This is a genomic window from Kitasatospora sp. NPDC088861 (assembly GCF_044750105.1).
Lineage (GTDB): Bacteria > Actinomycetota > Actinomycetes > Streptomycetales > Streptomycetaceae > Kitasatospora.
This window is the reverse complement of the sequence record NZ_JBIVJF010000009.1, coordinates 1-56,945: the sequence shown is the minus strand read 5'-3', so window position 1 is coordinate 56,945 and position 56,945 is coordinate 1. Positions and strand designations below refer to the sequence as shown.

General features: G+C 73.8%; 49 protein-coding genes (1 of these 49 running past the window's edge). 28 read left to right on the top strand and 21 right to left on the bottom strand.

The genetic code is table 11. The features are described from left to right. A protein-coding gene (locus ACIP37_RS17860) for an amino acid permease (protein ID WP_363586029.1) crosses the window boundary here: on the top strand, positions 1–589 show its 3' end. The gene continues 794 nt to the left of window position 1, outside the view; the window shows 589 of its 1,383 coding nt (coding positions 795–1,383); its start codon lies off the left edge, out of view; its stop codon occupies positions 587–589. A 236-nt stretch (positions 590–825) separates the two neighbouring features. Then, a complete protein-coding gene (locus ACIP37_RS17855; RefSeq protein ID WP_363585983.1) occupies positions 826–1,245 on the top strand; it encodes a hypothetical protein in 420 nt (139 codons plus the stop codon). A gap of 66 nt (positions 1,246–1,311) precedes the next feature. Here the strand turns inward: ACIP37_RS17855 and ACIP37_RS17850 are convergent, their stop codons facing one another. From ACIP37_RS17850 to ACIP37_RS17825, 6 genes are all read right to left on the bottom strand, one after another. Further along, positions 1,312–3,147 (bottom strand): ABC transporter ATP-binding protein, encoded by a 1,836-nt coding sequence (locus ACIP37_RS17850; protein WP_363585982.1) that lies wholly within the window; start codon positions 3,145–3,147, stop codon positions 1,312–1,314. A 1,436-nt stretch (positions 3,148–4,583) separates the two neighbouring features. Then, entirely contained in the window at positions 4,584–5,234 is a 651-nt protein-coding gene (locus ACIP37_RS17845; RefSeq protein WP_363585981.1) for a VWA domain-containing protein, read from the bottom strand. Positions 5,235–5,250: 16 nt separating this feature from the next. Then, positions 5,251–6,396, bottom strand: coding sequence for a hypothetical protein (locus ACIP37_RS17840; protein WP_400807692.1), 1,146 nt, complete (start codon positions 6,394–6,396; stop codon positions 5,251–5,253). Next, positions 6,393–7,595, bottom strand: coding sequence for a protein phosphatase 2C domain-containing protein (locus ACIP37_RS17835; RefSeq protein WP_400807690.1), 1,203 nt, complete (start codon positions 7,593–7,595; stop codon positions 6,393–6,395). The genes ACIP37_RS17840 and ACIP37_RS17835 overlap by 4 nt, the downstream gene beginning before the upstream one ends. Beyond that, positions 7,592–8,008, bottom strand: coding sequence for a hypothetical protein (locus ACIP37_RS17830; protein ID WP_400807688.1), 417 nt, complete (start codon positions 8,006–8,008; stop codon positions 7,592–7,594). Before ACIP37_RS17830 ends, ACIP37_RS17835 begins: the two co-directional genes overlap by 4 nt. 7 nt (positions 8,009–8,015) lie before the next feature. Then, positions 8,016–8,759: a hypothetical protein gene (locus ACIP37_RS17825; RefSeq protein ID WP_400807685.1), complete on the bottom strand. Its 744-nt coding sequence runs from the start codon at positions 8,757–8,759 to the stop codon at positions 8,016–8,018. Between the two features lie 173 nt (positions 8,760–8,932). On the opposite strand from ACIP37_RS17825, the gene ACIP37_RS17820 reads away from it, so the two are divergent. From ACIP37_RS17820 to ACIP37_RS17810, 3 genes are all read left to right on the top strand, one after another. Beyond that, positions 8,933–9,667 (top strand): Crp/Fnr family transcriptional regulator, encoded by a 735-nt coding sequence (locus tag ACIP37_RS17820; RefSeq protein WP_400807683.1) that lies wholly within the window; start codon positions 8,933–8,935, stop codon positions 9,665–9,667. Positions 9,668–9,748: 81 nt separating this feature from the next. Continuing rightward, positions 9,749–12,370 carry a hypothetical protein gene (locus ACIP37_RS17815; RefSeq protein ID WP_400807680.1) on the top strand — a complete coding sequence of 874 codons (2,622 nt, stop codon included), beginning with the start codon at positions 9,749–9,751 and terminating at the stop codon, positions 12,368–12,370. Positions 12,371–12,402: 32 nt separating this feature from the next. Continuing rightward, positions 12,403–12,654 carry a hypothetical protein gene (locus ACIP37_RS17810; protein ID WP_363629476.1) on the top strand — a complete coding sequence of 84 codons (252 nt, stop codon included), beginning with the start codon at positions 12,403–12,405 and terminating at the stop codon, positions 12,652–12,654. On the opposite strand, the gene ACIP37_RS17805 is transcribed toward ACIP37_RS17810, so the two are convergent. Continuing rightward, complete coding sequence (locus ACIP37_RS17805) at positions 12,645–13,439, bottom strand: FHA domain-containing protein (protein ID WP_363585973.1); 795 nt, start codon at positions 13,437–13,439, stop codon at positions 12,645–12,647. The genes ACIP37_RS17810 and ACIP37_RS17805 overlap by 10 nt on opposite strands. A 141-nt stretch (positions 13,440–13,580) precedes the next feature. Here ACIP37_RS17805 and ACIP37_RS17800 point away from each other — a divergent pair, with 141 nt between their 5' ends. Beyond that, a complete protein-coding gene (locus ACIP37_RS17800) occupies positions 13,581–15,287 on the top strand; it encodes a serine/threonine-protein kinase (RefSeq protein WP_400807677.1) in 1,707 nt (568 codons plus the stop codon). Positions 15,288–15,869: 582 nt separating this feature from the next. Here ACIP37_RS17800 and ACIP37_RS17795 read toward each other — a convergent pair. Together ACIP37_RS17795 and ACIP37_RS17790 are read right to left on the bottom strand one after the other, a co-directional pair. After that, entirely contained in the window at positions 15,870–16,604 is a 735-nt protein-coding gene (locus ACIP37_RS17795; RefSeq protein WP_400807674.1) for an SDR family oxidoreductase, read from the bottom strand. Continuing rightward, positions 16,601–16,867: an Atu4866 domain-containing protein gene (locus tag ACIP37_RS17790; protein WP_363585970.1), complete on the bottom strand. Its 267-nt coding sequence runs from the start codon at positions 16,865–16,867 to the stop codon at positions 16,601–16,603. Before ACIP37_RS17790 ends, ACIP37_RS17795 begins: the two co-directional genes overlap by 4 nt. Positions 16,868–17,009: 142 nt before the next feature. On the opposite strand from ACIP37_RS17790, the gene ACIP37_RS17785 reads away from it, so the two are divergent. The 7 genes from ACIP37_RS17785 (at position 17,010) to ACIP37_RS17755 (ending at position 23,416) form a co-directional block, all read left to right on the top strand. Then, positions 17,010–17,843, top strand: a complete 834-nt coding sequence (locus ACIP37_RS17785; RefSeq protein WP_400807671.1) for a helix-turn-helix transcriptional regulator — start codon at positions 17,010–17,012, stop codon at positions 17,841–17,843. 192 nt (positions 17,844–18,035) lie between these two features. Further along, positions 18,036–18,224: a DUF1508 domain-containing protein gene (locus ACIP37_RS17780; RefSeq protein ID WP_063350276.1), complete on the top strand. Its 189-nt coding sequence runs from the start codon at positions 18,036–18,038 to the stop codon at positions 18,222–18,224. 108 nt (positions 18,225–18,332) lie between these two features. Next, positions 18,333–19,550: a glycosyltransferase family 4 protein gene (locus ACIP37_RS17775; RefSeq protein ID WP_400807669.1), complete on the top strand. Its 1,218-nt coding sequence runs from the start codon at positions 18,333–18,335 to the stop codon at positions 19,548–19,550. Beyond that, positions 19,547–20,743: a glycosyltransferase gene (locus tag ACIP37_RS17770; RefSeq protein WP_363585967.1), complete on the top strand. Its 1,197-nt coding sequence runs from the start codon at positions 19,547–19,549 to the stop codon at positions 20,741–20,743. Before ACIP37_RS17775 ends, ACIP37_RS17770 begins: the two co-directional genes overlap by 4 nt. Beyond that, on the top strand, positions 20,718–21,599 hold the full coding sequence (locus ACIP37_RS17765) for an SGNH/GDSL hydrolase family protein (protein WP_363585966.1): 882 nt from the start codon (positions 20,718–20,720) through the stop codon (positions 21,597–21,599). Before ACIP37_RS17770 ends, ACIP37_RS17765 begins: the two co-directional genes overlap by 26 nt. 108 nt (positions 21,600–21,707) lie before the next feature. Then, positions 21,708–22,835, top strand: a complete 1,128-nt coding sequence (locus ACIP37_RS17760) for an NUDIX domain-containing protein (protein ID WP_400807665.1) — start codon at positions 21,708–21,710, stop codon at positions 22,833–22,835. Positions 22,836–22,999: 164 nt separating this feature from the next. Beyond that, positions 23,000–23,416: a DUF6188 family protein gene (locus ACIP37_RS17755; protein WP_400807664.1), complete on the top strand. Its 417-nt coding sequence runs from the start codon at positions 23,000–23,002 to the stop codon at positions 23,414–23,416. Between the two features lie 71 nt (positions 23,417–23,487). On the opposite strand, the gene ACIP37_RS17750 is transcribed toward ACIP37_RS17755, so the two are convergent. The 5 genes from ACIP37_RS17750 to ACIP37_RS17730 form a co-directional block, all read right to left on the bottom strand. Then, positions 23,488–23,862 (bottom strand): hypothetical protein, encoded by a 375-nt coding sequence (locus tag ACIP37_RS17750; RefSeq protein WP_063350272.1) that lies wholly within the window; start codon positions 23,860–23,862, stop codon positions 23,488–23,490. Between the two features lie 77 nt (positions 23,863–23,939). After that, positions 23,940–24,335 (bottom strand): roadblock/LC7 domain-containing protein, encoded by a 396-nt coding sequence (locus ACIP37_RS17745; protein WP_350879110.1) that lies wholly within the window; start codon positions 24,333–24,335, stop codon positions 23,940–23,942. 82 nt (positions 24,336–24,417) lie between these two features. Beyond that, on the bottom strand, positions 24,418–25,458 hold the full coding sequence (locus ACIP37_RS17740; protein ID WP_400807662.1) for a hypothetical protein: 1,041 nt from the start codon (positions 25,456–25,458) through the stop codon (positions 24,418–24,420). 88 nt (positions 25,459–25,546) lie between these two features. Beyond that, the gene (locus ACIP37_RS17735) at positions 25,547–25,930 is read right to left on the bottom strand and encodes a hypothetical protein (RefSeq protein ID WP_063350270.1); all 384 of its coding nucleotides are present in this window, start codon (positions 25,928–25,930) and stop codon (positions 25,547–25,549) included. A gap of 667 nt (positions 25,931–26,597) precedes the next feature. Beyond that, the gene (locus ACIP37_RS17730; RefSeq protein WP_363585199.1) at positions 26,598–27,206 is read right to left on the bottom strand and encodes a TetR/AcrR family transcriptional regulator C-terminal domain-containing protein; all 609 of its coding nucleotides are present in this window, start codon (positions 27,204–27,206) and stop codon (positions 26,598–26,600) included. Between the two features lie 282 nt (positions 27,207–27,488). Here ACIP37_RS17730 and ACIP37_RS17725 point away from each other — a divergent pair, with 282 nt between their 5' ends. Together ACIP37_RS17725 and ACIP37_RS17720 are read left to right on the top strand one after the other, a co-directional pair. Then, on the top strand, positions 27,489–29,099 hold the full coding sequence (locus ACIP37_RS17725; protein ID WP_363585201.1) for an amidohydrolase: 1,611 nt from the start codon (positions 27,489–27,491) through the stop codon (positions 29,097–29,099). A 146-nt stretch (positions 29,100–29,245) separates the two neighbouring features. Further along, complete coding sequence (locus tag ACIP37_RS17720; RefSeq protein ID WP_400807657.1) at positions 29,246–30,799, top strand: APC family permease; 1,554 nt, start codon at positions 29,246–29,248, stop codon at positions 30,797–30,799. Between the two features lie 73 nt (positions 30,800–30,872). Here the strand turns inward: ACIP37_RS17720 and ACIP37_RS17715 are convergent, their stop codons facing one another. Both ACIP37_RS17715 and ACIP37_RS17710 read right to left on the bottom strand, forming a co-directional pair. Then, entirely contained in the window at positions 30,873–31,862 is a 990-nt protein-coding gene (locus ACIP37_RS17715; RefSeq protein ID WP_363585205.1) for an MsnO8 family LLM class oxidoreductase, read from the bottom strand. Between the two features lie 89 nt (positions 31,863–31,951). After that, positions 31,952–33,142 carry a peptidoglycan-binding protein gene (locus tag ACIP37_RS17710; RefSeq protein WP_363585207.1) on the bottom strand — a complete coding sequence of 397 codons (1,191 nt, stop codon included), beginning with the start codon at positions 33,140–33,142 and terminating at the stop codon, positions 31,952–31,954. 374 nt (positions 33,143–33,516) lie between these two features. Here ACIP37_RS17710 and ACIP37_RS17705 point away from each other — a divergent pair, with 374 nt between their 5' ends. From ACIP37_RS17705 to ACIP37_RS17650, 12 genes are all read left to right on the top strand, one after another. After that, on the top strand, positions 33,517–34,842 hold the full coding sequence (locus ACIP37_RS17705) for a DUF6271 family protein (protein ID WP_363585209.1): 1,326 nt from the start codon (positions 33,517–33,519) through the stop codon (positions 34,840–34,842). Then, on the top strand, positions 34,839–35,342 hold the full coding sequence (locus tag ACIP37_RS17700) for a GNAT family N-acetyltransferase (RefSeq protein WP_363629493.1): 504 nt from the start codon (positions 34,839–34,841) through the stop codon (positions 35,340–35,342). The genes ACIP37_RS17705 and ACIP37_RS17700 overlap by 4 nt, the downstream gene beginning before the upstream one ends. A gap of 109 nt (positions 35,343–35,451) precedes the next feature. After that, positions 35,452–36,465, top strand: coding sequence for an alcohol dehydrogenase AdhP (adhP, locus tag ACIP37_RS17695; protein ID WP_363629495.1), 1,014 nt, complete (start codon positions 35,452–35,454; stop codon positions 36,463–36,465). Positions 36,466–36,766: 301 nt separating this feature from the next. Then, positions 36,767–37,756: a hypothetical protein gene (locus tag ACIP37_RS17690; RefSeq protein WP_400807654.1), complete on the top strand. Its 990-nt coding sequence runs from the start codon at positions 36,767–36,769 to the stop codon at positions 37,754–37,756. 209 nt (positions 37,757–37,965) lie between these two features. Further along, on the top strand, positions 37,966–39,993 hold the full coding sequence (locus ACIP37_RS17685) for an AMP-binding protein (protein WP_400807652.1): 2,028 nt from the start codon (positions 37,966–37,968) through the stop codon (positions 39,991–39,993). Beyond that, positions 39,990–42,401: an FAD-dependent monooxygenase gene (locus ACIP37_RS17680; protein ID WP_400807650.1), complete on the top strand. Its 2,412-nt coding sequence runs from the start codon at positions 39,990–39,992 to the stop codon at positions 42,399–42,401. The genes ACIP37_RS17685 and ACIP37_RS17680 overlap by 4 nt, the downstream gene beginning before the upstream one ends. Before the next feature lie 17 nt (positions 42,402–42,418). Beyond that, the gene (locus ACIP37_RS17675) at positions 42,419–43,390 is read left to right on the top strand and encodes a carbon-nitrogen hydrolase family protein (RefSeq protein WP_363585217.1); all 972 of its coding nucleotides are present in this window, start codon (positions 42,419–42,421) and stop codon (positions 43,388–43,390) included. Next, positions 43,387–44,568, top strand: a complete 1,182-nt coding sequence (locus tag ACIP37_RS17670) for a cupin domain-containing protein (RefSeq protein ID WP_400807645.1) — start codon at positions 43,387–43,389, stop codon at positions 44,566–44,568. The genes ACIP37_RS17675 and ACIP37_RS17670 overlap by 4 nt, the downstream gene beginning before the upstream one ends. Positions 44,569–44,620: 52 nt before the next feature. Beyond that, a complete protein-coding gene (locus ACIP37_RS17665) occupies positions 44,621–45,523 on the top strand; it encodes a fumarylacetoacetate hydrolase family protein (protein ID WP_363585221.1) in 903 nt (300 codons plus the stop codon). A 48-nt stretch (positions 45,524–45,571) separates the two neighbouring features. Next, complete coding sequence (locus ACIP37_RS17660; RefSeq protein ID WP_363629503.1) at positions 45,572–46,330, top strand: Asp/Glu racemase; 759 nt, start codon at positions 45,572–45,574, stop codon at positions 46,328–46,330. 53 nt (positions 46,331–46,383) lie between these two features. Then, the gene (locus ACIP37_RS17655) at positions 46,384–47,238 is read left to right on the top strand and encodes a PaaX family transcriptional regulator C-terminal domain-containing protein (protein ID WP_350879095.1); all 855 of its coding nucleotides are present in this window, start codon (positions 46,384–46,386) and stop codon (positions 47,236–47,238) included. Next, a complete protein-coding gene (locus ACIP37_RS17650; protein WP_400807640.1) occupies positions 47,235–48,860 on the top strand; it encodes an amidohydrolase in 1,626 nt (541 codons plus the stop codon). Before ACIP37_RS17655 ends, ACIP37_RS17650 begins: the two co-directional genes overlap by 4 nt. Here the strand turns inward: ACIP37_RS17650 and ACIP37_RS17645 are convergent. The 5 genes from ACIP37_RS17645 to ACIP37_RS17625 form a co-directional block, all read right to left on the bottom strand. Then, positions 48,857–49,444: a hypothetical protein gene (locus ACIP37_RS17645; RefSeq protein ID WP_400807637.1), complete on the bottom strand. Its 588-nt coding sequence runs from the start codon at positions 49,442–49,444 to the stop codon at positions 48,857–48,859. The two genes, ACIP37_RS17650 and ACIP37_RS17645, sit on opposite strands and share 4 nt — an antisense overlap. Before the next feature lie 81 nt (positions 49,445–49,525). Beyond that, entirely contained in the window at positions 49,526–51,919 is a 2,394-nt protein-coding gene (locus ACIP37_RS17640; protein WP_400807635.1) for an ATP-binding cassette domain-containing protein, read from the bottom strand. Between the two features lie 261 nt (positions 51,920–52,180). Beyond that, entirely contained in the window at positions 52,181–53,095 is a 915-nt protein-coding gene (locus tag ACIP37_RS17635) for a carbohydrate ABC transporter permease (protein ID WP_400807863.1), read from the bottom strand. Between the two features lie 5 nt (positions 53,096–53,100). Further along, the gene (locus tag ACIP37_RS17630; protein ID WP_400807633.1) at positions 53,101–54,081 is read right to left on the bottom strand and encodes a carbohydrate ABC transporter permease; all 981 of its coding nucleotides are present in this window, start codon (positions 54,079–54,081) and stop codon (positions 53,101–53,103) included. Between the two features lie 125 nt (positions 54,082–54,206). Beyond that, positions 54,207–55,517: an extracellular solute-binding protein gene (locus ACIP37_RS17625; RefSeq protein WP_400807631.1), complete on the bottom strand. Its 1,311-nt coding sequence runs from the start codon at positions 55,515–55,517 to the stop codon at positions 54,207–54,209. A gap of 426 nt (positions 55,518–55,943) precedes the next feature. Here ACIP37_RS17625 and ACIP37_RS17620 point away from each other — a divergent pair, with 426 nt between their 5' ends. Beyond that, positions 55,944–56,837 (top strand): IclR family transcriptional regulator, encoded by an 894-nt coding sequence (locus tag ACIP37_RS17620; RefSeq protein ID WP_079136066.1) that lies wholly within the window; start codon positions 55,944–55,946, stop codon positions 56,835–56,837. The last annotated feature ends 108 nt before the right edge of the window (positions 56,838–56,945 follow it).

Here is a 56,945-nt window from a genome sequence, read left to right as displayed (position 1 = left end):
GCTCGCGGTCTTCGGCACCGTCGCCCACGACCGGCTGATCCACTCCACCGCGCCGTTCTCGGACGCCGTGGACGCCATGTTCGGCGGCACGTGGGGCGGCACGGCCATCGCCGTCGCCGCACTCGTCTCGATGACCGGCGCGCTCAACGGCTGGACGCTGCTGGCCGCCCAGGCGCCGTACGCGGCCGCCAAGGACGGGCTGTTCCCGGCCGCCTTCGCCAAGGAGCGGCGCGGCGTCCCGGTGTTCGGCGTCGTGACCAGCGTCGCGCTGGCCTCGGTGCTGACCATCCTCAACTTCGCCACCGGCGCCAAGGGCGCGTTCGACATCCTGGTGCTGGTCACCACCTTCACCGCGACCGTCCCGTACCTGCTCTCCACCGCCGCGCAGCTGTACTGGCTGGTGCGCGGCATGCCCGACAAGGTCTCCGGGGGCCGGCTCGCCCGGGACGCGGTGCTGGGCCTGGGCGCCTTCGGCTTCTCCCTGTGGCTGGTGGCCGGCGCCGGTTACGCGGCCGTTTACCAGGGCGTGCTGTTCCTGTTCGCCGGGATCCTGGTCTACGTCTGGATGGCGGCCCGCCGCCGGGACTGACGGCCCGGGGCCGGGGCCGCGGCGGCTCGGAGTGACGGGCTCCTGACGGATCGTCACACACCTTGCCCGGAGCGGCGGATGTGGACATCCTTGGCCGGAGGTTTCCCTCCCGGGCGGCTCCTCGCCATCGGCCGGCCCGCCCGCGCCGGATAGACGGGAGACCGGAACCTCCGCACCCTGCACCGCCGTTCTGCGCGAACCTCCGTTTCCGTGAACCTTCGAGTACCGGGAGTGCCATGAAGATCCTGAGGCTGTTGACAGCCCCCGCCGCCGTCCTCGCCCTGACCGCCGGCACCGTCACCACCGCCGCCGCGGCCCCGGCGCGACCGGCCCTGAACGACGTCGTGGTCCTCGGCGCCGCCTCCAACGGCCAGACCGTGCAGGTTCACCCGGGTGACGTGGTCCAGATCGACCTGCCGCCCTACCGCGACAGCACCGTCACCTGGCTGTCCTCCGTCCCGGCGACGACCGCGCCCTCGGTGCTGCCGCAGACCTCGGGCAGCACCGACCCCGACAACACCACGCACGCGACCTTCAACGCGGCCACCGCCGGGACGAGCGACATCACCTGGATCTGGCGGTGCGCCTTCCCGGATCGCGGCTCGGCCTGCCCGCCGTTCGTCTACTACCCGCGGACCACCATCGTCGTTTCCTGACCGCACGCACTCGAACGGCCGGGATCCGCAGCCTGCGGATCCCGGCCGTTCGAGTGGGGGCGAAGGTCACCCCGGCCCGTGGCCCCGCTCACCGGGAAGCCGCGCCTCGGACACGTTCACCGCGACGGCCTCCGGGCGCCCGGCGGCCGATTCCGCGAAGCGGGCGCGGGGCCGCGGGGCGTCCGGCGGCTGGAGGGTGAGGACGTGGTCGGCCAGCGGGAGGAAGGCCGGGTCGTGGGTGATCAGGATCGTGGTGCGGCCCGCCATCAGGCGGCGCAGCGGGGGGATCAGCTGCTGGACGGTCTTCGGGTCCAGGCCGGTGGTGGGTTCGTCCAGGACGAGGACCGGCGCGCCGCGCAGGAAGGCCCGGGCGATGGCGACGCGCTGGGCCTGCCCGCCGGAGAGCTGGAAGCCCTCGTCGCCGATGACCGTGCCGTACCCCTGCGGCAGCGCGGTGATGAAGCCGTGGGCGCCCGCGCTGCGGGCCGCGCGTTCGATGTCGCCCTGCGGGGCGTCGGGCCTGCCGTAGGCGATGTTGTCCCGGATGGTCGCGTGGAAGAGCTGCGCCTGCTGGGGCAGGAAGCTGATCGCCGCACGCAGCGAGGCGATGGTCAGGTCCTGGATGTCGGTGCCGTCGAGGCGGACGGTACCGGACTGCGGGTCCAGGAAGCGGACCAGGAGCTTGGCGAGCGTGGACTTGCCGCTGCCGCTGGGGCCGATGACGGCCAGGACCTTGCCGGGACTGACGTCGAAGCTGACGTCGGACAGCACCGGGGCGTCGTGGCTGCCGGCGTAGGCGACGTGGACACCCTCGAAGGAGACCCGGCCGCGGACCGCGCCGGCGTCCCGCGCGGCGGGGCTCTCCCGGACCGGACTGGACAGGTCGTGGATCTCCAGTAGGCGCTCGCCCGAGGCGCAGGCCGCGCCCGCGAGCGGGACGAGCCCGGCGAGTTGCTGGATCGGCTCGAACAGCTGCGCCATGAAGGCGGCGAAGGCGAGCAGACCACCCAGGCTCAGCCCGCCGTGGATCACCTGGAGGGCGCCGACGCCCACCACGACCAGACCGGCGAGCATCTGGAGGACGTTGAGGAGGGGCTGGTAGAGGTCGGACATCCGGGCGGCGGAGAGCTCGGCGTCCAGCAGGGCCTTTCCCTCGCGGTGCACCCGCTCGACCTCGCGCTCCTCCTGGCCGCAGGTGCGGGTGACCACCACGTTGCGCAGCGTCTCCTCCAGCAGCGCGGTGACGCCGCCGGCGCGGCGCTGGACCTGCCGCTCCCGGATGCGGATGCGGCGCCCGAAGAAACCGGTGGTGAGGATGAACAGCGGCGCGACGATCAGCGCCGCCAGGGTGAGGGGCCAGCTCAGGTAGAACGCCGCGCCGGCGAACAGCACCAGGCTGACCGAGGCCACCGCGCCCTCGACCAGGCCGGTCGCGACCATCTGCTCGATCGTCGCGATGTCGGCGGTCATCCGGGCCACCAGGTCGCCGCGCCAGCGGGTCTCCAGGGTGTCGGGCGGCAGGGTGTGCAGATGGGCCAGTGTGCCGGTACGGAGCCGGAGCAGGTACCGCTCCGCGATCCAGGTGCCGGTGTAGGTGCCCGCGAAGGTGAACAGCGCCGCCGCCGCGGCCGCGGCGAGCATCGTGCCGCCGAGCGGCCAGAACTCGGCGAAGTGCCGAGGCACCAGGACCTCGTCGATCAGGTCCTTGAACATCCAGACCGAGACGACCTCGCCGAAGGCTCCGAGAACGAGCAGCACCGCGCTCAGCGGCAGCCAGCGCAAGTCCGGTCTGACCCACGGCCAGAACCGCCGGAACAGCTCGCGCAGCGAGATGGCGGGCGAGTCCGCCACCGGCCCCTGGTCGATGGCCCGGTCGGCTGCCCGGTCCTCCGGACCCCCCATGGGCGTCGCACCGTGCATGGAGGAACCCCACTCAGGATGAGGGGCCGGCGGTGATACCGCCGGCCCCAGGGATGGGTGTCATGCCGGGCTGTTAAGCACAGCCCGGACCGCCCTTATCTGTCACCAGAAGCCAAACCGACGACGGCGGCCGTGGCGACGGCGGCGACGGTCACGTTCACGTCCGCGACCGCGGTCCCTGCGGTTGAAGTAACTCATCACGACTCCATTTCTTCCCTTGCATTGGCACGCCGCACGTCCACGGCCGACGCCGACGGCGCGGACCCGGGGAGCACGACAGAGACTGCCGTTGCCGTGAGACAGCCCTAAGCGGCGGGCACGTCAGGGATGTGCCTGCCAGAGCCGTTCTCACATCTCCAGTATCCGCCTGGCGCCCCCGCTCGCAGCTTCTGGACCGCAACCGCGACCGGTCCTCGGCATGCGAAGGGACCCCGGACTCGGCCGCCCGACCCCCGCCCCGGCGGCCGGATCCGGCCCTCCCGACCGGCCCCCCGACGAGCCGGGTCGGGCGAGGAGCCGCCCGGTCGGCTCGGCGACTGACCCACCGTCAAGTGCCGTTCGTCCGGCGTCTCGAAACAGCCGCGCCCGCGCACCGGGCGCCGCCGCCCACCGGTCGACCGCAGGCCCCCGCGACGACGGCGTCGGCGCGAGCCCCCGGCCCTCGCGCCCCCTCCCCGAAGACCCCCGCCCGGGCCGCCGACCCCGCCCGCCGACGCCTACCCGGATGGCGCAGCCGACCGACGGGGCGGGGGTGCGCACCCCCGCGCGGCGAGAGGCGAGACCCCGCGTCGAGCCCCGCGGGAACCACCGGAACGAGGCCCCGGCACCGCCTGCGCCACGGCGAGTCCGCCCTGAGGAGGCGCCCCGCAGCCGCCTTCCGGGCGACTCCGGGGCCCACGAGAACCCGAAGCGACTGCGTTCGGGTGACGGCGCCACCATCGGCGGCACCCTCGCCCCACTCCCCGGCCCGCCCGCCGGCTGCCCGTGCTGCCCGTGCTGCTCGGCCCCTCGGTGGCCCCGCCGGTATCGCGGCTACGGGGCGGCATTCCTCCTCGCAGGAGTCCTCGTCACAGGAGTCCTCGTCCGGGATGCCTCATTCCCTGGAGGATGCTCCGAAGGAGACGCCGGTGTGGTGGGGGTGGTCGTCGGCTCGGGCAGCTGGGTGGGTGAGGCCGAGAGCGGGCAACTCGGCGACGGCACCGCGGCGGGCGAGGAGGCCTCAGGGGTCGGGGCCGGTTGTACCGGCACCGGCGTCGCCGGGTACGAGGCGCCTCCGCCCTCGTTCGTCGAGGGGCCGCCGAGATGGCCCGCCACCTCGACCACGCCGCCGCAGGCGAGCAGCACCGCGGCCAGCACTGACAGCCCGGCGGAGGCCCGCAGCGCCCGGGGCGCCGTGGTTCGCGGGTCGGTGTCCACGCTCAGTCCACGTATTCCTGGGCGACCTGCACGTACTCGAAGCCCTTGACGTCGGTGGCGATGTGCATCTGACCGGTTTGCGAGGAGGCGATCAGGGTGTTGAGCAGGCCGGTGATCGCCCCGCTCAGCGCCGACTCGGTGTCCGAACCGTCGGCGATGAACAGCGCCTTGGTCGCCACCTCCTTCAGCACGTCGCGCCTGGCGGCGCCGAAGCCGTAGGCGATCACGTGCGGGTGGCGCGGCCAGTTCCGGTCCACCAGCGCGCGGAAGGAGTCCCGCCACTTCGCGTCGGTCGGAGCGCCGTCGGTCAGGAAGAAGATCGCCGGCCGCAGCACGCTGTACTGCTGCGCCCGCAGGCTGCTCACGTCCTGTTCGATGCTCTGCCGCAACTGGTCGAAGGCCTTGCCGTACTCGGTGCCCCCGCCGCAGATCACTTCGGGCATGCTCGGGACCTGCTCCATGTCCGACATCGGGATCACCACGTGCACGTCGGTGGAGAAGGCGACCACGCTGACCCTGGCGAACTCCGAGACGCGCGGATTCGTCGCCAGGTTGTAGTGCAGACGCGAGAGGGTCGCGTTGAGCACCGCCTCGTGCGGCTTCATCGACGAGGAGGCGTCGATCACCACGTAGGTGGGCAGGCAGAGTGACATTGTGTGCACCTCTGAGCTAGTGGTTGGAGGCGATGATGATGACCAGGATCACGACGAAGGCGAGCACCCAGATCCACTTGGCGGACGGGCCGGTCGCGGGCTTCTTCTTCTCCTCGACCGTGCTGACGCGGGTGGCGGTGACGGTGGGGGGCTCCGGGATCGCGTGCGGCGCGGGCCGCGGAAGCACCACCGCCGGCTGCTTCGGGGGCAGTTGGGGCAGCGGCGTACGTGTCGGACGCGGCACGGCCCTGAGGTAGGGCCCGTTGTTCAGCGCCTGGTTCAACTGGGCGGCTGCGGGCCGTCGCTCCCGGTCGGTCGCGAGCAGCATGTCCAGCAGGACCTCGGACACGGCGGGCTGGTTCAGCCAGTGGGACGCGGCGACGCCGTGGAAGGTGCTCGCGTCGCGCCGGCCGGTCAGGCACTTGGCGACGAGCAGGGCGAGCCGGTAGCGGTCGGTGTACTGGTCCGCGTCGGAGCCCGGCGGCGTGAGCGGGTCGGCCCAGTTCGGCTGGTGGATGTCGGGCATCTTCTTCGGCTGGCAGCCGTCGACGTCGATCAGGTAGACGGAACGCCCCTCCGGGCTCCAGAAGGCGTTGGAGAACGACCAGTCCGAGTAGACCAGGCCCAGGCCCTCCAGGATCGCGGCGAGCGCCGTCAGTTGACGGCAGGCAGCCAGTCGGCCCTCGAATCCGGGACAGGGCAGGCCGACGCCCCGGATCGACTCGTCGGACTTCGCCAGCCAGTCGATCTCCAGGAACCGGCGCTCGCTGAACTTGCCGCGCCGCAGCTCGGAACGGTACTGCTCGGGCGCCATCGGGATCACGCACCCGACGGCCGGGTTGCCGGGCTCGCGGATCCGGGCCGCGGGCCAGCACGTCCCGGCGTACAGGGTCGCCCGCTCCGCCTCCGGCAGCGTGTCCGGAGCCGAGATCAGCAGGTCGATCCGGCGGCCGTCCTCCTGGTGGAGGCCGGGCCGGTAGAGCTTGGCCAGCCAGCCCGGATGGCCCGTCAGCGGCCGTACGGCGACGGCCTGGCCGTTGTGTTCGGAGATCGGCTCGGCGAGCGGTCCGAGATCGCCGAGGCCCACGGTCCTCGGCAACGCCCAGCCCCGCGGGTCCACCGCCGGGGCGCCGTCGCCGGCGACGGGATCGGAGTCGGTCATGTCCCGCTGCCGTTCCACACCACGACGGCGGTGCGGTCGTCGAGGCACTGCGGTGCATCGAAGCCCACGTCGGCGGTGAACCGGGTGGCCGGGACCGGCGAGCGCCAGGCGTTCGCGAAGTACTCGTTGACGTTGCCCGCCCGGTCCGCCCACGCGTCGCCGATCCCGTCCGTGACCAGGGCGAGGGCGGCACCGGACGCCAGGGTGACGTAACCGTCCACGGCCAGGTGCGGCGTGTCCGGCAGTCGGCCGGCGACCTCGTTCGAGACCACCACGGCCGCGCGGTCCTTGGCTTCGCCGGCGGAGAACCGCCACAGCGGGACGCGCGGGTCGAGTGTCCAGGCCGAACTGTCACCGAGCCAGCCGACCCATGCCCGCGCCACGCCGTTCGCGTCCGGCTCGGCGATCACCGCGGTGATCAGCACGGTCGCCAGGTGCGAGGTGCCGACGCCGCGTCCGGCCGCGTGCGCGGCGATCGATTCCGCGACCCGCCCGTACAGCGCCTTGACGTCGAGCCGGTCGAAGCCGACCGCCTCGATCTGCTCGCGCAGCAGGGTGACGGCCTGGCTGGAGGCCGCGGTGGCCCCGACGTCGGACCAGGCCGCGCTGGACAGGCCGTCGGCCACGGCCACGATCGCGTACCGGCTGTCCGGGCTCCGCCCGATCCGGTACGAGTCCTGTCGCGGCTCGGCGGGCCGGCCGCAGCGGTGGCCGGGCCCGACGACGGAGGCGGCGCGGATGGTGAGGGCACCGACCGTGGCTTCGTCGGCGGCGATGCCGTTCTGCACCGTACGCTCCGGCAGCAGCCAGGGATAGCCCTGTGCCCGCGCGCCTTCGCCGAAGCGGGGCACGCTCAGGTCGGTCGGCCTCTCGCGCAGGAACGGCCGGGGCCTGCCGGGCTGGGCCGTCGACACCGCCGGTGCCGCGACAAAGCGGCAGACCGGCGCCGTCGCGTCGGGCCGGGGCCCCCGTTCAGGCCGGTCCCGCTGCCGGGCGGGCGTCGCGGCGGCCTCGGACCCCAGTGCGGCCGCCGCGCCGACGACGCCCACCGCCGCGAGGGCGAACGCGTCCACCAGCCAGCCGTAGTGCCGGTGCGGCGTGCCGACCTCGGCGCAGGCCCCGATGACGACGGCTGCGAGCAGCCCCGCCCGCACCCAGCCGTCCGTCAGGCCGTCCCGCCGGCCGTCGCCCCCGCTCACGGCCGTTCCTCACGATCGCGGGACCTCGGCCCGGAGGCGAAGTGCTGGTCACCGTGCTGCACCGCGAACACCTCGCCGGAACCGGTGGCGGAGTTGACCTGGACCACGACGTCCGGCCGTTGCTCGGTCCGCAGCGTCGCCAGAGCTATGACGTCCTGGGCCAGAGCCGGGTTCCGGTCCAGCAACTGGAACAGGGCCTCGGTCCAGAAGTCCACGGCCACGGCGTCGACCGCTCCCCTCGTGGCGGTCGACCCCCGCTCCAGCGCGGCGGACAGTTCCCTGCGGCGGCTGCCGTGAGCCCGGGCGATGACGCCGCTCATCAGTCGCCTCGCCTCGTTCCACAGATCGGTGCCCATCGCGGACACCAGAGCGGTGGCTCCGCTCGCGGCCAGCTCGGCGAGTTCCTGGTTCATCGGCGCTTCAGCCCCGTTCGTTGTAGTGGATGTACTGGCCACCTTGGCCGACGGCGAAGACCGTGCCGTTCCCCGTGGCTCGGACGGGTTGCTCCACGGACCGCGGCTCGGCTTCCGCAGGCCGCTCGCGGGAGCCGGACTCCGGGCCGGGACCGCCGTGCGGCCCGATCGGGCTGCCCGGGTACCAGAGCCAGGCCCGTGCGGCGTACTCCTTGACCCGGACCTCGGCCGCGGTGAAGGCGTCGGCTTCGAGCCCCTCGTAGCCGTGCCCGACCGTCTCCTCGTAGTAGTGCTGCGAAAGCATCGCGGCCACCGGGGTGCCGTCCGGACCGTCCAGGGCCGCATGCCGCAGCGGGGGCGAGTCGAGCAGCCGGGCGAGCGCCTCGAACGGGGTGCCGGAGACGGTGCCGTCCGGATCGACCCGGACCTCCCCCGCGTGCGCGGCGGCCCGTACCCGCAGCCGGGCGTCCGGACCGGTGTGCCGGTTGTGCTCGCGGATCCGCGAGCCCAGCTCCGGCAGCAGCGGGACCAGCAGTCCGGCCTTGGGCAACCCGGCCGGGGCGACGAGCCGGCAGCCGTCGCCGGTGTCCACGTACGCGAAGTCCCGCCGGTCCAACTCCGCGACGCCGAGGGCGCCGAACAGCGCGGACCGCAGCACGCCGCGGATCTCCTGCAGCCGCTGCTGACCGCGGCCCGCGGAACCCGCGATGTCGCACGCCAGCAGAGCTCGGTACTCGTACCTCGGATTCACATTCCCTCCGCGATCACGACGAGGGCCGGCAGTTCGAAGATCGATCTGCCGTCGGCGCCGAATTCCCGGTGCCGACACGATGGTTAACCAGAACGTAGAGGAGGGGTCCTCGGGTAAACCGGCTACTAATACGGCTTGTCCGGCTTCGGCCGGACGAGGAGGAGGAGTGACCGATGAGCAACACACGGATGCGCGGAGCCGGGGCCTACTGGCCGACGACCGGGCTGCTCGGCCGGGTCGGCGAGGCCGATCGCCGAGTCCTGCTGGGGCTCGGCCACGGCGTGGTCTACCCGGCCGGTCAGATCACCATCCGCGAGGCCGACACCTCGGACTTCTCGCTGCTCCTGATCGGCGGCACGGTGAAGGTCACCGCCCACGCCCAGGACGGTCGGGACGCGCTGCTGGCCGTACGGATGGCCGGGGACCTCGTCGGGGAGTTCGCCGGGATCGACGGCCAGCCGCGCATCGGCACCGTGACCGCCTGCGGCCGGGTGCTGGCCCGCTACATCCTGCCCACCGAACTGCTGGCGTGCACGAAGCAGCACCCCGCCATCGGGCTCGCACTCAACGCGAGCGTGGTCGCCAAGCTGCGCACGGCGACCAGCCGGATCGTCGACTTCACCGGTTGCGACGTGCTCGGGCGGCTGGCCAGGATCCTGCACCACCTCGCCGTCACCTACGGGCGCCCCGGCCGCAAGGAAGCCCATCTCCCGCTGTCGCAGCCGGAGATGGCCACGCTGGTCGGCGCCGCGGAGTCGTCGATCCACAAGGCCCTGCGGGCCCTGCGGGAGTCGGGCGCGGTCGTCACGGGCTACCGCAGGATCACGATCCTCGACCTGGATCACCTCGCCCGGATCGCCGCCGCGACCGAAGCGGCCGGTTCGCGGGCGATCTCACCAAACAGGTAAAAGCGCCGGGTTCCGACGACGGGTCGGCGCCAGCATGACCGAGTGCCGGGACCCGAGCGTTGGAGAGGACCGGAGAAACAGATGCCAGAGAACAACGGTGCTCCGGACGGCTCCGCGCGCATCCGGGCGGGCGACGTGTCCGGAACGATGATCGTCGGCAACCGGAACACCGTGACCAACCTGAACATCACAACCGGACACGGTTCGGCCATCACCGTGAACGCGGGGCCTCCGCCGAACCCGGTCAAGCGTCAGCCGATCTCCCACCTGCCGCGTTCCGCCGCCGATCCGCTGATCGGCCGGGAACGGGAGCTCCAGGCACTGCAACAGGCCATCGGAGCACGCCAGTTGGTGCAGATCTGGGGCGCCTCCGGGGTCGGCAAGAGTGCCCTGCTACGCCACCTCGCCCGCACCTTGCCGCGCGGGCCCGAAGGCGCGGCCTACATCGAAGCCGGCGGACGGACGGCCGACGACCTCGCGCAGGCGATCTTCGACATCAGCTTCGACGCGCCGAACTACAAGCCGTCACTGGAGGTGCTGAAGGAGCACCTGAAGACCCTGCGGCTGCGGATCTACCTGGACGACGCGGGGCTCGACGAGAAGGACCTGCACCGGCTCTTCGACCTGGCCGAGCACTCCACGTTCGTCTTCACCTCGCAGCGCCGGTCGTCGGTCACCGGCGTCCACCCGATCCGACTCGACGGACTGACGGCCCCGGCAGGGGTGGTCCTGGTGCAGACGGTCCTGGCCCGCGCGCTGCGGCCGGACGAAGCGCGGACCGTGACGGCGCTGTGCGACGCCCTGCACGGCAATCCGCTCCGCCTGCGGCGCATCGCCCTGTCGGCCGCGACCGGCAAGGGCCTGCCGGGCATCGCCGACCTCCCCGCGCTCCTTCCCGCGCTGCTCAACAGGCTCCGGCCGGAGGAGCGCGACCTGCTGTACCTGCTCGGCTCGCTGTCGGGCGCCGAGTTGGCCGCCCGGCAGCTCGACGCCCTGCTCGGTCGGACGGACAGCGACGCGCTCGCCGGCGAACTGGTGCGGCACGGCCTGCTGGTCGCCTCGGAAACCGGCTACGGGTGTCCGCCGGACGTCGCCGAGTGCGTGCTCAAGAGCCGGATGACGCAGTTCCCCGCCGCGCCGCTCTGCCGGGCGCTCACCACGTGGGTCGAGTCGCGGGAGACCACCCCGGACGAGGTCGCGGCCCACTTCCAGGCCCTGGACGTCGCGGTGCTGGGAGCGGAAAGGAGCGGACAGGCGCAGCTCGGCGTGGAGTTGGCCCGTGCCGCCTCGCCGAAACTGGCGCTCTCCCGGCAGTTCGACGCGTGGGGCAGCCTCCTCGGAGCCGGCTGGGCCGCCGCGAAGAGCGCGGGAGACCGCGCGGGCGAGGAGTTCTTCCTGGGGGAGGCGCGCACCCGCCGCAAGGCGATCGGCCGGGCGGCACTGACGACGGCCCTGGTGCTGGAGGCGGGGGTGCTCTGGCAGGAACTCGCCGCCCTGCAAGCGCACTCGGTGGCCCACCAGGCCGCCACGACGGCGATCACCGCCGTACCGCCGATCGATCCGGCCACCACGGCACACGCCGTCGGCCAGTCCCCACTGATCACGCACCCGGCGGTCAGCCCGCCGACGGTCACCCAGCCGGTCGTCCAGCCGCCGACGGTCACCCACCCGGTCGTCCAACCACCGACGGTCACCCACCCGGTCGTCCAGCCGCCGACGGTCACCCACCCGGTCGTCCAACCACCGACGGTCACCCACCCGGTCGTCCAACCACCGACCGTCACCCACCCCCTCCCCGCCTCCGGCGCTCCGGCGCCCGTGCACCCGCCGGGTACACCGCAGGTGATCGACCTGTCCCACTCCGCTCCGCAGCCCCCGGCCGGGGGCCATGTGGCCGGCGCACACTCCCCCTCGCAGGCGGCGCCGCACCGAATCGACCTCTCGGGAGCGCACCACTCCGCCGCCCAGCCGACGCACGCCGTGAGCGCCACCACCACGTCCAGCACGGGCCACGCGGTCACCACCGCCGGCGCAGCGGCCGCCAAGGGCGGAGCAGCCCTCGCCGTCGCCTGCGTGGTCGGCGCCTCAGCCGTACTCGGCGTGGGCACCATGGTCTACACCCAGAACCAGTCGAACCTGGCTAAGCCGGCCCAGCCCACCTACTCGCCGGCCCCGCCTCCGAGGGTCTACACCCCCGCCCCGCCGGTCTACACTCCCGCCCCGCCGGCCCCGTCTCCGAAGGTCTACACCCCCAAGCCGCCGGTCCCTGCCCCCGTCGTCACACCGGACCCCGTCGATCCCGTGTGCGCAACGGTGGTACCGGAATTGGGAAAAGAGACCCGGCAGCACAACGCCGACCTGACCGCCGTTCACAGCGCCTTCGACTCGTACAACAACGCCGTAGCCGCGTACAACTCTCGACGGACCTCCACCGTTCCCGACGACAGCACGGTGAAATCCCGTATCGACATCATCCTCAAAGACCTGCGCGCCAGCGAGTCCACGTTGCGGGGAGCCCTATCGCAAGCGCGGGACGGATCCGTGGTATCCGACCTCAAGGGCCTTCTGACCGCTAGCCAGCAGGAGGAGAACCAGTTCCGCGCGGCTCGGAACGATCTCACCACCGGCTACAACACGGCCAGCCAGGCTTCGGCATACAACTCGGCCTGGCAGAGTCTGGCGATCCACTGCATCGCCTGGTAATCCGCCACAAGACCGACCAGGAAAGGCCGACCATGTCTACGGAATCCACCCCCGGCACCATCCACGCCGGAGACGTCTCCGGCACCTTCATCGTGGGCGACAACAACCACGTGACGAACACGAAGCATCACCCCGAGCAGCCGCAGCCCCAACCGCGCCAGCAGAACTCGGCCGAGGACCAGGCAGCCGTCTTCGCCGTGGAACACGGCACCATGCACGTCACCTACAACCACAACGCCGAAGCCGCGCCCGAGACGGAGGCCCGAGAAACGCGTCAGCCCTGATCGGCCAGCAACTCCAGGTCCTGGGCGTTCAGCGTCGCCGTCTTGAGCAGTTCCCTGATCAGGTTGACGCTGAGCGTCGAGCCGACCGGCTCGCCGACCTCGTCGCGCGTCAGTCCGCGCACGCCCCGCCGGCGCAGCCGTTCGCGCACGTCCTCGACCGTGTTGGCGACCGACTTGTGGGTCCAGGACTTGGTCGCGTGGGGCGAGGCGTTGACCAGCCGGGCGGTCTCCTCCCAGGCCGACGGGAGCGGGAAGGCGTCCTGGCCCTCCAGGTAGCGCCGGGCGAGCGCGGTGAGCACCAGCCGCTCCTGTAGGGAGAGCAGGTAGACCGTCTCGGGGGCCGCGGTATCGGCGCCGCTCGTGGAACGGGGGTGCAGGTCATCCCCGTCCACGACGCGGACCTCCACCAGGTGGGACCGCCGCTTGGACGAGTTGATCACCAGCGGGGTGTACCCGGGCCCGATGATCCGCTTGTGGCTGGTGAGCATCAGCACGCCGTCGGGCAATTCGATCGGCAGACTGCCGGTGTTGACCAGCCACCAGTCGCCATCGGTGCCGGCGCAGGTGAAGACGCCGTGCCGACGGCTGACGGTCGGGTCGTCGACACCGACCGGTACGTGCACGTCCTCGCGGTCGCGCCCGAACAGCAGGGTGTACCGGCGCGACGGCACGGCGTACCCGCCCTCCGGGCCGAGCACGAAGATCGTCCCCGGTGGCGCCGAGGGCACCCTGCCGGAAGGACTGCCCGGCGGCAGCATCTGAGGTGGGAAGTTTTCGTACGCCATCTCACATACCTCCGCTTCGGCTCGCGCCAGTGTATGAGCGCACCGAGAGGACCAGTCCTCCTGCGGGCACGCGGCGTGTCGAGCCTGCGGAACCGCCAACTCCGCTTGTCCGGAGTGGACTTGCTCGATAGCCTGCCCGCCGTGAGCGAGATCAGCCGGCGAGCTGCCGCGATCGACGGCATGGTCGCCGAACCACTCGGTCCGGGCGATCCGCAGGAGATCGGCCGTTTCAGCATCATCGGCCTGCTCGGCACCGGCGGCATGGGCGAGGTCTACCTCGGGGTCTCGGACAGGGGCTACGCCGCTGTCAAGCTCGTCCGGCCGCGGCTGGTCCCCAGCGAGCGCTTCGACCGAGAGGTCGGCATCCTCTACCGTGTGCCGCTCGGAGTCGGACCGCGGGTGCTGGCGAGCGACGCCACTCCGGAACGCCCGTGGTTCGCCACCGAGTACGTCCCCGGGCTCACGGTGGACGAGGCGGTCCGGCTGCACGGCCCGCTGCCCGCCGAGGCGCTGTGGCTGCTGCTGGCCGAGACAGCCGCTCAACTGCGGGCCGTACACGCGTCCGAGATCGCGCACCGCGACATCAAGCCCGCCAACGTCATGCTGGTACGCGACGGCGTGAAGCTGATCGACTTCGGCATCGCGCGCGCCGCGGACCAGGCGAGGCTCACCGGGATCGGTGGCAGCTACGGAACACAGGGCTTCTCGGCACCGGAGCAGCAGGCCGGGGACGAGGACGTGGCAGCGCCCGCGGACGTCTACTCGCTCGCGGCGCTCCTGCTCTACGCCGCCTCGGGTCGCACACCCGGCGCCGCCTGCGACGTGGAGCCGCTGCGCGCCGTGGACGCCGACCTCGCCGCCCTCCTCGGGCCCTGTCTCGCCACCGACCCCGGAGCGCGCCCCACCGCCGACGAGATCGTCCTGGCGGCGCGCACGCACCGGCTCGCTCCTCCCCCGTCCTGGCCGCCTGAGGTCATGTCACGCATCGACGCTCGACGTGCCTTCGCCGAAACGCCGGTCGGCAAGCTGGAGACCGTCCCGCCACCGGATACGAGCACGGACCCGAAGCCTGACGTCGGGCCCGCACCCCTGGCATCACCTCGCCGCCCGCGCAAGCACCTGTTCCTGTTGCCGATCGCCGCGGCGACCGCCCTCGGCGCGGTCGCGGTGTTCGCCCTCAGCCCGTCCACCTCCCCGCAGCACCACAACGCGCAGGAGTCCAGCGGCGTGCCGGTCGCCGTCGAGCCCTTGGCCGGGGCGACGCCCGGGCCCTCCGCGAGCCCGAGCACCTCGATCTCCGCCACCGCCGAACCCTCTCCCCCGCCTTCAACCGCCCCGGCCGGCACCACGCGGACACCCTCCCCGAACCTGCGGCCCTCGACCTTCGCCACCGCCAAACCCGCTACCCAGCCCCCGACCACCCCACCTGGCACGGCCACCCCACCGAGCACGGCCCCCGCCGCACCCTCAGCGGCTGCCCCCAGCCCCACCTCGTCACCGATCAGCGGCATCAACGGCAGCGACGACCCGGCACAGGTCAAGGGCTCCGAGGCGGACACCAGTTGGCTCGGCCCCGACGCCGCCTGTTCCGCCTGGCTGGACGACAACGGCTCCGGCTCGCTCGCGGGCGTGCTCAACACCTCCCTGGCCCAAACCTGCGTCGCCGAGCTCGCCCGCAGCGACGGCATCACGTACACCTTCCGCGCCTCCTGGGGCGCCGCGAAGACGAGCTTCGTCCCAGACATCGGCTACACGATGTGGATCTGCGTCTGGAACGCGAACAACCGGTCCGGCGAGCAGTGCTCCGCTCGCTTCGGCATGAACGGCACCACCCCGGTCCGCCGGTGAAACGAGGCTTCCGCAAGGAGCACGCCCGGGCCACCACGCCCAGCCGCCCGCACCCCAGCCCTCGTCGGCCATTCGGGCGAGATCCAGGCGCCGGATCCGTCCGGCGAGACTGCATCGAGGATGTACGAGACTGTCGCGAGGCTGCCGGAACGACTGCGGCCCGGGTCGGGATCACGCTCCTGACCTGGGCCGCAGTACGCGTTTCAGCTGTTCACGGGGTGGGTGCGGACGCTTTCGAACCGCCGACATCTGCTTCGTAAGTTCTCGCCGGCATCCGCAGATGCCGTCGGGGTCACCCCGACGACCGGCATACGGCCGAACGACGCACCAACGGTGATCCCACTGTCCGAAGAGGCTTCACCGGACGGTCGGAACTCCAGCTGTAGAGGCCACCACCCGTGCAGGGCCGTCAGCAGATCATCGTCGGTCGTATCGTCCCCGTCGGCCGACCTGAGCCTCGTGGTCCAGCGACCTGCCGGCTCGCCTGGAGACCGGTGGCGTCGGCGGTCACCGGCCGGGCGGGGGCGGCCACCTGATCAGGGGGCGAGCGCGGCACCGCGACCGACGGGAAGCCGTGGGCGGTCACTGGGCGCTCGCCGCGGGGCGGACGACGAGTTCGTTGACGTCGACCTGCCGGGGCTGGGACACGGCGTAGGCGATGGCCTCCGCGACGGCGGAGGCGGGCAGTGCCACTGCGCGGTACGCCCTCATGGCCTCCCTGGCGGTGGGGTCGGAGATGCCTTCGGCGAGTTCGGACTCGGTCACGCCTGGAGAGACGAGGGTGACCCGGATGTCTCCGGCGGACTCCTGGCGCAGCCCTTCGGAGATCGCGCGGACGGCGAACTTGGTGGCGCAGTAGACGGCGGCGGTGGGAGAGACCTCGTACGCGCCGACGGACGCGATGTTCACGAAGTGCCCGCCGCCCTGGGCCCGCATCACGGGCAGTGCGGCGGCGATGCCGTGCAGGACTCCCCGCAGGTTCACGTCGATCATGCGGTCCCACTCGTCCGTCCTCAGGGCCTCCAGGGGCGAGAGCGGCATGACTCCGGCGTTGTTGACCAGGACGTCGACCCGGCCGTAGCGCTCACGGGCGGCGGACACGAAGGCCTGGACGTCGGCGGCGTCCGTGACGTCGAGACGCCGGAACGCCGCGGTGCCGCCTGCGGCGGTGAGCTCGCCGGTGAGCGCGTCGAGGCGGTCGGTGCGCCGCGCGCCGAGGAACAGGCGGTGGCCGTCGGCGGCGAGGCTGCGCGCGGTGGCCTCGCCGATCCCGCTGCTCGCTCCGGTGACCAGTACGACCTTGGGTGTCTGCGTCATGCCTGCTTCTCCTCCCGGTGGAGCACGAGGTGTTCGTGGTGGAGGACTCCGTCTCGGATGTCACCCGTGGCGGTGAACCCGGTGTCGTCGACGTAGTCGATGTGATGGCCGGTGACCGTGTAGCGGCCCGTGTAGGCGCTGCGGCGGTGGCCGCGGGCCTCGTCGTATCGACCGTCCGCCCGTAGTTCCTGACGGATGTGACCGTCCGCCGTCACCCACAAGCCGACCACGTCGGCTCGGCCCTCCTCGGTGCTGCCCGTCAAGGACGGACTCCCTTCGTCGATGGATGCGGATCCGTTCCGCCCGACCGAGTCTGGGCGGGACGCGGGTGACCGGCCAGGACGTGCCTTGCCTGGGTGCGGTGCACCCAGGCAAGGCACCGCCGGCGCGGCCTAGGGTGAGGGCGTGACCGACAACCACCTGGGAGAGTTCCTGCGCGCACGCCGTGCGGCCCTGCTGCCGCAGGACGCCGGCGTGGCGAGCCACGGGGTACGCAGGGTCGCCGGACTGCGCCGGGAGGAGGTCGCCGTCCTGGCCGGGGTGAACGCGGACTACTACACCCGCCTGGAACAGGGGCGAGAACGCCACCCATCGGCCCAGGTCCTCGACGCGCTCGACCGCGCCCTGCGGCTTGACTCGGATGGGCACGCGCACCTGCACCAGCTGGCGGGGACGGTGCCGAGCAGCCGGTTCGCCCACACCACGGACCGGGTCGGCCCCGCCCTGCGCCAGTTGCTGGACGGCTACCCGGCCGCCCCGGCGTTCGTCATCAACCGGACTTTGGACGTCCTGGCGGCCAATGCCCTGGCCGAGGCCCTGCACTCACCCTTCGAGCGGATGGACAACCTCGCCCGGATGGCCTTCCTCGACCCGGCGGGCCGGCAGTTCCACGAACGGTGGGGCCACACGGCCCAGGCCGTCGTGGGCCACCTGCGGCAGGCCGCCGGGCTCGACCCGGACAGCCCCCGGCTGCGGGAGCTCGTCCGCACCCTCACCGGTCACAGCACGGACTTCACCCGTCTGTGGAACGCCCACGCGGTGCGCGGCAAGACCCAGGAGGCCAAGCACCTCCTCCACCCGGACGTCGGCCCACTGACCCTCACCTACCAGGCCTTCGACGTGCGCGACGCTCCCGGCCAGCAACTGATCGTCTACCAGGCGGAGCCCGGCAGTTCCAGCGCGCAGGCCCTCAGCCTGCTTGGGTCCCTGCGCGCCACCTTGAACCGGGGCGCCGGGTAAACGGTGAGGACGGTCAGCTGCGTTGAGCGCGCAGTGATCAACTCGCCTGATGACCACGGCGCCACACTTCACTCTCCGTGACTCCGTAACTCGAATGGTCGCCACCAGACTGGGTCAACTAGCGAGCATCACAGAGGATTTGGCCCTACGGTGCGGTGCCAGGGGGCCATCGAGCGAAAGGCTGTCACTGGCATGGCCGGGAAATTCGAGCTGTACAAGGACGAGAGCGGGATGCACCGCTTCCGGCTCAAGGCGAGCAACGGGACGGTCATCGTCACCGGGGACCCGCACGAGAGCAAGGACGAGTGCCTCAGGAGCATCGAGTCGCTCCGCAAGCTCGCGCCGTACGCGGAGCTCAAGGAGGCGGCCGGGTCGCACTGAGGCGGCGCGGTGCGGGAGCGGGTCGGCGATGCAAATCGCCGACCCGCGTTCGCTTCTACGACAGATCCCTTTGGCCGGGTGCACGCCGGGCGCGGACAGAACACCGACATGCGCGTCGTCATCGTCACCGAATCCTTTCCGCCCGAGGTCAACGGAGTCGCCCACAGCGTGCTGCGGACGGCCGAGCATCTGGTCCGCCGGGGCCACCAGCCACTCGTCGCCACCCCCGCACCCGCGCGGGGCGCCGCGTGCCCGCCGCACACCTTCGGCGGCTCCGAAGCGGTGGAGCTGCCGGTGGTGCGCATTCCGTCGGTGCCGCTGCCCGGGTACCCGCAGGTGCGGATCGCGCTGCCGAGCCGGCAGCTGGCGGCCGCCGTCGCCGGGCACCGGCCGGACATCGTGCACCTGGCCAGCCCGTTCGTGCTCGGCGCGCGCGGGGTGCAGGTCGCGGCCCGCCTCGGCGTCCCCGCCGTGGCCGTCTACCAGACCGACCTCGCCGGGTACGCGCACGCCTACCGGGCCGGGCGGGGCCTCGGGGAGGCGGCCGCCTGGCGGCGGATCCGGGCCGTGCACCGGGCCGCGGCCCGGACGCTGGCGCCGTCCACCCCCGCCGCCCAGGACCTCACCGCGCACGGAGTACCCAGGGTGCAGCTGTGGCCGCGCGGGGTGGACTCGGCGCGGTTCCACCCCCGGCACCGGGACGAGGCGCTGCACCGGGCGCTCGCCCCGGGCGGGGAGGTGCTGGTCGGGTACGTCGGGCGGCTGGCGCCCGAGAAGCGGGTCGACCTGCTGGCCGCCGCGTCGGCCCTGCCCGGGGTGCGGGTGGTGGTGATCGGGGACGGGCCGTCCGGGCCCGGGCTGCGGGCCTCGATGCCCGGCGCGGTGTTCCTCGGCCGCCGGACCGGCGAGGAACTGGCCCGCTGTTTCGCGACCCTGGACGTGTTCGTGCACACCGGCCCGCTGGAGACCTTCTGCCAGACCATCCAGGAGGCGATGGCGAGCGGCGTGCCGGTGATCGGCCCGGCCGCCGGCGGCCCGCTGGACCTGGTCGCGCACCACCGGACGGGCCTGCTGGTGCCGCCCCGGGACGGCGCCGCGGTGGCCCGGGCGGTGGCGGAACTGGCCGCCGACCCCGGGCGGCGGGCCGCGTACGGGCGCGCCGGACGGGCCGAGGTGACCGCGCGGACCTGGGAGGCGGTCGGCGACCTGCTGCTGCGGCACTACGCGGAGGTCCTCGCCGAGCACCGCGGCACACCGGTGGCTCCCCCTTCCGCTCCCCCGGCGGTCGTCGAGCCGGTCGCCGTCGCGGAGGAGCTGCCGGCATGACGGACACCGCCGACCGCGAACCGCTGACCATCGTGCGGCTCGCGAACTTCGTCACCCCGGTCTCCGGGGGCCTGCGCACCGCGCTGCGCCACCTCGGTGCCGGCTATCTGGCCGCCGGGCACCGGCCGGTGCTGATCGTGCCCGGGGAGCGGCGCAGCGAGGAGGAGGGCGAGCAGGGCCTGGTGGTCACCCTGCCCGGGCCGGTGCTGCCGGCCAGCGGCGGCTACCGGGTGCTCACCGACCGGCGGGCGGTGGCCGCCGAACTGACCCGGCTGAAACCCGACCGGCTGGAGGTGTCCGACCGCACCACGCTGCGCTGGACCGGCAGTTGGGCCCGGCGGCACGGCGTCCGCTCGGTGATGGTGTCGCACGAGAGCGCCGTCGGGGTGCTGCGCACCTGGGGGCTGCCCCGCCCGCTCGCCGACGCGGCCGCCGACCGGCTCAACGCGGCGACGGCCCGTACGTACGACGCGGTGCTCTGCACCACCGACTGGGCGGCGGCGGAGTTCCGGCGGATCGGCGCGCCCAACCTGGCCCGGGCCCCGCTCGGCGTGGACCTGGACGCGATGCGCCCGCTGCCGCCGGCCGCGCGGGCCCGGGAGCGGGCGCGGTACTGCGGGCCGGACGACGTGCTGCTGGTGCTCTGCTCCCGGCTCTCGGCCGAGAAGCGGCCCGAGCGGGCGGTCGAGGCGCTGGCCGCACTGCGGGCCCGGGGGCTGCCGGCCGTCCTGGTGGTGGCCGGGACCGGACCGCTGCGGGACCGGCTGGCGGCCCGGGCGGAGCGGCTGCGGCTGCCGGTGCGCCTCCTCGGGCACCTGGGCCGGCGGGAGGAACTGGCCCGGCTGCTGGGCTGCGCGGACGTGGTGCTCGCGCCCGGGCCGGTGGAGACCTTCGGGCTCGCCGCGCTGGAGGCGCTGGCCTGCGGGACACCGGTGGCGGTCAGCCGCTCCTCCGCGCTGCCCGGGCTGATCGGCCTGGCCGGGGTGGCCGCCGCCGACACCGGCGCCGGATTCGCCGCGGCGGTACGGGAGTTGCTGGCGCGCCCGGAGCAGGCGCGGCGGGCCGGCGCCCGGGCCCGGGCCGAGCGGTACGGCTGGCCGGCCGCGGTGGCCGCGTTCCTCGCGGCCCACGGCGTGCGGAACCCCGGCGCGGTGGAGGAGGGTTGGGATGAGCGTGCTCGGCACCGGGCGTGACCGGTCCGCGGACGGCCGGCCGGTCACCGGCGGGCCGGTGCGGTTCGTCGCGCTCGGGGACTCGCTGACCGAAGGGGTCGGGGACCCGGTCGGTGAGGGATGGCGCGGCTGGGCCGCCGTCCTGGCCCGGTCGCTGGCACCCGAGGGCGGCGTCGAGTTCACCAACCTGGCGTGCAGCGGCGCCCTGACCACCGACCTGACGAATCGTCAACTCCCTTCCGCGTTGGCGCTACGGCCGCGGTTCGCGGCCGTGGTGGTCGGCGGCAACGACACCCTGCGGGCGGGCTTCGACATCCGGCGCACCACCCTGGATCTGGACGCCACCCTGGGCGAACTCTCCAGCCACGGCGCCGTCCTGCTGACCGCCTGCCTGCCCGATCCGGGCACCCTGCTCCGCCTGCCCGCGCCGCTGGCCCGACCGCTGGCGCGGCGGATGCAGGCCGTCAACACCGTCGTGCACGCCCTCGCCGCCCGGCACCGGGCGGTGCACCTGCACATCGCCGAGCTGCCCTGGTGCGCGCAGCGTCGGCTGCTCAGTGTCGACCGGCTGCACCCCAGCGCCGAGGGCCACCACCTGATCGCCCGCGGGTTCCACGAGCTGCTCGCCGCCGCCGGCCACCCCCTCGGCCCGCCGCCCGTCGACACCCCCGCCGAGGCCCCACCCGGCCGGGCCGCCGACCTGTGGTGGATGGCCACCCAGGGCACCCGCTGGGTGGCCGCCCGCAGCACCGACCTGCTGCCCGGACTGCTCGCCCTGGCGGCGGCCGAAGGCATCGCCCGGCTGCGCGGGTCCAACGGGCGGCACGACGAGCAGATGGCCCGCGCGGCGGCGCAGGCCCTCGCGTCACTGGGGTGAGGCGGCGAGGGCTCGGCTAGGACGGCTCGTGGGGGGAACCATGAAAGGGGTCCGCCGAGTCGTCGGGGGGACACGGCCTTCGAACCGGGCCTGACGGAGGGAGCAGCGGTGGACGCGTCATCCGGGAGCGGGCGGGAGTTGCTGGCGGCGGCGGGGGTGCTGTTCCCGGACGGGCGGGGGCGGGTGCTGGTGGTGCGGTTGCCGTACGACCGGAAGCATCCGGTGGCGATCCCGGGCGGCGGGTGGGAGCCGCAGGACCGGTCCCCACGGGAGACCGCGCTGCGCGAGGTGGTGGAGGAACTCGGGTTCACGCCCCGGCTGGGGCCGCTGGCCTGCGTCGACTGGACGCTCGACCACTTCCGGCCGCCGATCGCCGCGTACCTGTACTGGGCGCAGCCACTCACCGCCGAACAGGCCGCGGCGATCCGGCCGGACGCGGCGGAGGTCGGCGGCTGGGCCTGGCTGACCCCGGACCAGGCGGGCCACGCGCTGCCGCCCCTGCTGTCCCGCCGGGTCACGGCCTGCCTGCGGGCGCCGCGGTCGGCCGGTCCGCTGGAGCTGGAGGACAGCAGGCCCGTGGGGCACACCCTCGACCACCTGCCGGCGGACGAACCGCCGCCCGCGTACACCGGGCTGGCCGGGGTCACCGCCCTGGGCCCCGCCCCCGGCGGGCCGGCGGCGGGGCCCGGGTACGAGCCGCCGATGGACCGGGCCACCTACATCGCCACCCGCCCGCGGATCCGGGCCAAAGCCCGGGCCCTGTTCACCGACGACGCCGGGCGGGTCCTGCTGGTCCGGCTGCGGCCGTGGGACGGGCCGCGCGGCCGGGTGCCGTACTGGACGCTGCCGGGCGGCGGGATCGAGGCGGACCGGGAACTGCCCCGGGCGGCCGTCCGGCGCGAGATCCGCGAGGAACTCGGCTGGGAGGTCGAACCGGGGCGGCTGCTGGCGCTGGACTGGCAGCCCGGGTCGGCCGCCGACCCGGAGGCCGACCCGGCGACCGGGCGGGACACCGCCGTGCTGGTGTCCGTGTTCGACGGGGGCACGGTGACGGAGCGGATGCTCGGTTCGATCGCGCTGCCGGAGGAGGAGCTGGTGGAGTGGCGGCTCTGCGGCCCCGCCGAGGCACGGGCGCTGCTGACCGGCCCGTCCTGGGCCCGGACAGCCGCCGCGCTGGCCGCGCGGGAGGGGGCGGGCGGGCCGGCCGAGCTGGTGCGCGGACGCACCGCCGGGTAGCGGCGGGCGGGCCGGGCGAGCTCAGGAGGGTTCAGGAGGGTTCAGGAGGGTTCAGGAGGGCGAGTCGGGGGGGGACCGGCCGGGTGGGTTGGTCGGACCGGCTGGTCGGACGGGGCTGTCGGGCAGGGCGGACAGGGCCGGGTCGGGTGGGTCACACTGGGGCCATGCAGAACGGGATCACGCAGCACGGGATCACGGAGGCGCTGGCCGGCCGGCGAGTGGCGTCGGTCAGCGGCGGCGACCGGCTGGACCTCACCCTCGACGGGCCGGTGACCGTCCGGGTGGCGCACGAGTTCCGCCTCGCCGCGCCCTCCTTCACCGCCCCGGCGGAGGTCGAGCACTACTTTCCGGCGCTGACCATCCGCCCGACCGGCACCCTGCTCGCGCTCGTCGGCCGGACCGTCGACACCGCCGAGATCACCCTCGCCGGCGGCCTGGAGCTGGCCTTCGCGGAGGGCGGCGCGCTGTCCGTCCCGCCGCACGCGCAGCTCGCGCCGTGGAGCGTGGAGACCGCGGAGGGGGCGATGTGCACGGGGCTGCCGGGCGGCGAGGTCCGGTGGACGGCGCCCGGCGCGGCCTGAGCCGACGCCGGGCCGACGCGTCGTCCGGTCGGACTCTCCGGCCTGTCCGCCTGTCCAAGCTGTCCGGCCTGTCAGACCTCCAGGTCGGCCTCGATCCTGGTGAGCTGGTGGCGGGCCATCGCCAGGTTGGCCCGCGCCTTGTCCAGCGCCAGGTAGAGGAAGAGGCCCTTGCCGGTGCGGCCGGCGAGCGGCCGGATCAGGTGGTACTGGCTGCTGAGGGTGATCAGGATGTCCTCGATCCCGTCCTGTAGGCCGAGCATGTCCATGGTGCGCATCTTGGCGCGAACCACGTCCGTGTTCCCCGCCGCGGCCACGTTGAGGTCCAGCCCGCCGGGGCCGTCGAGGGTGGCGAGCGCCATGCCGCTGTTGTAGTCCACGAGTGCCGCGCCGATGGCGCCCTCGATGCTGGTCATGGCCTGCTTGAGCGCGCCGGCTGCGTCGGTCATCTGGGTAACTCCCTTTCGGTGGTGGTGTGCTGGGGTGGTAGGTGCGGTCGGGCCGGGGGCCTGACCGCTCAGACCGGTCAGGCCGGGTCGCGGGGGTCCTTGGGCAGGAGGCTGTCGCTGAGCAGCCCGGCGATCCGCTGGGCCGAGCGGCGGGCCTCCAGGTGCAGCCGGCCGACATTGACGTCCGGGTGCGCCAGCAGCGCCAGCACGCAACTGCCCCCGGCCGCGTAGGTGGCGACGTAGCCGTGCTCGCCGCGCACCAGCGACTCGCGGAACTCGCCCTGGCCGGTGGTGTCGGCGAGCCGCTGGGCCAGCGACAGCGAGGCCGCCGTCATCGCGGCCAGGCCGGAGGGTTCCGCCCCGTGGGTGTCGTGCGCGACCAACAGGCCGTCCACGCTGGCCACCAGGCCACCCGCGAGGTGCGGGACGCGCTGCTTGACGGCGCGGAGCTCGGCGAGCAGTTCGGTCTCCAAGGCGATCAGTTGTCTCCTTCCGACACGCTGCTTGAGCGCCCGCCTCATGGCCGGGACGGCGGGGTCGCGGGTGGAGAGTGGTTCAAAGTCGGGCCTCCAGAAGGGTTCGGACCCGGGTCAGCAGCGCGATGTCCGGGTCGGGGACGGCCAGCGGGTGGGCCGTGGCCGTGGTGGGCGGGTGATCGGAGTGGGTGGGGGCCACGGGACCGGACGGCGTGGCGCCGGTGAGGGTGGCACCGGGGACCCGGCGGTGCAGGCCTCCCGGCGGGCGGGCGGGGGCCGGCGCGTCCGGGGCCAGCGCCTCGGCTTCCGCGACAGGCGCCGCGGGCCTCGGCGCCCCAGGTACCACAGGCGTCGCGGGTGCCACGGATGTCGCGGGTGCCACGGATGTCGCAGCGCTCGGTGCCACCGCCGGCGCGGCGTGCCGCGGGGCGGCGAGCAGCCCGGCGGCGGCCAGGCGACGGACGTCCGCCGTGACGCCGAAGCCGGACCGGCCGAGCAGGCGCGCGAGGTCCGCCGGGGTTCTTCGGCCGTCGGCGTGGTCCAGCAGTTCGCGCCGGCGACGGCCGGGCGGGCGGTTCGACGGCCGTGGGACCGGCACCACCGGGCGGACCGGAGCGGTGTCGAGCTGCGGCCAGGGCCAGATCCGTTCCAGCAGCCGGCCCCGGCGCTCGACCTCGCGGCGCAGCCGGCCGGGGTCGACCGTGGCCACCGGGCCCAGCCAGTGCCGGGCGTCGGGCTCGAACCGCCAGACGCCACCGGTCCGGTCGGCGAGGACGAAGAACGCGGCGTCGAAGAGCGTGCCCAGGTGGCCGAGTTCGAGCTCGCCCCGGGTGAGCAGCCGCCGTTCGACCAGGGCCTCACCGACCCGGGCGCGCGGGCCGTGGAGCCGGAGCAGTTCCGCCCACTGCCCGGGGGTGATCCGGCCGCAGCCGGTGAGCAGTTCGGCCAGGCCGGGCGCGCGCGGGGAGTCGGCGTGGGCCACCTGGCCGTCGACGAGGTGCAGGCTGCCGAGCGGGCCGCGCAGGGCGCCGGTGGCGCGGCGGGCGGCGAGCAGGCCGAGGGCCTCGCCGGGGGTCTGCGGCGGTGCGGGCGGGCGGACGGCGGCGGGCGCGGCGGTCATCCGGGCCACCGGCCGGTGGAGCGCGGGCGGCGGGGGTGGCCCGTCCGGCGTGCTGGCCGAAACCCGATGGCCGCGGTGGGCGTCCCGTTCACCCCAGCACCAGTTCCTCGGCGAGCGCCTGGAGGCGGTAGCGGGCGGCGGCGAGGTTGCCCTGGGCGCGGTCGAGCCAGAGGTGGAGGACGAGGCGGCTGTCGAAGACGGTGTCGATGAAGCAGATGAGGTGGTAGCTGCGGCCGGCGGTGACGATGACGTCCTGTAACGGCGACCGCCGGTCCTCCGCCCCGGTGAAGGTCTGGCTCTCAACGGCCGCCCGTACCAAGTCGGTTGTCTCGGCGGCCGCGGTCTCGTGGTCGCCGGTCGGGCACTCGCCGAGGCTGCCGAGCGCGAGTCCGCTGCTCCAGTCGACCAGGCTCGCGGAGCGTGCCCCGGAGATCGACATCGCTCCGGCGAGGCATTCGTCGATACCCGGCACACCGGCTCCTTCGAGGGGGTCTGGGCAGCCGGGCGCAGCACGGCACGGCCGGGCCGCCACCAGCAGTGGCGGGCTCGACACGGAAGGCTACTGCCGGATTCCATATGACGAACATTCCAATGGCATATTCACATCAGTAGCATCCACTTCCGGCCAAGGTATGACGAGGCGTCAGCCATCGCCGCCGGGCGAACCCGCTGGCCCGGGGACGGTCGCGGCCCGCAGTCCACCGCCACCCGCCGACCACCTGGCAGGGGAGCTTGGCCGAGAACCGGCCGCACGGCAGGGTTTCGACCGCCGTCATGCGGTAGAAGGACCGGGCGAGCAGGTCTACACCACCGGGTCGCCGCCCGACTGCCGCCGGGGCCCTCGGGCATGACGAAGGAGCCCCGGGCATGACGAAGGGGCCCGTTCCGCTGGACGGAACGAGCCCCTTCGGGTGGAGCGCCAGGCCCGGGTCGCACGGACTCTTCCTACTGAAAGTAGGACGTGCTCTGGTAGCACCGCTGACGCCTGTTCGGGAGGTTGTTTCCCTCCCGACGAGAAGAACATTAGCAGGTCATCACGCCTGCTCAGAAACCGGAGGGAGGAACGGGACCGGACCCGGCGGAACGGCGGCGACCCAACCCCGGCGCGGCGACCCCGACAGCCCCGGCACGGAGGGCGGTCAGGGCAGCAGCGCCCGGTAACCCGCGATCAGGGCGGTGAGGCCCAGCTCGAAGGCCCGGTCGGCGCGTTCGCGGCCGGCGGGGACGGCATCGAGGGCGTCGGCCAGGCGCGGGGTGGCGTCACGGTCGACGGCGTCGACCATGACGTCCGGGGCGACCAGGTCGAGGGCGGAGCCGAGGATGAAGCTCTCCAGGGCGGTGATCACGCCCATCACATCCCGTGCGGCGAAGCCCGCGCCCTCCAGGGTGGCGACGGCGCGCTCGTACAGCGCGTGCATGAACGGTTCGGCGAGCGGGGCGGTGGCGAGCAGGCGCACGATGCCGGGGTGTTCGGCGAAGGCGTCCCGGTAGGCGTGCGCCCAGGTGCGCAGCGCCGCGTCCCAGGGCTGGTCCCACATCGACTGCTCGCCGATGGTGCGGACGAGTTCGGCGCGCATCAGGGCGACGATCTCGGCCCGGCCGGCGACGTGGTGGTAGAGCGCGGAGGGGCTGACCTTGAGGGCGCCGGCGAGGCCGGGGATGGTGAGGTCGCCCGCCTCGTCGACCAGCCGCAACGCGGTGTCGACGATGCGCTGCCGGTCCAGCAGGGGTGTGCGCGGCCTGGCCATGCCGGTTCCTCGTCTTTCGGGGAGTCCTTCGGGGGCCCTCGGGGAGTCCTTCGGGGGCCCTCGGGGAGTCCTTCAGGAAGCCTTCCGGAGGATCTTCGGGAGGGCGAGGGGCCGGAGAGCCCTCCGGAGAACCCTCAAGATCATCGTTACCCAAGCGTTACTGAATGGCTTTCAATAAAACTCTTCCGCACCCGCCGGTGCCGCGCCTACGGTAACCGAACCCCATTCGGTTTAGGCAGGTCGTCCTCGTCACCTGCCGCGACCCGGAGAGGACGCTCCCCCATGCGTGCCGACACGATCTTCACCGGCGGCCGGATCCACACCGGAGACCCCGCCCACCCCGCCACCCACGCCCTCGCCGTCACCGCCGGACGGATCACCGCCCTCGGCGACCCGGCGCTCGCCCTGCGCGACGACCGCACCGAGACCGTCGACCTGGCCGGCGGCGCCCTGCTGCCCTCCTTCGGCGACGGCCACCTCCACCCGCTGCTCGGCGCCATCGGGCTGCGCGGCGTGCCGGTGCGCGACTGCACCAGCCTGGAGGAGGTCGTCGAGGCCGTCCGCACCTGGGCCGCCCGGCACCCCGAGGCCGAGTGGATCACCGGGGACGCCGTCAATCCGTGGCTCGCCGAGGGCGGCCTGTTCGACGCCCGGCTGCTCGACGCCGCCGTCCCCGACCGGCCCGTCCTGCTACGCACCATGGACCACCACACCGGCTGGGCCAACAGCGAGGCGCTGCGCCGCGCCGGGTACGGGCCGGACACGCCCGACCCCGTGGGCGGCGAGATCGTCCGCCGCCCGGACGGCTCCCCGCTCGGCACCCTGCGCGAGTTCGGCGCCCTCAACCCCGTCCTCGCGCTCGTCCCGCCGCCCCCGCTCGCCGAACAGGTCGCCGCCCTGCGCGAGACCACCGCCGCACTCGCCGCCGCCGGGCTCACCTGGCTCCAGGACGCCTGGATCGAGCCCGCGCAGGTCGACACCTGGCTCGCCGCCGTCGCCGAGCACGATCTGCCCGTCCGGGCCGGGCTCGCCCTGCTGCTCGAACCGGACGGCTGGCGCGCACGGCTCCCCGCCCTGGCCGCCGACCGGGAGCGGGTCGAGGCCGGCGGGCGCGGCCGGCTCACCGCCCGGGCGGTCAAGTTCTTCGCCGACGGCGTCGTCGAGTCCGGGACGGCCGCCCTGCTGGCGCCCTACAGCGACTGCCCGCACTCCCACGGCGTCGCCAACTGGACCGGCGCCGAACTGGCCGACGCCGTCACCGCCGTCGACGCGCTCGGCTTCCAGCCGCACATCCACGCCATCGGCGACCACGGCGTCCGGATCGCCCTGGACGCCGTCGAGGCCGCCACCCGCCGCAACGGCCTGCGCGCCCGCCGCCCGGTGATCGCCCACGTCCAGTTGGTCGACCCGGCCGACCTGCCCCGCTTCGCCGAACTCGGCGTGATCGCCAACTTCGAACCGCTGTGGGCCCAGACCGACCCGCTGATGACCGAACTCACCCTCCCCCGGCTCGGCCCCGAGCGCGGCGCCCGGCAGTACCAGATCGCCGCGCTGCTGCGCGGTGGCGCCCGGGTCTCCTTCGGCAGCGACTGGCCGGTCACCCGGTACGAGCCGCTGGCCGGTCTCGCCACCGCCGTCACCCGGCAGACCCCGGACGGCCTGCCGGCCGGCGGCTGGCTGCCCGAGGAGCGGATCGGCCTCACCGAGGCCCTCGCCGCGTACTCGGCGGGTGTCGCGCACCAGGCCTTCGAGGAGGCGGAGTGGGGCGTGCTGCGGCCCGGGATGCGGGCCGACCTGGTGCACCTGGCGGCCGACCCCTACGCGGTGCCGGCCGACGAGCTGGCCGCCGTCCCGGTGGCCGGGACCTGGCTCGGCGGCCGACGCACCCACTGAAGCCGACGCACGCACTGACCCAGGGCGGGCCCCCGTACCCGCCCGCCGGAACGCCCCCCACGGCGTCCGGTCCCCGTCGACCGCCCGCACCCGATCGGCGGCCGACCGCTCTACCCTCGTCCGTACGACCCCAGGAGAGCTCCCCCATGACCCTGCCCTCCGAAGCGGCCTCCCCGACCGCACCCGGCTCCCCCCGCACCGGCCCCGGCACCGGCCGCGCCGGGCCCAACACCGGGCCCGACAGCACCGGGCCCGGCACCGCGGCCGCCGGCCCCGCCCGCCTGGAAGGCGGCGTGCTCGGTACCGGCGACATCGTCTTCTTCGTCGTGGCCGCCGCCGCACCGCTGACCGTGATGGCCGGCGTGGCACCGTTCGCGATCGCCTTCGGCGGCATCGGCACGCCCGTCGCCTACCTGGCCACCGGCGTCATCCTGGCCCTCTTCGCGGTCGGCTTCACCACCATGACCGCGCACATCCGCAACGCCGGCGCGTTCTACGCCTACGTCACCCGCGGCCTCGGCCGCCCCGCCGGGCTCGGCGCCGCGCTGCTCGCGGTGCTCTCGTACAACGCCATCCAGATCGGCATGTACGGCGCCTTCGGCTTCTTCGCCCACACCACCGCCGCCGACCTGCTCGGCCTGGACCTGCCCTGGCCGGTCTGGGCGCTGCTCGGCGTCGCGGCGGTCTGGCTCCTCGGCTACCGCTCGATAGACCTCGGCGCCAAGGTGCTCGGCGCGCTGCTGATCGCCGAGACCGGCATCCTGCTCGTGCTCGCCGTGGCGGTGCTGGTGCGCGGCGGCGCGCACGGGCTCGACCTGTCCTCGTTCGCCCCGCACAACGTGTTCTCCGGGGGCATGGGCGGGGTGCTCGGGCTCTCCTTCGCCGCGTTCATCGGCTTCGAGGCCACCGCCATCTACCGCGAGGAGGCCCGCGAACCACGGCGGACGGTGCCGCGCGCCACCTACGCGGCGATCGCCTTCCTCGGCCTCTTCTACACCTTCATCACCTGGATGATCGTGCAGGCCTTCGGCGCCACCGAGGCCGTCGCGACCGCCACCGCCGACCCGGCCGGGATGTTCTTCACCGCGATGACCGACTACGTCGGCGCCTGGGCCACCGACCTCCAGCGGGTGCTGATCGTGACCAGCCTGCTCGCCGCGCTGCTCGCCTTCCACAACACCATCACCCGCTACGGCTACGCCCTCGCCACCGAGCAGGCCGCCCCGGCCGCGCTCGGCCGGGTCCACCCGCGCCATGGCTCCCCGTGGATCGGCGGCATCGCGCAGTCGGTGCTGGCGGCGGTGGCCGTCGTGGTGGCGGCGCTGATCGGGGCCGACCCGTACAACCAGTTCTTCCTCTGGGTGAACTCCCCCGGCGTGGTCGGCATCCTGGTGTTGCAGGCGCTCGCCGGGCTGTCCGTGTACGCCTTCTTCCGTCGCAATCGCGAGGCGGCCGCGAGCGCCGGGGCGTTCCGGACGGTCGTGGCGCCGGTCGCCGCCACCGTGCTGCTGTGCGGGGCGACGGCGCTGGTGGTGTGGCGGCTGGACCTGTTCACCAATGCCGGACCGGAGGTCAACTGGCCGCTGGTGGCGATCGTGCCGGTGGTGTTCCTGACGGGCGTCGCCATCGCGCTGCGGCTGCGGGCGCGGCGGCCCGAGGTGTACGCCCGGCTCGGGATGTCGGAGGTCGACGCGGGCTGAGCTCGGAGGTCGACGGGCCGAGCAAGGCGGCGCCGCAGGGCTGGCCCACCCGCCTCGGCCCCGGCCGGCGGCCTCAGGCCTGGCCGACCGCCTCGGCGAGCAGCCGGTAGGAGTCGAGGAGGGCGGCGCGGTCGTAGGTGCTGGTGGTGACCAGGAACTCGTCCGCGCCGCTGCGCGCCACCAGGGCGGCGAGTTCGGCGACGGCCCGCTCCGGGGTGTCCGCGATGTGGCCCTTCAGCGACTGCTCGTAGGCGGCCTGCTCGCGCGGGCTCATCGGCAGGGCCAGGATCTCGGTGGCGGGCGCCAGCGGCGGGAACTCGCCGTGGGTGCGGGAGTACGCGCCGGACCACGCCTCCGGAACGAGCAGTTCCCGCGCCCGGTCGGCGCTCCCGGCGACCGCGACCGTGCCCGAGACCACCACGTACGGCTCGGCGGCCTGCGCCGAGGGGCGGAACCGGCTGCGGTAGCGGTCGATCGCCGCGAGCATCCGTTCCTCTCCCCGGACGGCGGCGATGACCAGCGGCAGCCCGGCGTCGGCCGCCAGGTCGGCGCCCGCACCGGTGGCCAGGACGAAGGCCGGCACCCGCAGGCCCTCGGCCGGGCGGGCGTGGACGCCGGGGTGGGCCTGCTGCGAGCCGTCGAAGTAGCCGAGCAGTTCGGCCAGCTGGGCGCCGAAGTCGTCCGCGGAGTCCTTCTCCCGGCCCAGCGCCCGCCGCACGCCGTCGGTGAACCCGACCGAGCGGCCGAGCCCCATGTCGATCCGGCCGGGGAAGAGCGAGGCGAGCACCCCGAACTGCTCGGCCACCACCATGGGCTGGTGGTTGGGCAGCATCACCCCGCCCGTGCCGACCCGGATCCGGGTGGTGGCCGCCGCCACCGCCGCGGCGAGCACCGTCGGCGCCGATCCCGCCACCCCGGGCACGCCGTGGTGCTCGGAGACCCAGAAGCGGTGGTACCCGAGCCGCTCGGCCTCGCGGGCGAAGGCCACCGTGTCCCGCAACGCCTGCGCCGGCTCCTCGCCCCGTCTGGTCCGGGAGCGGTCGAGGACGGAGAGCCTGGTCATGGGCGCAGCGCTGGTCACGCGGTGGACAACGCCCGCCGCCGAGCCGGGCATTCCCCCCTCCGCCATGCCCCGGTACGGACGGGCCCCGGTCAGTCCGTGACGGCGAAGCCCTGCGCCGCGCCCAGCCGGTGCAGCGAGTCCTGCCCCGGGATCCCGTCCGCGGCGGCGTCGGCGTACCCGCACCGGCGCTGCCACCCGGCGTAGGCGGTGACCGTCAGGCTGCCGAACGAGCCGTCCACCCAGCGCTGTTCGAGCAGCCCCTCGTCCGCCAGTGCCTGCTCGACGATCGCCACCTCGGCGCCGTACGTCCGGTGCCCCTGTTCGGCGCCGGGGTCGGTCCGGGCCGCCGCCACGACGTGCGCGAGCGACACCGTCCGGGGACCGGGCAGGTAGCCGAGCAGCCGCCGCAGCGAGCTCTCCCCCGGCACGCCGTCCGCCGCCTGGCCGGAGTAGCCCAGACTCCGCTGGTAGTCCGCGTAGTTCTCGGTGTCCGCGTCGCTCCAGTTCGGCCCGGGGCCGGAGCGGTAGTGGGCGCCGAAGCCCTGGGCGACGAGCCCCCGGCCGACCACGGTGACCTGGTAGCCCTGGGCGCCGTAGCCGTACGGGAGGCCGTTGATGGTGGTCTGGTACCGGGCCGGGGTCGGGTCCGCCGGGGGGTGCTGCGAGGGCGAGGGGATCGGGGTGCCGGGGCCGGCCGTGAAGTCGGGCCAGGAGCCGGGGTCGGTGTGGTCGTTGAACGGGACGTGGGCGTGCGCGTACCAGCCGCCGCTGGCCTCCCACACCTGCTCGTCGCGGTCGCTGGTGAAGTCGACCGGCCGGCCCATCGGCCACACGTCGGGCACGCCCCAGGAGGCGATCCAGGCGTGGATCCGGTCCCAGCCCGCGCACGGGGTGTCGACCAGCCGCGGGTACACGGTGCCCTGGTAGGTGCAGTAGGGGAAGAACACCGCCTCGATCTGGATCACCACGCGCCCGGCCCGGTTGGTGCGGGTCGGGCTCGTCGTCGGGCTGAGCAGGCTCTTCGAGCGGGAGTCGGCCGGGAACAACTGGGCGATCCGGCCGCTGAACGGGTCCCAGACCAGGTGCGGCGCGTCGCCGGCGCCGCTGCCGGTGAAGTAGTTCACCAGGTCCTCGTAGGTGCACCAGTCCTGCGGCGCGGCGGCGGTCGCGTTGCGGTCCCAGGTGATGTGGGCGATGGCTCTCGGGGGGTACTGCTGGTCGGTCGGCGCGTGGTCGCCGAGGTCGTGGATCTCGGCACCGGGCAGCCACAGGTCGGACATGCGGTCTCCTCCAGGCGGCGAACGGACGTCGTTGCGGGTATCGGCAGGTTCGCCCTCCGGATTGACCCCAACGGCGCAATGCACGGCAATGAACCACCCGCGCTCGCGCGCCCGTTCGGATCTGTGACGGGAATTCGTCCTCGCGTACGGACCCGGAGGCCCGCGCCGCGTGCCGCCGGACCCGCGCTCCACCCTGCCCGGAAGGAAGCCCGAGAGCCTCCGGAAAGCCGTCGGGCGGGGGCGCATTCCACCCCGCCGCAGCCGCTCTGTCAATCGTTGACTTCGGAACTGGTCTAGTCCACGGTGGTGCGCGAAAAGCACTCATACCGTCATCACCGCCACGATTCTGACGAACCGACGGAGATTCCACCGTTATGCAACGAGTCTGCCTCGCCCTGCCCACCATGCGATCCTGCCCCGACACCATCGTGGAACTCGCCGAGGAGGCGGCCTACGCCGTCGCGAACTTCGACGTCGAGGTGCACCTCCTCATCCTCGACACCACCGACGCCGCCCAGTTCGCGGAGAACGCGGGCGCCGTGGCCGCCCTGGAGCCCACCCCCGGCGTGGTCGTCCACCACCTCGGCAACGCGCAGCAGCGGGAGTTCCTGCGCCGGGTGGCCGAGCGCTCCGGCGCCGCCGACCCGGAACTGCTGCTCGACATGATGCTCCCGCCGGCCGTCGCGTACGGCTCCTGCGTCAACCGGCTCTTCCTGGGCGCGGCCGCCCTGGGCTGCACCTCGGCGCACCTGCGCAACGACGACGCCGACTTCCAGGTCGTCGACGGTCGGAAGATCTTCCCGATCCACCACGAGCTGCTCTCGATCGGCCGACCGGCCGGCGAGGCGGCGGCCGGTGTGACCCGCTCCGAGCTCGACCCGGCCGACGCGGACAAGCCGGTGATGCTGGTCAGCGGCTCCTTCATCGGCGAACTCAACGTGGACATCAGCGAGATCCACGAGTTGGACCCGGACATCTACCGCGACGTGGTGCGCCTGTGGACCCCGCCGGTGTGGCCGGAGGAGGACCGGGACGCGATGGTGGACGTCTCGTTCAAGGGCGCCGGCTCCGAGCCGTTCACCACCGACGAATCCGTCCTCGGCGTGCCCGACATCTGGGACGTCTACATGTGCAACATCGCGCTGGACCACCGGGCCTACGAGGTGCTGCCGCTGCTGCCCTCGGTCAAGACCATCGGCAGCGACTACGCCCTGCTGCACGCCATGGTCCACTCCCGGCTGCCCGGCGTCGTCCACAACCGCCACATCGTCAACTACTACACGCCCGAACGCCGCATCGGCGCCGGCTTCATCTCCTACCAGATGCGGTTCGTCAAGTTCCTGCTGTCGATGCTGTACCTGTACCCGGTCTACGGCGGGATGATCGACCTCGGCCGCGGGCTGCTGGACGAGCGGCACGGGCTGAAGGTCGAGCCGATCCTCGACCTGGTGCGGGGCAGCGTCGACTGGGACCGGGCCGGGAACGAGTACTGCCTGGACGTCCTGGACCGCTCCTACCGCAAGCTTGGCGGCAAGTACGCCGAGCTCGCGGACGCGGTGGCCGAGCAGCGCCAGCAGCTCCTGGACGAGGCGCAGGAGGACGCCGAGCGCTGGGCGGTGCTGATGGGAGCGTGGGCGTCGCTGGTGGCCGCCTCCCGCGCGGAGGGGCTCGGCACCGCCTCGGAGGTTGCGGCCGGGTGAGCGAGGACCTCCGGATCCGGCTCCTGGCCGAGGGCGACTGGGATGCCGTGGTCGCCCTGGAGCACGACGCCTACGCGGCCGACGGCCTGTCGGAGGGCCGGGAGGCGCTGCAGTCCCGCGCCCTCGCCTCGCCGCGGACCTGCTTCGTGCTGGAGCAGGACGGCACCGTCCGCGGCTACCTGCTGAGCCTGCCGTACCCGCCGCTGCGCTGCCCGGACCTCGACCGGCCGGAGGAGGCGGTGTTCGCGTCGGACAACCTGCACGTGCACGACCTGGTGATCGCCGAGGACCTGCGCGGCCGGGACGTCGCACTGGGGTTCATCCGGCACTTCCGGGAGCAGGCGTCCGAGCAGGGCTTCGAGCGGATCTCCATGGTCGCGGTCCGCGGCACCGACATCCTGCTGCGGCTGCTCGGCTACCGCGCCCACCGCGAGGTGACGGTGCCGTCCTGCTACGGCAAGCGCGCCGTCTACATGTCGATGCCGGTGGCAGCCGGCTGACCTTCACTCGTCCGGAGTAGTCCGGGCTGCGGCACTCACCCCGTCGAGTGATGCTGCTGACGGCTGCGCCCAGCCGCCAGCAGCATCACCACCGACCGAGGGAGAGCGCATGAAGGCCGCCGTCGTCCACGACTTCACCGCGCCGCTGGTCATCGAGGACCGCCCCGTCCCCGAGCCCGCGCCGCACCAGGTCCGGGTCAGGATCGAGGCGTCCGGCCTCTGCCACACCGACATCCACGCCGCCCACGGCGACTGGCCGGTCAAGCCGAGCCCGCCGTTCGTGCCCGGCCACGAGGGCGTGGGGATCGTCGAGGCGGCCGGCGGGGAGGTGCGCGACGTACGGGTCGGCGAACGGGTCGCCATCCCCTGGCTGGCCGACGCCTGCGGGCGCTGCGACCAGTGCGTCTCCGGCTGGGAGACGCTCTGCCTCCAGCAGCACAACAGCGGCTACTCGGTGGACGGCGCCTACGCCGAGTACGCGCTGGCGCACGGCGACTACGTGGTGCCCGTCCCCGACGGCCTCGACCCGCTCGACGCCGCGCCGCTGTCCTGCGCGGGCGTCACCACCTACAAGGCGCTCAAGGTCTCCGGCGCCCGCCCGGGCACCCGGGTCCTGGTCTCCGGCATCGGCGGGCTCGGCCACCTCGCGCTCCAGTACGCGCGGATCTTCGGCGCCGAGACCATCGCGGTCGACGTCACCGACGACAAGCTCGCCCTGGCCCGCGAACTCGGCGCCGACCACGTCCTCGACGCCCGCACCCAGGACGTCGCGGCGGAGGTCCAGCGGCTCGGCGGCGCCCACGCGGCCATCGCCCTCGCCGTCAGCAACGCCTCTTTCCAGGCCGCTTACGGTGCGCTGCGGCGCGGCGGCACGCTCGTGCTGGTGGCACTCCCGGCCGGCGGGAAGCTCGAACTGCCGGTGTTCGAGACCGTGTTGAACGGCACCAGGGTGATCGGCTCGATCGTCGGCACTCGCCAGGACCTCGCCGAGGTCTTCCGGCTGCACGCCCTCGGCCGCACCCGCGTCATCCTTGAGCCCCGCCGCCTGGAGGAGGTGAACGCCTGCTTCGACGAGGTGCTGGGCGGCAAGGTCTCCGCCCGGCTGGTCTTCGACCTGCGCTGAGCGACCTGCGTCGAGCAACCTGCGCTGAGCCCGGCCCCGGCCGAACGGGTGCGCCCACCGGTCAGCCTCGCCCGCCGGTTCGCCGCGCCCGGCATCCGTCCGTCCCCCGTCGGGACGCGGCTCGCGGCCGATCCGCCCCCTTGACCGGCCCGTTCGGGCACCAGAGGCCCCGCGGGTCACGCCCGCCCCACCCCCGTCCGGGCCCGGTTGCAGTTCCGTCTCCGTTCCGTCCGGTGGGGGGCGCGGCGCCGCCCGGTCCGGGATCGTGGGGGCAACGACTCGTTGGGCGGGGGGAGTTGCCGTGGGGGACGGCCAGGAGTTGGTGCCCGTGGTGGTGGGCGTGCTGGTGCGGGCGGCTGAGGGGGTGGCGGCCGGCCCGGGGCGGGCGGTCGCGGATCTGGTGCGGGTGCGGCTGCGGGCGACGCCGGAGGGCGCCCGGGCCGTGGACGCGGTCGAGGCGAACCCGGGGGACGCCCGGGCGCGGGCCGGGCTGACCGCCGCCGTCGGCGAACTGCTCACCGTGGACCCGGCGTTCGCGCGGTACCTGGCCACCACCGAGCTCGGCCGGCCCGCCGACCCGCCGACCGTCCACCTCCGGGTCGATCCGGCCGTCGCCGGGGCCCAGGCCCGGGCCGCCCGGATCGGCGCCGCCCCCGTCCTCGTCACGCTGGCGCTGATCGTGGTCGCCGCCCTGGTCGCCGTCGGGATCAACCTGGGCTCGCGCCCGCTGCTGCGGCCGGGCGGGCCCGACCTGGCCCACGCCGGGCGGACGCTGCGCGACCCGGCCCAGGTTCAGGGTGTGCTACCCGACCTGCGGGCCATGCCGGGCGGCTGGCAGGTGGAGAGCGGCCCACAGTCGGGAGCGGGCCCGGGCGAGGACGCGCCCTGCCTGCTCCCGGACACCTGTGACCAGCAACTCGCCTACGCCACCGTGACGTTCCGCGCCGTGACCACGCACAGCGCACAGTTCACCGTGGTCACCTTCGCCTCCGCCGACGCCGCCGGCCGGGCCTTCGACGCGATGCTCGCCCACGTCGGCGGCGCCGACGCGGCCGCCGCCGTCCCCCTCCCCTCGATCGGCGACCAGCGCGCCGCCCGGACGCACGGTGCGGAAGGGGCGGAGGCCCTGGTGCGGGTCGGCACCACGCTGCTGTACGTCCGCGATTCGGGCCCGGGCTCCGACGCCGCCACTCCGGTGCTGGTCCTGTTCGCCCGCCTGCTGGCCGAGCGCGCCCAGCAGGCCGAGGACGGCCGCGAGCCCGACGCCGCCGCCCAGGGGGCCACCGCCTGACCCGGCCGCCCGCAGCCCCTGCTTGAACGCGCCGCACCCCGACCGAGCCGGTCGCCGGGTGCGGCTGCCGTTGCGCCGGGACAAGGGTGGGGCCACCGGTGAGGCCGCGAGGGGCCCGCTCCCCCGAATGCGTGTATCGCTCTCTTGACTGGCGTCACCAACACGCCATACTGGCCTCACTCCCCGCTCGCACGATGAGGTGCCCGCCCATGGAGCTATCCCCCTCCGCGCACGTGGACACGTTCTGCCGCGACCATCTCCCACCCTTCGACCAGTGGCCAGAACTCCGCTTCGACATACCGGAGTTGTTCTATCCGGACCGGCTGAACTGCGCCCAGGCGCTGCTCGACGGAACGATCGCCCGGTACGGCCCCGACCGCCGCTGCCTGCTCACCCCGACCGGCCAGTGGACCTACGGCGAACTGCGCGACCACGCCGACCGGGTGGCCCGGCTGCTGACCGAGGACCTCGGCCTGGCCACCGGCAACCGGGTGCTGCTCCGCGGCCCCAACACCCCCTGGCTGGTGGCCTGCTGGCTCGGCGTCCTGAAGGCCGGCGGCGTCGCCGTCAGCACCATGCCGCTGCTGCGGGCCGCCGAACTGACCGGACTGCACCGGATCGCCCGGCCCACCATCGCCCTGTGCGACCACCGCTACCTGGACGACCTCGCCCGGGCCGAGACACCCGGCCTGCGGGTGCTCGCCTTCGGCGGGCCCGGCCCCCAGGACCTGACCGCCCGCTGCGCCGCCAAGAGCGGCGGCTTCACCGCCGTGCCCACCGCCGCCGACGACGTCGCGCTGATCGCCTTCACCTCCGGAACCACCGGACGGCCCAAGGCCACCCTGCACTTCCACCGCGACGTGCTCGCCAACGCCGACACCTTCTCCCGCCACCTCCTGCGCCCCACCCCCGACGACCTGTTCGCCGGCACCCCGCCGCTCGCCTTCACCTTCGGACTCGGCGGCCTGGTGGTCTTCCCGCTGCGCGCCGGCGCCGCCAGCCTCCTGCTGGAGCAGGCCACCCCCGAGCAACTCGCCGAGCAGGTCCACCGGCACCGGGTCGGCGTGCTGTTCACCGCGCCGACCGCCTACCGGGCGATCCTGGCCGCCGGGCTCGCCGACCGCCTGTCCGGCGTACGGCGTTGCGTCTCGGCCGGCGAGCACCTGCCCGCCGCCCTCTGGGAGGCCTTCCACGCGGCCACCGGGCAGCGGCTGATCGACGGCATCGGCGCCACCGAGCTGCTGCACGTGTTCATCTCCGCCGCCGACGGCGACATCCGCCCCGGCGCGACCGGCCGCCCCGTCCCCGGCTACCGGGCCGCCGTCCTGGACGAACAGGGCCGGCCGGTGCCGGACGGCGTGCCCGGTCTGCTCGCCGTCAAGGGCCCGACCGGCTGCCGCTACCTGGACGACGAGCGCCAGCGCGACTACGTCCGCAACGGCTGGAACCTCACCGGCGACACCTACGTCCGCGACCGGGACGGCTACTTCTGGTACCAGGCGCGCAACGACGACATGATCGTCTCGGCCGGCTACAACATCGCCGGCCCCGAGGTCGAGCAGGCCCTCGCCGCCCACCCCCACGTCGCCGACTGCGCGGTGGTCGGGGCGCCGGACGAACGGCGCGGCACCGTGGTGAAGGCCTACGTGGTGCTGCGCGAGGGCGCGCCCGCCGGGCCGGAGCAGGTACGGAGCCTCCAGGAGCACGTCAAACGGACCATCGCCCCGTACAAGTACCCGCGCGCGGTCGAGTTCGTCACCCGGCTGCCGCGCACCGCCACCGGCAAGCTGCACCGCGCCGAGCTGCGCCGGCGGGCCGCGACCGCCCCGGCCAGCGTGGCGATCGAGCGCCGGGTCGAGTGGTCCGACACCGACGCGGCCGGGCACTACCACTTCTCGGCCGTCCAGCGCTGGGCCGAGGCCGCGGAGGCGGCGCTGCTGCGCCGGCTGGGCCTGGCCGAGCTGTTCGGGCGGATCCCGCGGGTGCACTTCGAGGCCGACTACCGCGAGCGGCTCTGGTTCGGCGACCTGGTCCGCACCGAGCTGCGGGTGGTCCGGGTCGGCGGCTCCTCGCTGCACTACGCCTTCGAGGTGCACGGCCCGCACGGCCTGGCCGCGTCCGGGCGGATGTCGGTGGTGCACGCCGCGCCGAACGCCAAGGGCGCCGAACCCTGGCCCGCGCCGGTGCGCCGCGCGCTGGCCGAGGCCGGACCGCAACAGCCGGAGGTGGTGCGGTGACCACCGCGGCCCGCACCACCACCACCGCCGCACGCACCGGCGCGGCCCACCCCACCACCGCCCGCCGCATCGCGGTGATCGGCGCCGGTCCGGGCGGGCTCTACTTCGCCGCGCTCGCCAAACGGCTGGCACCGCACCGGGAGATCACCGTCTTCGAACGCGCCGGCCGGGAGGACGAGTTCGGCTTCGGCGTGGTGTTCTCCGACGAGACGCTGGACGGCATCGCCCAGGCTGACCCGGAGGTCTTCGCCGCGATCGGCGCCGAGTTCGCCCGCTGGAGCGACATCGACGTGCGCTACGCGGGCGAGGTCCGCACCTGCGGCGGGCACGGCTTCGCGGCACTCGACCGCAACCGGCTGCGCGCGATCCTGCAACAGCGCTGCGGGCAGCTCGCGGTGGACGTGCGCTACCGCACCCCCGCTCCTCCGGTCGACCGGCTCGCCGCCGAGTACGACCTGGTGGTCGCCGCCGACGGCATCCACTCGGGCACCCGCGCGGCCTACGCCGACACCTTCCGGCCCGACCTGGACGAGCGGCACTGCCGCTACATCTGGCTCGCCACCGACAAGGTCTTCGAGGCCTTCACCTTCATCGTCGAGCGGTTCGACTTCGGCACCCTCCAGGTGCACGCCTACCCGTACAGCGCGACCCGTTCCACCTTCATCGTGGAGATCGCCGAAGACGCCTGGCGCCGCGCCGGGTTCGCCGCCCTCGCCGCCCGGGAGCCGGCCCGCGGCGCGAGCGACGAGGCGAGCGTGCGGCGCTGCGCGGACCTGCTCGCCGGGCACCTGGACGGCCACCGGCTGATCCCGAACGCCTCCCGCTGGATCCGCTTCACCACCGTGCGCAACGCCCGCTGGCGCCACCGCAACGTGGTGCTGCTCGGCGACGCGGCGCACTCCGCGCACTTCTCGATCGGCTCGGGCACCAAGCTCGCCCTGGAGGACGCCCTCGCGCTCGCCGCGAGCCTGCACGAACAGCCGGCGCTGGAGCAGGCGTTGGTCGCCTACGAGGCGGAGCGGCGCCCGGTGGTGGAGTCCACCCAGCGGGCCGCGCAGGCGAGCCTGGAGTGGTTCGAGACGGTGGAGCGGCGCACCGGGCAGGGCGCCGACCGGTTCGCGTTCAACCTGCTCACCCGCAGCCGCCGGGTCACCTACGGCAACCTGCGGGCCCGCGACCCCGACTTCGTCGACGCGGTGGACGCCGCCGCCGGCGGCCCGCCCGGTGTGCCGCCGATGTTCCGGCCGCTGAAGCTCGGCGCCCTGGAGCTGCGCAACCGCGTCGTGGTGCCCCCGCTCGCCACCTTCACCTCCACCGACACCCTGCCCAGCGGCTTCGACCGGGCCCAGCTGACCGCGCACGCGCTCGGCGGCGCCGGGCTGGTCCTCGCCGGGATGGCCGCCGTCAGCCCCGGGGGCCGGGCCACCGACCGCTGCCCGGGGCTGTGGAACGACCGCCAGGAGGCGGCCTGGCGCGAACTCGTCGACGCCGTCCGCGCGGTGAGCGACACCCCGGTCGGCCTCCAGCTGACGCACGCCGGCCGCCGGGGCGCCACCGCCGCACCCGGCCCGGACGGGATCGGGCGCCCACTCGCCGACGGCTGGCCGCTGCTCGCCGCCTCCCCGCTCCCCTGGGGCCCGGACAGCCCTCCCCCGCACCCGGCCACCGCCGCCCAACTGGCCACCGTGATCGCGGACTTCGCCGAGGCGGCGGAACGCGCGGCACGGGTCGGCTTCGACGCGCTGGAGCTGCAGTTCGGCCACGGCCACCTGCTCTCCGGCTTCCTCTCACCGCTGACCAACCACCGCACCGACCGCTACGGCGGCCGGCTCGCGCACCGGCTGCGGCTGCCGCTGGAGGTGCTGGCGGCCGTCCGCGCGGTCTGGCCTGCCGGGCGGCCGCTACTGGTGCGGATCTCGGCCTGCGACTGGGCGCCCGGCGGCACCACCGGACCGGAGGCCGTCACGATCGGCCGCGCGCTGGCCGACGGCGGGGCGGACGCGGTGGACGTGTCCACCGGCGAGGTGGTCGCCCACCAGCGGCCGCCGTACGGACGCGGGTACCAGACCCCGTTCGCCGAGCTGATCCGCGCCGCCACCGGCCTGCCGACCATCGCGGTCGGCGCGATCTCCGGGCACGACGACGCCAACTCCGTGCTCCTGGCCGGGCGGGCCGACCTGGTCGCGATCGGGCGGGCCCAGCTGTACGACCCGCTCTGGACGCTGCACGCCGCCGCCGAGCAGGGCTACACCGGGCCGGGCGCGCACTGGCCCGGCCCCTGGTCGGCGGGCAGCCGCAGACCACCGGGCCCGAACGCCGACCGGGTCGCACCGCGCCTGCACCTGCTCGCCGAGCCCGCCGCGCCGGTGCACCGCCGCTGGCCGCCGCCCACCCCCGAACCGCGCTGAGCAGCCGAGGAGGCCCCATGCCCGACCTGCCCCGCTTCACCGCCGCGGCCGTCCAGGCCGCCCCCGTCTACCTGGACCCGGCCGCCACCGTCGACAAGGCCGTCGCCCTGATCCACGAGGCGGCCGGCCACGGCGCCGCCCTGGTGGTCTTCCCCGAGGTCTTCGTCCCCGGCTACCCGTACTGGAACTGGACGATGAACCCGGTGCAGGGCTCGCCCTGGTACGAGCGCCTCTACCGCGCCGCCGTCGACGTCCCCGGCCCGTACGTCGACACGCTGCGCGCCGCCGCCCGGCAGGCCGGCGTGGTGCTGGTGATCGGCGTCAACGAACGCGGCCAACACAGCCTCGGGGTGCTCCACAACACCTTGCTGATCATCGGCGCGGACGGAGAACTCCTCGCCGTGCACCGCAAGTTGGTGCCGACCTGGGCCGAGAAGCTGACCTGGACGCCCGGCGACGGCAGCTCCCTGCGGGTGCACCGCACGGCCGTCGGCCCGCTCGGCGCGCTCGCCTGCGGCGAGAACACCAACACCCTGGCCCGCTTCACCCTGCTGGCCCAGGGCGAACTCGTCCACGCCGCCAGCTACATCGCCCTGCCGGTGGCCCCCGAGGACTACGACATGGCGGAGGCGATCGCGCTGCGCGCCGCCGCGCACTGCTTCGAGGGCAAGCTGTTCACCGTGGTCTCCTGCTCCACCATCTCGCCCGAGATGGTGGACCTGATCGCCGGCGACGACCACCAGGTGCGCAAGCAACTCGCCCGCCCGCGCAGCGCGTTGTCCGGCATCTTCGGCCCCGACGGACGCCCGGTGGGCGAGCCGCTGGTGGACGAGGAGGGCATCGTCTACGCCGAGATCGACCTCGGCCGGTGCATCCAACCCAAGCAGATGCACGACATCGTCGGCCACTACAACCGCTTCGACGTCTTCCGGCTGCACGTGGACAACCGCCCACTGCGGCCACTGGTGTTCCCGGAGGAGCAGGCATGACCAGCCACGACGGCACGACCGACCGCCACGGCACCACCGACCCCCACGGCACCGCCGACCAGGGCCGCACGGCCGACCACGACGACGACCAGCTCGGCCGAGCCAGGGTCACCGACAGCCCCGAACTCACCGCCTACTACGAGGAACTGGCCGAGCACGAGGCCGGCGCCCTGTGGACGGTGGCGAACGAGATCGAGCCCTGGTACCCGCAGCCCAAGTCGGTGCCGGTGCTCTGGCGCTACGCCGACCTGCGCCCGCTGGTCCGCAAGGCGCTGCCGCTGGTCAAGGCCGACGACGCCGGCCGCCGGGTGGTGATGCTGGTCAACCCCGGGCGCCGCGAACTGAGCGCCGCCGTCGGCCTGCTGTACACCGGCCTCCAGATCATGGGCCCCGGCGAGGCGATGACCGCGCACCGCCACCAGGCCGCCGCCCTGCGCTTCGTCCACGAGGGCACCGGCGCCTGGACGGTCGTGGACGGCCAGAAGCTCAGGGTCGGCCCGCGCGACTTCGCCATCACGCCCAACAACTCCTGGCACGAGCACGGAAACGAGTCCGACGACGCCCCGGTGATCTGGCAGGACGGCCTGGACATCCCGCTGGTCAACATGCTCGACGCGAACTTCTACGAGGTCCACCCGGAGCTGTACCAGCGGCCCGGCCCGGTGGTGAACTCCTCGCTGCTGAGCTACGGCGGCAACCTGCTCCCGTACGGCGTCGAGACCTGGAGCAGGCCCTACTCCCCCCTGCTCGGCTGGCCCTGGGAGCCGAGCTACCACGCGCTGTGCCGACTCGCCCGCGCCACCGGGGGATCGCCGTACGACGGCGTCATCATGGAGTACACCAACCCGGTCACCGGCGGCCCGGTGATGCCGACCATGGCCGCCCACCTGCAACTGCTGCGCCCCGGCCAGGCCACCCGCGCCCACCGCCACACCGGCTCGGTGGTCTACACGGCGGCCAAGGGGCGCGGCGTCTCGGTGATCGCCGGGCGGCGCTTCGAGTGGCAGCAGGGCGACGTCTTCGTCGTCCCGTCCTGGGCCTGGCACGAGCACGCGAACCTCGACCCCGGCGAGGACGCCTGCCTGTTCTCCTTCAACGACTTCCCGGTGATGCACTCGCTCGGCCTCTACCGCGAGGAGGCCCACCCGGCGCACGACGGGCACCAGGGCCCGGCCTGACCCACCGGACACGCGCCCCACCACCGCCCGGCAACCCCGAGGAGCCCCGACCATGCACCTATTGACCTACTGCGCGGACGGCGACGAGACCCCGCGCCTCGGCGCCCGGCTCGGCGACCAGGTCGCCGACCTGACCGCCCTCGCCACCGCCGCCGGCGCCCGGCTGCCCGACGGCCTGCTCGACCTGGTCCGGGCCGGCGAGGCCGCGCTGGCCACCGCCCGCACGCTGCTGTCCCACGCCGGGCCCGGCCACCCCGCCGTCCGCCCGCTCGCCGAGGTCTCGCTGCGCGCGCCCCTGCGGCCCGGCAAGATCGTCGGTGTCGGCCTCAACTACGTGGAGCACGTCGCCGAATCGCACCGCACCCTGGACACCGAGCGCGAACTGCCCGACCGGCCGGTGCTGTTCAGCAAGCCCGCGACCGCCGTCACCGGCCCGGGCCAGCCCATCCGGCACAACGCCGACCTGACCAAGCAGCTCGACTGGGAGTGCGAGCTCGCCGTGGTGATCGGCGAGCCGGCCTTCCGGGTGGCCGAGCGGGACGCCTGGCGGCACGTCTTCGGCTACAGCATCGTCAACGACGTCAGCGCCCGCGACCAGCGCCGTTCCGGGCAGTGGTTCTTCTCCAAAGGGCAGGACAGCTACGCGCCGTTCGGCCCGGTCGTGGTCACGGCCGACGAGATCCCCGACCCGCAGGACCTCGACCTCTCACTCAGGGTCAACGGCGAGCTGCGACAGGACTCCAACACCCGCCACATGCTGTTCGGCATCGCCCGCCTGATCGCCGATATCTCCTCCGGCGTCACCCTCGAACCGGGCGACGTGATCGCCACCGGCTCCCCGTCCGGCGTCGGCGCCGGCCTGGTGCCGCCGCAGTTCCTCCAGCCCGGCGACCTGGTCGAGGCCACCATCGAGCGGATCGGCACCCTCGCCAACCCGGTGGTCGACGCCCGCTGAGCGGAGCACCCCACCCCGGCCAGCTCCCGAGAGGAGCCCCAGCACCCCATGACCACCTACCGGATCGGCCAGATCGTCCCCAGCTCCAACGTCACCATGGAGACCGAGGTCCCCGCCCTGCTGCGGGCCCGCGAGGCGGTCGCGCCCGAGCGGTTCACCTTCCACTCCAGCCGGATGCGGATGACCAGGGTCACCCCCGAGCAACTGCGCGCCATGGACGCCGAGTCCGACCGCTGCGCGGCCGAACTCTCCGACGCCCGGGTCGACGTGCTCGGCTACGCCTGCCTGGTCGCCGTGATGGCCACCGGCCCCGGCTACCACCGCGAGGCCGAACAGCGCCTGCACCGGCGCACCGCCGAGAACGGCGCCCCCGCCCCCGTGGTCACCAGCGCGGGCGCCCTGGTGACCGGCCTGCACACGCTCGGCGCCAAGAAGGTCGCCCTCGTCACCCCGTACCTGCGGCCGCTGGCCCGGACCGTGGTCGGCTACCTGGCCCACGAGGGCATCGAAGTGCTCGACTACGCGGCCCTGGAGATCCCCGACAACCTCGACGTGGCCGCCCACGACCCGGCGCGGCTGCCCGCCATCGCCCGGCGTCTCGCCCACGCCGAGGCCGACGCGGTGGTGCTCTCGGCCTGCGTGCAGCTGCCCTCGCTGTCCGCCGTCGAGGAAGCCGAACAGCAGCTCGGCAAGCCGGTCGTCTCGGCGGCGATCTGCACCGCCCACCAACTGCTGCGCGCCCTCGGCCTGCCGGCCGTCGCCCCCGGCGCCGGGCACCTGCTCTCCGGCGCCTACGCCCAGGCCTGACGCCGGGCTCCCACCGCTATGATCACCACGAGCTGCCGGGGAGGAGGCGCACCATGTCGGAGAGCACGACCCGGCCCAGCTCGCTCATCCACACCGTGTACGGCGAGTTCGTGCGCCGCCTCGGCGGCTGGATCTCGATCGCCGACCTGATCGCGCTGATGGCCGAACTCGACGTCGACGGCCCGGCGGTGCGCTCGGCCATCTCCCGGCTGAAGAAGGCCGGCACCCTGTTCCAGGAGCGCCGCGACGGCACCGGCTACCGGCTCGCCCCGGCGATGGGCCCGGTCTTCGAGGAGGGCGACCGCCGGATCTTCCACAGCCTGGAGCCCGCCGAACTCGCCGACGGCTGGGTGGTCGCGGTCTTCTCGGTGCCCGAGTCCGAGCGCGCCCACCGCCACCAGCTGCGCTCCCGGCTGAGCTGGCTCGGCTTCGGCAACGCCGCCCCCGGCGTCTGGCTGGCGCCCGCCCGGCTGCTGCCGGACGCCCGGCGGCTGCTGGAGCGCCTCGGGCTGAGCGCCTACGTGCACCTGTTCCTGTCCGCCGAGTACGCGGGCTTCGCCGAACTGCGCACCGCGGTGGCCGGCTGGTGGGACTTCCCGGCGATCGAGGCGCAGTACGCGGCCTTCGACGACGCCTGGCGCCCGGTCGCCGCCGAACTGCGCGGCCGGCCGCGGGTCGACCCGGTCGAGGCGTTCCGCGACTACGTCCCGATGCTCACCCAGTGGCGCCGGCTGCCCTACCTGGACCCGGGCCTGCCCGAACCGCTGCTGCCCGCCGACTGGAACGCCGTCGCCGCGCGGGCCGTCTTCACCGAGCTGCACGCGCTGCTCGCCGAGCCCAGCCTGCGGCACGTCGAGAAGGTCACCGGCCTGCCGGCCGGCGCCCCACCCCACCAGGAGCCGCGATGACCGACCCCGCCCCCGCCGACCTCCTCGTCCGCGCCTCCGCCGTCCACACCCTCGTCCCCGGCCGGCCGCCGCAGCGGGCGATCGCCGTCACCGGGGCACGGATCACCGCCCTGTCCCCCGACCCGCACGGCCTGGACGACCTGGTCGGACCGGCCACCGAGGTCCTGGACGCCCCCGCCGCGACGGTGCTGCCCGCCTTCGACGACACCCACACCCACCTGATCCTGGCCGGCCACAGCGTCCACGGCGTCCCCGTCCACCGGGCGCGCGACCTCGCCGCGTTCCTCGGCCTGATCCGCGAACGCGCCGCCCAGACCCCGCCCGGCCAGTGGATCCACACCACCGTCAACTGGCAGGAGGTGCTGCTCGCCGAGCAGCGGCTGCCCACCACCGCGGAACTGGACGAGGCCACCGCCGACCACCCCGTCCTGGTCCGCCGCGGCGCCTACAACATGGTGCTCAACTCGGCCGCGCTGCGCCTCGCCGGCATCACCGCCGACACCCCCGACCCGCCCGGCGGCCTGCTCGAACGCGACGACCGGGGGCGACTCACCGGGCGGCTGGTCAACAAGGCGGTCGAACTGGTCGAGCGGATGCTGCCGCGCCCCGCGCTCGCCGAACGGGTGGCCGGCCTGCGCGCCGCCTCCGCCGGCTATGCCGCCACCGGCATCGGCACCGTCCGCGACTGCCTCGTCCCGGTCGAGGACCTCGACGTGCTGCTCGCGGCCCGGGCCGCCGGCGCGCTCGCCGTCCGGGTCCGGGCGCTGGTCTCCGGCTTCGCCGCCCGCACCCCCGAGCAGGTCGACGAGCTGCTGGACCGGATGGACGCCTGGCGCGCCGCCGGCGAGGACGACGACCTGCTGCGGCTGTGGGGGGTGAAGTTCGGCATCGACGGCGGCTTCGAGGCCGGCGCGCTGGAGGAGCCGTACCAGGACCGGCCCTGCTACCACGGCCGGCTGCTCTGGGAGCCGAAGGAACTGGTCGCGGCCGTCGACCGGGTGGTCGGGCGCGGCTGGCGGGTCGGCGTGCACGCCTGGGGCGACCGCGGCCTGCGCACCCTGCTGGACGTCTTCGAGGAGGTGCTCGGCCGGCGCCCCGGCCTGCCGCCCGGCACGCTGGTGGTCGAGCACGGCGGACTGGCCCGGGCCGACCAGCGGGCCCGGGCGATCTCGCTCGGCGTCCCCGTCACCGTGCAGCACCCGCTGCTGCACGACGGCGCGCTCGCCCAGCAGCGGGCCTGGGGCGAGGAGCGGACCGCCGGGATCTTCCCGCTGCGCGAATGGCTCGACGAGGGCGCGCTGCTGGCCGCCGGCTCGGACTTCCCGGTCGGCCCGTACGGCGCGATGGTGTCGGTGTGGGGCATGACGACCCGCCGGACCACCGCCGGGGTGGTGGGGCCCGAGCACGCCGTCGACCGGGCCGAGGCGGTCGCGCTGCACACCGTCCACGCGGCCCGGCTGATGGGCGAGAGCGCCGAACGCGGCAGCCTGCGGCCGGGGGCGCTGGCCGATCTGACGGTGTGGCCGGTCGATCCGCTGAGCTGTCCGGTGGACGTGCTGCGCGAGCTGCGGCCCGAGCGCACGGTCGTCGGCGGGCGGACCGTCCACCCGGCCCAGGCCTAAGGACCGTCCGGCCGGACCTCCTGGAGCAGCCCCCAGGTGAAGTCGGCGGTGCACGGGCGCGCCCGCCCGTCGGCGTCCGGGGCGGTGAAGTCGAGCTGGAAGCGGGTCGGCGCGCTGCCCTCGCGCGGCCGGGCGGGCGGGAACGCGGCGCCCAGGTCGGCGACCACGCAGCTCCACGGCGCGAGGTCGGCGAGGGTGCGCAGCCCGGGCGCCGGGGCGCCCGGTCCGCGCACCAGCCACTCGTTCAGCAGCGGCCGCCCGGCCTGCGCCGGACCGAGCAGGCTCTCGAAGCGCAGCTCGGGCCAGAGCGGCAGCGCCCACTGCCGCGCGGTGCAGGCGAGGTCCCCGATCCGGCGCGGCACCACCGCCTGCGGCGGGCCGAGGACGGCGGCGCAGCGGTCGGCGCCGCGTGGGAACCGGGGCGAGCGGACCATCGCCTGCCAGCGCTTGTTCGCCTCCCGCATGGCGGCCCGGGTCGCGCCGAGCCGCCGCACGGCCTGCTCGACCGGTTCCGGGTTGAAGTCGGCCATCCGGCGCAGCAGCACGAGCTGGAACTCGGTGGCCCCGAAGCCGTGGATCGCCATGGCAGCAGGGTAGTGCCCGGGGCGTGGCACCGCCCTGCCGCCGAAGCGTTCGACCGCCGAAGGGGTCAACCGCCGGGGCCGTCAGCCCCCGACGTAGGCCGCGAGGTGCTCGCCGGTGAGGGTGGAGCGGGCGGCGATCAGGTCGGCGGGCGTGCCCTCGAAGACGATCCGGCCTCCGTCGTGGCCGGCGCCCGGGCCGAGGTCGATGATCCAGTCGGCGTGCGCCATCACCGCCTGGTGGTGCTCGATGACGATGACCGACTTGCCGGAGTCCACCAGCCGGTCGAGCAGCCCGAGCAACTGCTCGACGTCGGCGAGGTGCAGGCCGGTGGTCGGCTCGTCGAGGACGTAGACGCCGCCCTTCTCGGCCATGTGGGTGGCCAGCTTGAGCCGCTGCCGCTCGCCGCCGGACAGCGTGGTGAGCGGCTGGCCGAGGCTGAGGTAGCCGAGCCCGACGTCGGCGAGGTTGGCGAGGATGCGGTGCGCGGCCGGGATGCGGGCCTCGCCGGTGCCGAAGAACTCCTCGGCCTCGGTCACCGGCATCGCGAGCACCTCGCTGATGTCGCGGCCGCCGAGGTGGTACTCCAGCACCGAGGCCTGGTAGCGCTTGCCCTCGCACTCCTCGCAGGTGCTGGCCACGCCGGCCATCATCGCCAGGTCGGTGAAGACCACCCCGGCGCCGTTGCAGTTGGGGCAGGCGCCCTCGGAGTTGGCGCTGAACAGGGCCGGCTTGACGCCGTTGGCCTTCGCGAAGGCCTTGCGGATCGGCTCCAGCAGCCCGGTGTACGTCGCCGGGTTGCTGCGCCGGGAGCCGCGGATGGCGCCCTGGTCGACGGACACCACGCCCGCGCCCGTGGGGATCGAGCCGTGCACCAGCGAGCTCTTCCCGGAGCCGGCGACGCCGGTGATCACGGTCAGCACCCCGAGCGGGATGTCGACGTCGACGTCGCGCAGGTTGTTCGCCGTCGCGCCGCGGATCTCCAGGGTGCCGTTCGGCTCGCGCACCGCCTTGCGGACCGCGGCCCGGTCGTCGAAGTGGCGGCCGGTGACGGTGCCGCTGGACCGCAGCCCCTCGACGGTGCCCTCGAAGCAGACCGAGCCACCCGCCGTCCCGGCGCCGGGTCCGAGGTCGACGACGTGGTCGGCGATCGCGATGGTCTCCGGCTTGTGCTCCACGACCAGCACCGTGTTGCCCTTGTCCCGCAGCCGCAGCAGGTGTTCGTTCATCCGCTGGATGTCGTGCGGGTGCAGGCCGGTGGTGGGCTCGTCGAAGACGTACGTGACGTCGGTGAGCGCCGAGCCGAGGTGCCGGATCATCTTGACCCGCTGCGCCTCGCCGCCGGACAGCGTGCCGGAGGGCCGGTCGAGCGAGAGGTAGCCCAGCCCGATCTCCACGAACGAGTCGAGGGTGTGCCGCAGGGTCCCGAGCAGCGGCGCCACGGCCGGCTCGTCGAGGTCGCGGACCCAGGCGGCCAGGTCGCTGATCTGCATCGCGCAGGCGTCGGCGATGCTGATCCCGCCGATCAGCGACGACCGGGCCGCCTCGCTGAGCCGGGTGCCACCGCAGTCGGGGCAGGCGGTGAAGGTGACCGCCCGGTCGACGAACGCCCGGATGTGCGGCTGCAGCGCGTCCCGGTCCTTGGTGAGCATCGACTTCTGGATCTTCGGGATCAGCCCCTCGTAGGTGAGGTTGACCCCGTTGACCTTGACCTTGGTCGGCTCGCGGTGGAGGAAGTCCTGCATCTCCTTCTTGGTGTACTTGCGGATCGGCTTGTCCGGGTCGAGGAAGCCCGAGTTCGCGTAGATCCCCACCGTCCACCAGCTGTCGGTCTTCCAGCCGGGGATGGTGATCGCGCCCTCGGAGATCGACTTGGTGTCGTCGAAGAGCTGGGTGAGGTCGATGTCGGAGACGCTGCCGCGGCCCTCGCAGCGCGGACACATGCCGCCGGTGATGCTGAAGCTGCGCCGCTCCTTGATGGTCTTCCCGCCGCGTTCGACGGTGACGGCGCCCGCCCCGCTGATCGAGGGGACGTTGAAGGAGAACGCCTTGGGCGAGCCGATGTGCGGCTGCCCGAGCCGGCTGAAGAGGATCCGCAGCATCGCGTTGGCGTCGGTGGCGGTGCCGACCGTGGAGCGGGGGTCCGCGCCCATCCGCTGCTGGTCGACGATGATCGCGGTGGTCAGCCCCTCCAGTACGTCGACCTCGGGCCGCGCCTGGGTCGGCATGAAGCCCTGGACGAAGGCGCTGTAGGTCTCGTTGATCAGCCGCTGCGACTCGGCGGCGATCGTGTCGAACACCAGGGAGCTCTTGCCGGAGCCGGAGACGCCGGTGAACACCGTCAGCCGCCGCTTCGGGAGCTCGACGCTGACGTCCTTGAGGTTGTTCTCGCGCGCGCCGTGCACGCGGATCAGGTCGTGACTGTCGGCACCGGGTGCCGCCGGCGGCTGCGCGGCCGTCCTCGTGGGCTTGCTCATCGTCTTCCCCATCTGTGCGGCGGAGCCGCCGTCGCGGTGGCTGATCACCGGCCACCGCACCGGGGAGGGGAGCCCCGTCCACCGGTGCCGGCCAGGCATGGCGGAAGCCTAACCGCCGTCCCGAGGACGGCCCGGCCGGTGGGCCCGCGGATCGGCGTCCGGTACCGGCCGCACGGCGTGGCACGATCGCAGGGCGGCCGGACGGGGGGAGCCCGCCCGACCGCCCCGGTCGGCCTCAGTCCTTCACCACGCCGGCCGGCGTCAGTCCTTCACCGCGCCCGCCAGCCCGGACACCAGCTTGCGCTGGACCGCGATGAAGAAGATCAGCACCGGCACCGTCATCAGCGTCGACGCCGCCATGATGCCGCCCCAGTCGTTCTCGTCCGGCTTGAAGAAGACCAGCAGCGCGGACGGCAGGGTCTGGTTCTGGGTGGCGCTGATGATGAAGGTCTTCGCGAAGACGAAGTCGTTCCACGCGGCGATGAAGGAGAACACGCTGGTCGCGGCGAGGCCCGGGGCCACCAGCGGCAGCAGGATCCGCCACAGGATGCGGGTGCGGCTGGCGCCGTCGATCTGCGCGGCCTCCTCGATCGACACCGGGACGGCCGCGACGAAGCCGCGCATCATCCAGATGCCGAACGGCAGCGAGAAGGCCAACTGCACCAGGATCAGCGAGGCGAGGGTGTTCAGCCCGATGCCCGGCGCGAACCGGCCGGCGTCACGGAACATGAAGAACAGCGGGATGGTGAGCGCCTCGACCGGGATCATCTGGGCGATCAGGAACATCACCATGATGGTGGTGCGGAACCTGAACCGGAACCTGGTCACGGCCACCGCCGCCAGGAACACCACGACGGCCGAGAGCACCACCACCGACAGCGCGATGACCAGACTGTTCACGAAGTACCGGCCGAAGCCGTCCACGCTGAGCACCTGGCGGAAGCTCTCCAGCGTGGGGTGGGCCGTCCACGGCTTCGGATCCAGCGACCGCACCTCGCCCTTGGGCTTGAACGCGGACAGCACCATCCAGAAGATCGGGAAGGCGGTGACCACGGCCAGCACGATCGCGCCGGTGTTGGCGGCGAGCCGCCAACGGCCGCGGGTGTTGCGGGTGGTGCGGCTCCGGGTGGTACCGGTTCCGCCGGTGCCGGTCCGGGAGTCCCGGACGGGGTTCAGGGCGCTCACAGTTCGTTCCCCGTCCGTCGCAGGGTGCGGATGTAGAGGACCGTCGGGATCACCAGGATCAGCAGCATGATCACGCCGATCGCCGCGCCGAGCCCGTACTGCGAGGAGGCGAACGCCTTCTGGTACGCGTACACGTTGAGCACCAGGTTCTGGCCGGCGATGCCGCCGCCCTCGGTCATCACGTAGATCTGGGTGAAGACCTTGAAGTCCCAGATCACCGACTGGATCACCACGATGGTCAGGATCGGCCGCAGCATCGGCGCGGTGATCCGGCGGAAGGTCGTCCAGGTGTTGGCGCCGTCCAGGGCGGCGGCCTCCATGATCTCCTCCGGGATCGCCCGGATCCCCGCGTAGAGGGTGACCATCACGAAGGGGAAGGAGTGCCACACCACGACGGCGCCGACGATCAGGAACGCCGTCCACTTGTCGTAGAACCAGTTGAACTCGTGGAAGCCGGTGAGCCCGAGCTTCACCAGCGTGTGGTTGACCAGGCCGAGGTTGGTGTCGAACAGGAAGCTCCACACCGTCGAACCGGTCATCGCCGGAGCCGCCCAGGCCGCCATCGCGGCGGTGGTCAGCACCAGCCGGGGCCACCGCCCGACCTTGGTCAGCAGGACGGCGAGGGTCGCGCCGACGGCCAGGGTGGCGACCACGCAGAACGCGGCGAAGCCGACCGTCTGCAGCAGCACCGACCAGAACTGGCCGTCGCTCAGGATCTTCGAATAGTTGCCGAAGCCGACGAAGGAGGTCGGGGCGCCCCCGGAGGCCTGGGCCTGCCCGAAGTCCAGCACGGACAGCAGGCCCAGCTGGTAGATCGGGTAGGCGACCAGCGGGATCAGGATGACCGCGGCCGGCAGGAGCAGCAGCAGCGGGGGCCGGCGGCGCCGGCCGCCCGAGGGTGCGGCCGGCGCCGTGTCCCCACGGCGCCCGCGCGGGGAAGGCGGCGCCGTCGGGGCGGTCGTGGTGGATGCGGACACGTGCGGGACCTGCTCTCTTCCGCGGACCAGGAGGTCGGTGCGGGACCAGGAGGTGGTACGGAACCAGGGGTTGGTACGGGGGTTGGAGGCGGGGCCGGGGGTCGGAGGCGGGTGCGCGGCCGCCGTCAGTGCGCGGCGAAGGCCGAGGTGATCTGGTTCGCGGCGTCGCCCGAAGCCTTCGCCACGTCCGCCTTGCCGGTGACCACCTGCTGCAGCATGGTCGGGATCACCGCCTGGGCGTCGATCTGCGCCCACGCCTGGTCGAGCGGGACGAACCTGGTGCCGGCCGCGATGGTGTCGGTGAACGGCTTCAGGAAGGCGTCCTTGGCGGCGACCTTGCCGCTGACGGACTTGAGCGTCGGCAGGTTGCCCATCGCGTCGTACATCTGCTCCTGGTACGCCGGGCCCGCCAGCAGTTCGGCGAATTCAAGGGCGAGCGTGCGGTGCTTGGCCGCCTTCATCACGCCGAGGTTGTTGCCGCCCGCGAACGCCGGGGCGATCGAGCCGGCCTTCTCCCCGGGCAGCGGCACCACGCCGTACTTGCCCTTCACCGGGCCCCCGTCGACCTTGCTGCGGCTGGAGTTGGGCAGGATCGCCATCGCCGACTTGCCGGCCGCGAACAGGTCGACGGTCTTGCCGCCGGTGAGGTCGGCGCACTGCTGGGCGGGGCAGCCGTCGGCGCCGAAGAGATCGGTGTAGCGCTTGATCCCGGCCTGCGAGGCGGGCGAGTTGATGGCCGCCTTGTACGCGGAACCGTCCTTGGCGGCGATGTCGCCGCCCGCGTCCCAGACGAACGGCAGCGCCCCGAAGGTGTACTTGCCGCCGACGGCGATGCCGAAGGTGTCGGGGTTCGCGGCGTGGATCTTCTGGGTGGCGGTGACAAGTTCGGCGTACGAGGTCGGCGGGGTCAGCCCGGCCTCGGTGAACAGGTCGCTGCGGTAGTAGAGCGCGCGCACGGCGACCCACCAGGGCAGGCCGTACGTCTTGCCGTCCACCACGGCGGTCTTGACGATCGCCGGGTCGAGGTCGCCCTTGTCCTGCCACTTGTCGAGGTCGGCGCCGATCTCGGCGAGGCCACCGGCCGCGACGTAGCCGGGGAGGTCGGTGTTGCCGAACTCGACCAGGTCCGGGGCGCTGCCCGGGTCGTTGAAGGCGCCCTTCATCTTGGCCGCGCGGGCGGAGGCGTCGGTGTCGATGTAGCTGACCTTGACGGTGACGCCCTGGTGGGAGGACTGGAACTCGCTCACCGCCTTGCCGACCACGGCCTCCTTGGCCGCGTTGCCCGCCTCGTTGTACAGCCAGACCTGGAGGGTGCCGGTCCGGTCGTCGGCGGCCTTGTCGCCGGCCGGCGCGGCGGTGCCCGGCGCGCAGGCGGTCGCGGCGAGGCAGCTGGCGGCGAGCACGGCGGCCGCGGCAGTCCGTCTGATGAGTCGCATGGGTGGAGAACCTCCCCTCCCGACAGTTGCCGCCGAGACGTGCGCCGCTGGGGACGGGTACGTCGAAGCAGGCCCTGACCGGGGCCGATGGTGGGTGTGGGTGGAGGACGGCCCGGACGCGTTGGGGGGCGTCCCGGGCAGGCCGGTACGGGGGTACGGCAGGGCGGACCGTTCGGGTGGGGCGGCGTCGCCTGCTCGATGGCAGGGACGTTAAGCGCGGGCGATCGGCGCCAACAAGAGGGGGTTCGGGAAGTTTTGCACTGCACAACGTTGTGTCGAAGAAGCGGCGTTGCGGACGCGAACGGGTACCTTCTGACAACCGCCGCCGTCGAGCGGGGGGAACACCGGCAGCACGCGGCAGCAGCACACGGCTGCAGTACACGGCAGTGGCACTCGACAGCGGAACGAGACAGGGACGGACCACCCATGACGGAGACGGGGCCCGACGCGGAGACCGAGCGGCCCGCGGGCACGGCGGCCGACAGACCCACCGGCGCTGCGGCCGAACGACCCTCGGGCGCAGCCGCCGGGCGCAAACCCGCGACCGAACGCAACCAGTCGTCCTCGCTGCGCCGCGCGCTCGCCGTCCTCGGCCACGTCCGCGACCACAGCGACGGGCGCGGCGTCCCGCTCGCCCAACTCGCCGAAGCGCTCGGCCTCAACAAGAGCACCGTGCTGCGGCTCGCGGGCCCGCTGCTCGACGAGCACCTCCTCGACCGCGACCGCGAGACCGGCTGGTTCCGGCTCGGCCACGGCTCACTGCGCCTCGGCCAGGCCTACCTCTCCACCCTCGACCTGCGCAGCGTCGCCGCCGAACACCTGCGCCGACTCCAGCGCGAGGCCGGCGAGACCGTCCACCTGACCGTCTGGCAGGCCCCCGGAATCGTCTACCTGGACAAGGTCGAGGACGAGACCAACGTCCGCATGGCCTCCCGCGTCGGCAGCCGCGCCCCCGCCTACTGCACCGCCACCGGAAAGGCCATCCTCGCCTGGCTGCCCGACGAGGCCGTCACCGAGGTCGTCGCCGCAGGCCTGCGCCCGGTCACCGCCTGGACCATCTCCGACGAGACCCGGCTGCGCGCCGACCTCGCCCGGATCCGCGCCCGCGGCTACTCCATCGACGACCGCGAGAACGAACCCGAGGTCCGCTGCGTCGCCGCACCGATCTTCGACCACGCCGGCGAGGTCACCGCCGCCCTGTCGGTCTCCGGCCTGACCTCCCGCATGACCGCCGCCCGCGTCCGCGCCCTCGGCCCCGTCGTCGCCCAGGCCGGGCTGCGGATCTCCCGCGAACTCGGTTCCGACCGCCAGCCGTCCTGAGCCCCGGCCCGGCCCTTGGGTTCTAGCGGTCGTCGCAACACCCGAGCTCAAGGTGTGCGATGGACTTCGAGATCCGAGGGGACCGGAAGCCGCAGGGGCCCAGGAAGC

What these genes read in the sequence shown, in the direction of transcription:
- ACIP37_RS17855 (WP_363585983.1), top strand. Translation starts at nt 826, where the DNA reads ATGAAGATCCTGAGGCTGTTGACAGCCCCCGCCGCCGTCCTCGCCCTG.
- ACIP37_RS17850 (WP_363585982.1), bottom strand. Translation starts at nt 3,147, where the DNA reads ATGGGGGGTCCGGAGGACCGGGCAGCCGACCGGGCCATCGACCAGGGG.
- ACIP37_RS17845 (WP_363585981.1), bottom strand. Translation starts at nt 5,234, where the DNA reads ATGTCACTCTGCCTGCCCACCTACGTGGTGATCGACGCCTCCTCGTCG.
- ACIP37_RS17840 (WP_400807692.1), bottom strand. Translation starts at nt 6,396, where the DNA reads ATGACCGACTCCGATCCCGTCGCCGGCGACGGCGCCCCGGCGGTGGAC.
- ACIP37_RS17830 (WP_400807688.1), bottom strand. Translation starts at nt 8,008, where the DNA reads ATGAACCAGGAACTCGCCGAGCTGGCCGCGAGCGGAGCCACCGCTCTG.
- ACIP37_RS17820 (WP_400807683.1), top strand. Translation starts at nt 8,933, where the DNA reads ATGAGCAACACACGGATGCGCGGAGCCGGGGCCTACTGGCCGACGACC.
- ACIP37_RS17815 (WP_400807680.1), top strand. Translation starts at nt 9,749, where the DNA reads ATGCCAGAGAACAACGGTGCTCCGGACGGCTCCGCGCGCATCCGGGCG.
- ACIP37_RS17810 (WP_363629476.1), top strand. Translation starts at nt 12,403, where the DNA reads ATGTCTACGGAATCCACCCCCGGCACCATCCACGCCGGAGACGTCTCC.
- ACIP37_RS17805 (WP_363585973.1), bottom strand. Translation starts at nt 13,439, where the DNA reads ATGGCGTACGAAAACTTCCCACCTCAGATGCTGCCGCCGGGCAGTCCT.
- ACIP37_RS17795 (WP_400807674.1), bottom strand. Translation starts at nt 16,604, where the DNA reads ATGACGCAGACACCCAAGGTCGTACTGGTCACCGGAGCGAGCAGCGGG.
- ACIP37_RS17780 (WP_063350276.1), top strand. Translation starts at nt 18,036, where the DNA reads ATGGCCGGGAAATTCGAGCTGTACAAGGACGAGAGCGGGATGCACCGC.
- ACIP37_RS17775 (WP_400807669.1), top strand. Translation starts at nt 18,333, where the DNA reads ATGCGCGTCGTCATCGTCACCGAATCCTTTCCGCCCGAGGTCAACGGA.
- ACIP37_RS17770 (WP_363585967.1), top strand. Translation starts at nt 19,547, where the DNA reads ATGACGGACACCGCCGACCGCGAACCGCTGACCATCGTGCGGCTCGCG.
- ACIP37_RS17765 (WP_363585966.1), top strand. Translation starts at nt 20,718, where the DNA reads ATGAGCGTGCTCGGCACCGGGCGTGACCGGTCCGCGGACGGCCGGCCG.
- ACIP37_RS17755 (WP_400807664.1), top strand. Translation starts at nt 23,000, where the DNA reads ATGCAGAACGGGATCACGCAGCACGGGATCACGGAGGCGCTGGCCGGC.
- ACIP37_RS17750 (WP_063350272.1), bottom strand. Translation starts at nt 23,862, where the DNA reads ATGACCGACGCAGCCGGCGCGCTCAAGCAGGCCATGACCAGCATCGAG.
- ACIP37_RS17740 (WP_400807662.1), bottom strand. Translation starts at nt 25,458, where the DNA reads ATGACCGCCGCGCCCGCCGCCGTCCGCCCGCCCGCACCGCCGCAGACC.
- ACIP37_RS17730 (WP_363585199.1), bottom strand. Translation starts at nt 27,206, where the DNA reads ATGGCCAGGCCGCGCACACCCCTGCTGGACCGGCAGCGCATCGTCGAC.
- ACIP37_RS17725 (WP_363585201.1), top strand. Translation starts at nt 27,489, where the DNA reads ATGCGTGCCGACACGATCTTCACCGGCGGCCGGATCCACACCGGAGAC.
- ACIP37_RS17720 (WP_400807657.1), top strand. Translation starts at nt 29,246, where the DNA reads ATGACCCTGCCCTCCGAAGCGGCCTCCCCGACCGCACCCGGCTCCCCC.
- ACIP37_RS17715 (WP_363585205.1), bottom strand. Translation starts at nt 31,862, where the DNA reads ATGACCAGGCTCTCCGTCCTCGACCGCTCCCGGACCAGACGGGGCGAG.
- ACIP37_RS17710 (WP_363585207.1), bottom strand. Translation starts at nt 33,142, where the DNA reads ATGTCCGACCTGTGGCTGCCCGGTGCCGAGATCCACGACCTCGGCGAC.
- ACIP37_RS17705 (WP_363585209.1), top strand. Translation starts at nt 33,517, where the DNA reads ATGCAACGAGTCTGCCTCGCCCTGCCCACCATGCGATCCTGCCCCGAC.
- adhP (WP_363629495.1), top strand. Translation starts at nt 35,452, where the DNA reads ATGAAGGCCGCCGTCGTCCACGACTTCACCGCGCCGCTGGTCATCGAG.
- ACIP37_RS17685 (WP_400807652.1), top strand. Translation starts at nt 37,966, where the DNA reads ATGGAGCTATCCCCCTCCGCGCACGTGGACACGTTCTGCCGCGACCAT.
- ACIP37_RS17675 (WP_363585217.1), top strand. Translation starts at nt 42,419, where the DNA reads ATGCCCGACCTGCCCCGCTTCACCGCCGCGGCCGTCCAGGCCGCCCCC.
- ACIP37_RS17670 (WP_400807645.1), top strand. Translation starts at nt 43,387, where the DNA reads ATGACCAGCCACGACGGCACGACCGACCGCCACGGCACCACCGACCCC.
- ACIP37_RS17665 (WP_363585221.1), top strand. Translation starts at nt 44,621, where the DNA reads ATGCACCTATTGACCTACTGCGCGGACGGCGACGAGACCCCGCGCCTC.
- ACIP37_RS17660 (WP_363629503.1), top strand. Translation starts at nt 45,572, where the DNA reads ATGACCACCTACCGGATCGGCCAGATCGTCCCCAGCTCCAACGTCACC.
- ACIP37_RS17655 (WP_350879095.1), top strand. Translation starts at nt 46,384, where the DNA reads ATGTCGGAGAGCACGACCCGGCCCAGCTCGCTCATCCACACCGTGTAC.
- ACIP37_RS17650 (WP_400807640.1), top strand. Translation starts at nt 47,235, where the DNA reads ATGACCGACCCCGCCCCCGCCGACCTCCTCGTCCGCGCCTCCGCCGTC.
- ACIP37_RS17645 (WP_400807637.1), bottom strand. Translation starts at nt 49,444, where the DNA reads ATGGCGATCCACGGCTTCGGGGCCACCGAGTTCCAGCTCGTGCTGCTG.
- ACIP37_RS17640 (WP_400807635.1), bottom strand. Translation starts at nt 51,919, where the DNA reads ATGAGCAAGCCCACGAGGACGGCCGCGCAGCCGCCGGCGGCACCCGGT.
- ACIP37_RS17625 (WP_400807631.1), bottom strand. Translation starts at nt 55,517, where the DNA reads ATGCGACTCATCAGACGGACTGCCGCGGCCGCCGTGCTCGCCGCCAGC.
- ACIP37_RS17620 (WP_079136066.1), top strand. Translation starts at nt 55,944, where the DNA reads ATGACGGAGACGGGGCCCGACGCGGAGACCGAGCGGCCCGCGGGCACG.